49 protein-coding genes and 1 pseudogene are annotated in these 57,523 nt (G+C 62.0%); 36 read left to right on the top strand and 14 right to left on the bottom strand.

What is annotated here, in order from left to right; translation table 11 throughout:
- Positions 1-30 precede the first annotated feature (30 nt).
- Entirely contained in the window at positions 31-2,568 is a 2,538-nt protein-coding gene (locus tag QZ648_RS02340; protein ID WP_366144042.1) for a fatty acid cis/trans isomerase, read from the bottom strand.
- Positions 2,569-2,583: 15 nt separating this feature from the next.
- Between QZ648_RS02340 and QZ648_RS02335 the strand changes: the two genes are divergently transcribed.
- The 5 genes from QZ648_RS02335 (at position 2,584) to QZ648_RS02315 (ending at position 6,531) form a co-directional block, all read left to right on the top strand.
- Complete coding sequence (locus QZ648_RS02335; RefSeq protein WP_169066693.1) at positions 2,584-2,799, top strand: hypothetical protein; 216 nt, start codon at positions 2,584-2,586, stop codon at positions 2,797-2,799.
- Positions 2,800-2,918: 119 nt separating this feature from the next.
- On the top strand, positions 2,919-3,167 hold the full coding sequence (locus QZ648_RS02330; protein ID WP_291995984.1) for a hypothetical protein: 249 nt from the start codon (positions 2,919-2,921) through the stop codon (positions 3,165-3,167).
- Positions 3,168-3,404: 237 nt separating this feature from the next.
- Entirely contained in the window at positions 3,405-4,640 is a 1,236-nt protein-coding gene (locus QZ648_RS02325; RefSeq protein WP_291995983.1) for a tyrosine-type recombinase/integrase, read from the top strand.
- Entirely contained in the window at positions 4,634-5,545 is a 912-nt protein-coding gene (locus tag QZ648_RS02320) for a tyrosine-type recombinase/integrase (RefSeq protein WP_291985968.1), read from the top strand. Before QZ648_RS02325 ends, QZ648_RS02320 begins: the two co-directional genes overlap by 7 nt.
- The gene (locus QZ648_RS02315) at positions 5,542-6,531 is read left to right on the top strand and encodes a tyrosine-type recombinase/integrase (RefSeq protein ID WP_169068653.1); all 990 of its coding nucleotides are present in this window, start codon (positions 5,542-5,544) and stop codon (positions 6,529-6,531) included. Before QZ648_RS02320 ends, QZ648_RS02315 begins: the two co-directional genes overlap by 4 nt.
- 98 nt (positions 6,532-6,629) lie before the next feature.
- Here the strand turns inward: QZ648_RS02315 and QZ648_RS02310 are convergent, their stop codons facing one another.
- Positions 6,630-9,659: a Tn3 family transposase gene (locus tag QZ648_RS02310; RefSeq protein WP_291995982.1), complete on the bottom strand. Its 3,030-nt coding sequence runs from the start codon at positions 9,657-9,659 to the stop codon at positions 6,630-6,632.
- The gene (locus QZ648_RS02305; RefSeq protein WP_169068644.1) at positions 9,656-10,249 is read right to left on the bottom strand and encodes a recombinase family protein; all 594 of its coding nucleotides are present in this window, start codon (positions 10,247-10,249) and stop codon (positions 9,656-9,658) included. Before QZ648_RS02305 ends, QZ648_RS02310 begins: the two co-directional genes overlap by 4 nt.
- Positions 10,250-10,459: 210 nt before the next feature.
- Between QZ648_RS02305 and QZ648_RS02300 the strand changes: the two genes are divergently transcribed.
- The 8 genes from QZ648_RS02300 to QZ648_RS02265 all read left to right on the top strand — a co-directional run bounded on the left by QZ648_RS02300 (position 10,460) and on the right by QZ648_RS02265 (position 16,230).
- A complete protein-coding gene (locus tag QZ648_RS02300; RefSeq protein ID WP_012806065.1) occupies positions 10,460-10,723 on the top strand; it encodes a type II toxin-antitoxin system RelB/DinJ family antitoxin in 264 nt (87 codons plus the stop codon).
- Entirely contained in the window at positions 10,710-10,991 is a 282-nt protein-coding gene (locus QZ648_RS02295; protein ID WP_291995981.1) for a type II toxin-antitoxin system YafQ family toxin, read from the top strand. The genes QZ648_RS02300 and QZ648_RS02295 overlap by 14 nt, the downstream gene beginning before the upstream one ends.
- Positions 10,992-11,295: 304 nt before the next feature.
- Complete coding sequence (locus tag QZ648_RS02290) at positions 11,296-12,387, top strand: tyrosine-type recombinase/integrase (RefSeq protein WP_291995980.1); 1,092 nt, start codon at positions 11,296-11,298, stop codon at positions 12,385-12,387.
- Entirely contained in the window at positions 12,374-13,669 is a 1,296-nt protein-coding gene (locus QZ648_RS02285) for an ISL3 family transposase (protein ID WP_291995979.1), read from the top strand. Before QZ648_RS02290 ends, QZ648_RS02285 begins: the two co-directional genes overlap by 14 nt.
- A 10-nt stretch (positions 13,670-13,679) precedes the next feature.
- Positions 13,680-14,000, top strand: a complete 321-nt coding sequence (locus QZ648_RS02280) for a tyrosine-type recombinase/integrase (RefSeq protein ID WP_291995978.1) — start codon at positions 13,680-13,682, stop codon at positions 13,998-14,000.
- Positions 13,994-14,905, top strand: a complete 912-nt coding sequence (locus tag QZ648_RS02275) for a tyrosine-type recombinase/integrase (protein WP_291985968.1) — start codon at positions 13,994-13,996, stop codon at positions 14,903-14,905. The genes QZ648_RS02280 and QZ648_RS02275 overlap by 7 nt, the downstream gene beginning before the upstream one ends.
- Entirely contained in the window at positions 14,902-15,891 is a 990-nt protein-coding gene (locus tag QZ648_RS02270) for a tyrosine-type recombinase/integrase (protein WP_169068653.1), read from the top strand. Before QZ648_RS02275 ends, QZ648_RS02270 begins: the two co-directional genes overlap by 4 nt.
- Positions 15,892-16,053: 162 nt before the next feature.
- The gene (locus tag QZ648_RS02265; RefSeq protein WP_291995977.1) at positions 16,054-16,230 is read left to right on the top strand and encodes a hypothetical protein; all 177 of its coding nucleotides are present in this window, start codon (positions 16,054-16,056) and stop codon (positions 16,228-16,230) included.
- Between the two features lie 905 nt (positions 16,231-17,135).
- Here QZ648_RS02265 and QZ648_RS02260 read toward each other — a convergent pair.
- A complete protein-coding gene (locus tag QZ648_RS02260; RefSeq protein WP_169066697.1) occupies positions 17,136-17,816 on the bottom strand; it encodes a hypothetical protein in 681 nt (226 codons plus the stop codon).
- 624 nt (positions 17,817-18,440) lie between these two features.
- Here QZ648_RS02260 and QZ648_RS02255 point away from each other — a divergent pair.
- On the top strand, positions 18,441-18,779 hold the full coding sequence (locus QZ648_RS02255) for a cupin (RefSeq protein WP_291995976.1): 339 nt from the start codon (positions 18,441-18,443) through the stop codon (positions 18,777-18,779).
- Positions 18,780-19,080: 301 nt separating this feature from the next.
- On the opposite strand, the gene QZ648_RS02250 is transcribed toward QZ648_RS02255, so the two are convergent.
- The gene (locus tag QZ648_RS02250; protein WP_291995975.1) at positions 19,081-21,339 is read right to left on the bottom strand and encodes a YgiQ family radical SAM protein; all 2,259 of its coding nucleotides are present in this window, start codon (positions 21,337-21,339) and stop codon (positions 19,081-19,083) included.
- A gap of 138 nt (positions 21,340-21,477) precedes the next feature.
- Here QZ648_RS02250 and QZ648_RS02245 point away from each other — a divergent pair, with 138 nt between their 5' ends.
- From QZ648_RS02245 to QZ648_RS02195, 12 genes and pseudogenes are all read left to right on the top strand, one after another.
- Positions 21,478-22,170: a GntR family transcriptional regulator gene (locus tag QZ648_RS02245; RefSeq protein WP_169066737.1), complete on the top strand. Its 693-nt coding sequence runs from the start codon at positions 21,478-21,480 to the stop codon at positions 22,168-22,170.
- Positions 22,167-23,264 carry a branched-chain amino acid ABC transporter substrate-binding protein gene (locus tag QZ648_RS02240; RefSeq protein WP_291995974.1) on the top strand — a complete coding sequence of 366 codons (1,098 nt, stop codon included), beginning with the start codon at positions 22,167-22,169 and terminating at the stop codon, positions 23,262-23,264. Before QZ648_RS02245 ends, QZ648_RS02240 begins: the two co-directional genes overlap by 4 nt.
- Before the next feature lie 152 nt (positions 23,265-23,416).
- Entirely contained in the window at positions 23,417-26,566 is a 3,150-nt protein-coding gene (gene putA / locus QZ648_RS02235) for a bifunctional proline dehydrogenase/L-glutamate gamma-semialdehyde dehydrogenase PutA (RefSeq protein ID WP_291995973.1), read from the top strand.
- A gap of 18 nt (positions 26,567-26,584) precedes the next feature.
- Positions 26,585-26,737, top strand: a pseudogene (locus QZ648_RS24785) (hypothetical protein); the annotation flags it as partial.
- Positions 26,734-26,991, top strand: a complete 258-nt coding sequence (locus QZ648_RS02230) for a DUF2442 domain-containing protein (protein WP_291995972.1) — start codon at positions 26,734-26,736, stop codon at positions 26,989-26,991. The pseudogene QZ648_RS24785 and the gene QZ648_RS02230, both read left to right, overlap by 4 nt.
- Positions 26,992-27,267: 276 nt before the next feature.
- Positions 27,268-27,480, top strand: coding sequence for a type II toxin-antitoxin system HicB family antitoxin (locus QZ648_RS02225; RefSeq protein ID WP_169066702.1), 213 nt, complete (start codon positions 27,268-27,270; stop codon positions 27,478-27,480).
- A 22-nt stretch (positions 27,481-27,502) separates the two neighbouring features.
- Positions 27,503-27,697, top strand: coding sequence for a type II toxin-antitoxin system HicA family toxin (locus tag QZ648_RS02220; protein ID WP_169066703.1), 195 nt, complete (start codon positions 27,503-27,505; stop codon positions 27,695-27,697).
- Between the two features lie 84 nt (positions 27,698-27,781).
- Complete coding sequence (locus QZ648_RS02215) at positions 27,782-28,696, top strand: branched-chain amino acid ABC transporter permease LivH (RefSeq protein WP_169066704.1); 915 nt, start codon at positions 27,782-27,784, stop codon at positions 28,694-28,696.
- Positions 28,696-30,015: a high-affinity branched-chain amino acid ABC transporter permease LivM gene (gene livM / locus QZ648_RS02210; RefSeq protein WP_291995971.1), complete on the top strand. Its 1,320-nt coding sequence runs from the start codon at positions 28,696-28,698 to the stop codon at positions 30,013-30,015. Before QZ648_RS02215 ends, livM begins: the two co-directional genes overlap by 1 nt.
- Entirely contained in the window at positions 30,012-30,851 is an 840-nt protein-coding gene (locus tag QZ648_RS02205) for an ATP-binding cassette domain-containing protein (protein ID WP_169066705.1), read from the top strand. The genes livM and QZ648_RS02205 overlap by 4 nt, the downstream gene beginning before the upstream one ends.
- Positions 30,851-31,576 (top strand): ABC transporter ATP-binding protein, encoded by a 726-nt coding sequence (locus QZ648_RS02200; protein WP_042330205.1) that lies wholly within the window; start codon positions 30,851-30,853, stop codon positions 31,574-31,576. Before QZ648_RS02205 ends, QZ648_RS02200 begins: the two co-directional genes overlap by 1 nt.
- 21 nt (positions 31,577-31,597) lie before the next feature.
- The gene (locus QZ648_RS02195; protein WP_291995970.1) at positions 31,598-32,512 is read left to right on the top strand and encodes a DMT family transporter; all 915 of its coding nucleotides are present in this window, start codon (positions 31,598-31,600) and stop codon (positions 32,510-32,512) included.
- Positions 32,513-32,590: 78 nt separating this feature from the next.
- On the opposite strand, the gene QZ648_RS02190 is transcribed toward QZ648_RS02195, so the two are convergent.
- The 6 genes from QZ648_RS02190 to QZ648_RS02165 form a co-directional block, all read right to left on the bottom strand.
- The gene (locus QZ648_RS02190) at positions 32,591-33,181 is read right to left on the bottom strand and encodes a malonic semialdehyde reductase (RefSeq protein ID WP_169066706.1); all 591 of its coding nucleotides are present in this window, start codon (positions 33,179-33,181) and stop codon (positions 32,591-32,593) included.
- 345 nt (positions 33,182-33,526) lie between these two features.
- Positions 33,527-33,772 (bottom strand): CDGSH iron-sulfur domain-containing protein, encoded by a 246-nt coding sequence (locus tag QZ648_RS02185; RefSeq protein WP_169066707.1) that lies wholly within the window; start codon positions 33,770-33,772, stop codon positions 33,527-33,529.
- A gap of 79 nt (positions 33,773-33,851) precedes the next feature.
- The gene (locus tag QZ648_RS02180; RefSeq protein WP_169066708.1) at positions 33,852-34,439 is read right to left on the bottom strand and encodes a YceI family protein; all 588 of its coding nucleotides are present in this window, start codon (positions 34,437-34,439) and stop codon (positions 33,852-33,854) included.
- 76 nt (positions 34,440-34,515) lie between these two features.
- Positions 34,516-35,097, bottom strand: coding sequence for a YceI family protein (locus tag QZ648_RS02175; protein WP_169066709.1), 582 nt, complete (start codon positions 35,095-35,097; stop codon positions 34,516-34,518).
- 45 nt (positions 35,098-35,142) lie between these two features.
- The gene (locus tag QZ648_RS02170) at positions 35,143-35,748 is read right to left on the bottom strand and encodes a cytochrome b (protein ID WP_291995969.1); all 606 of its coding nucleotides are present in this window, start codon (positions 35,746-35,748) and stop codon (positions 35,143-35,145) included.
- A 123-nt stretch (positions 35,749-35,871) separates the two neighbouring features.
- Positions 35,872-36,024 (bottom strand): hypothetical protein, encoded by a 153-nt coding sequence (locus tag QZ648_RS02165; RefSeq protein WP_169066710.1) that lies wholly within the window; start codon positions 36,022-36,024, stop codon positions 35,872-35,874.
- Positions 36,025-36,199: 175 nt separating this feature from the next.
- On the opposite strand from QZ648_RS02165, the gene QZ648_RS02160 reads away from it, so the two are divergent.
- The gene (locus QZ648_RS02160; RefSeq protein ID WP_291995968.1) at positions 36,200-36,982 is read left to right on the top strand and encodes an SGNH/GDSL hydrolase family protein; all 783 of its coding nucleotides are present in this window, start codon (positions 36,200-36,202) and stop codon (positions 36,980-36,982) included.
- A gap of 142 nt (positions 36,983-37,124) precedes the next feature.
- Here the strand turns inward: QZ648_RS02160 and QZ648_RS02155 are convergent, their stop codons facing one another.
- Positions 37,125-38,363, bottom strand: a complete 1,239-nt coding sequence (locus QZ648_RS02155; protein ID WP_291995967.1) for an MFS transporter — start codon at positions 38,361-38,363, stop codon at positions 37,125-37,127.
- Between the two features lie 81 nt (positions 38,364-38,444).
- A complete protein-coding gene (locus tag QZ648_RS02150) occupies positions 38,445-43,241 on the bottom strand; it encodes a TIR domain-containing protein (RefSeq protein WP_291995966.1) in 4,797 nt (1,598 codons plus the stop codon).
- 551 nt (positions 43,242-43,792) lie between these two features.
- On the opposite strand from QZ648_RS02150, the gene QZ648_RS02145 reads away from it, so the two are divergent.
- The 9 genes from QZ648_RS02145 to QZ648_RS02105 all read left to right on the top strand — a co-directional run bounded on the left by QZ648_RS02145 (position 43,793) and on the right by QZ648_RS02105 (position 55,426).
- Entirely contained in the window at positions 43,793-45,103 is a 1,311-nt protein-coding gene (locus QZ648_RS02145; RefSeq protein ID WP_291995965.1) for a radical SAM protein, read from the top strand.
- A 19-nt stretch (positions 45,104-45,122) separates the two neighbouring features.
- Positions 45,123-46,115: a radical SAM protein gene (locus QZ648_RS02140; RefSeq protein WP_291995964.1), complete on the top strand. Its 993-nt coding sequence runs from the start codon at positions 45,123-45,125 to the stop codon at positions 46,113-46,115.
- Positions 46,105-47,178 (top strand): radical SAM protein, encoded by a 1,074-nt coding sequence (locus QZ648_RS02135; protein ID WP_291995963.1) that lies wholly within the window; start codon positions 46,105-46,107, stop codon positions 47,176-47,178. Before QZ648_RS02140 ends, QZ648_RS02135 begins: the two co-directional genes overlap by 11 nt.
- On the top strand, positions 47,175-48,563 hold the full coding sequence (locus tag QZ648_RS02130; RefSeq protein ID WP_291995962.1) for a radical SAM protein: 1,389 nt from the start codon (positions 47,175-47,177) through the stop codon (positions 48,561-48,563). The genes QZ648_RS02135 and QZ648_RS02130 overlap by 4 nt, the downstream gene beginning before the upstream one ends.
- On the top strand, positions 48,560-49,705 hold the full coding sequence (locus tag QZ648_RS02125) for a radical SAM protein (protein WP_291995961.1): 1,146 nt from the start codon (positions 48,560-48,562) through the stop codon (positions 49,703-49,705). Before QZ648_RS02130 ends, QZ648_RS02125 begins: the two co-directional genes overlap by 4 nt.
- A gap of 30 nt (positions 49,706-49,735) precedes the next feature.
- Positions 49,736-50,731, top strand: coding sequence for a toll/interleukin-1 receptor domain-containing protein (locus QZ648_RS02120; RefSeq protein WP_291995960.1), 996 nt, complete (start codon positions 49,736-49,738; stop codon positions 50,729-50,731).
- Positions 50,732-50,784: 53 nt separating this feature from the next.
- A complete protein-coding gene (locus QZ648_RS02115; protein WP_291995959.1) occupies positions 50,785-51,648 on the top strand; it encodes an adenylyltransferase/cytidyltransferase family protein in 864 nt (287 codons plus the stop codon).
- A gap of 175 nt (positions 51,649-51,823) precedes the next feature.
- Positions 51,824-54,205 carry a mechanosensitive ion channel domain-containing protein gene (locus tag QZ648_RS02110; RefSeq protein ID WP_291995958.1) on the top strand — a complete coding sequence of 794 codons (2,382 nt, stop codon included), beginning with the start codon at positions 51,824-51,826 and terminating at the stop codon, positions 54,203-54,205.
- Positions 54,206-54,220: 15 nt separating this feature from the next.
- Positions 54,221-55,426, top strand: coding sequence for a patatin-like phospholipase family protein (locus QZ648_RS02105; protein WP_291995957.1), 1,206 nt, complete (start codon positions 54,221-54,223; stop codon positions 55,424-55,426).
- A gap of 21 nt (positions 55,427-55,447) precedes the next feature.
- Here the strand turns inward: QZ648_RS02105 and QZ648_RS02100 are convergent, their stop codons facing one another.
- Positions 55,448-57,277 (bottom strand): L,D-transpeptidase family protein, encoded by a 1,830-nt coding sequence (locus QZ648_RS02100; protein ID WP_291995956.1) that lies wholly within the window; start codon positions 57,275-57,277, stop codon positions 55,448-55,450.
- Positions 57,278-57,523: the final 246 nt, after the last annotated feature.

Below are 57,523 nucleotides of genomic sequence, written 5' to 3'. Positions count from 1 at the left end.
GTGCGTGGCGGCGAGCGACCGGATCAGCGCTCAGCGGTTTTCCAGCCGGTTGTAGTCGAGCAGGCCGGAGCCGATCGGCGAAAACTGCAGGTGCGCTTCCTGCAGCTCGTCGCTGGCCTGCCAGAACTGCGGGTTGCTGCGGCGAACGACGTAGCGATCGGCCAGCGCGCGGTAGTCCTCCTCCGCCGACAAGCTGCCGATGGCCGCCGCCAGGGCCTTGATTTCCGAGCGTTGCAGGCGATAGATGGCGCTCGGGTAGGCGCCGATGAAGCCTGGCACGACGGTCATCGTATTCTCGGCCGGCGCTAGCTCACGGCCTTCGCGAAGCAGGCTGGAGACACTGAGGTGGCCGGTATTGCGCAACAGCGTGAAGTAACGCGGCGCGCGCGGCGGATCCTCGAGACGCACGGAGACCATCTCGGGAAACCACGACAGGGCAGCACCGCGCGCACTGGCCAGCGTCGCGAGATCCTTGCGCAAGGCGGCGTCGCTCACTTGCGCAAGCTCGTATTCGCGGTTCAGCACCGGCGCCACTCGTTTCTGGAGCAGCGTGTACAGTTCGCGCTGCGCATCCTTGCTGCGATAAGAGATGCCGCTGTGGCCGTCGAAACTGGCGAGTTTTCCGTACACGTGGTTCTTCACTTCCTGGCTGGCACCGCGATACCAGTAGTCACTCACCTTCTTGCGCTCATCCCGGGGCAGAAAAGTGAGAAAGTTAAACTCCCCTTCCATGCGCAGGAAGTCCATGTACATCCGCGACAGCAACTGGTGGCCGACGTTGCCATAGACGTCGTAACCGGCGACCAGCAGGTAGTGGATGCGCTCGAGCAGGCCGTAGCCGATCACCCACGTCGTCTTCGGAGGCCCGCCGACCAGACCCTTGACCACCGAGGCGTTGTCGAAGTGGCGGAAAATGGTCAGTGCCGCGTTCGGGTTATTGCCGTCGCCGTTCCATATCCACTCTGGATTCGGGCCCTTGTTGGTCGCCGCGTAGCGATCGAGGAACTGCGACTTGGCCTGCAGATACTCGCCCTGCAGTTTGGCGTACTTGCGCCACGGACCGATGATCCCGGCATCACTTCCCTGTGCCGCCGGCAAGGCCAGCAGACTGGATTCGCGCGACAGGAACTCGCCGGCCTGGTCCTGCAGATCGGCGTCGGCGAGGAAGAACACCCAGAAACGATCCTCGATCACGTTCAGGGCCACCTGGCCACGACAGACCGGTCCCTTGATGAAGTTCATGATCGTGAATTGCGCCTCGTCGAGCATGAACTGATAGCGTGTCGAGGTGGGCAGGGCCTGGAAAGTCACGAAGGGATTGGAAGCCACTTTCAGCTCGTAGGACGGCAGTTCGCTGACCGTGTACTCGGCCGCAATGAACAGCTCCCGCCAGCGCTGCATGCGCTTCGCGCCGAGCGCATAAGGCAGATGCGTCTTGTCGACAATCGTCTCGCGTTCGCGATCGAGGCGGTAGTAAACGCGCTCGACGCCGGGGTCGTCATAGGGCCGGCGGCTGGCAATGAGGTCGATCGGCTGGCCCGGCGGCGTCCGCGACCTGACCATCCGGAAGTAGTGATGCGCCGCATCGTCGTCGAAGTACAGATGCGCCAGGAAAAGATGTTCGTAGATGTAGCGGCTGGCCAGGCGCTGCTTGAGCGAGTCGCCATTCAGGAACACCTCCCAGTCGGCGACCTGCTGCTCAATCGCTGCCGGCAGCGGTGGCAGCCCTTCGAATGGCGCGCCCAGTTCGAGCCAGCGGCTCAGGGTGGCCATCTCGGCTTCGTTCAGGCCGGGCAGACCAAAGGGCATTCCCCAGAGGGGATTCTTGCGCTCGAAAGCCGCGTAGTCGTCAATGCGCGGGCACTGCTGTTCCCGGTCGAGCGAAAAATCGAAAGCCTTCGGCAGGATGGCCGTGTCCGGCAAGGGGTGATCCTGCTTGAGCTTCAGCGCCCGATACATCACGCTCGCCGCCAGATTCGCCGCCGGCGTCTGTTCACGCTCGTTGAGCACCGCCGCGAAGCCTTTGTCGCGCCATTGCGAGGCCGTCTGCGCCTCGGTGAACAAGCGCGTCAACGGCGCTTCGTCCAGGCGCCCGCTGTCGTAGACCAGCTCCTTGCTGGTGCCCCGGGCAATGCCCTCCCAGGCCGTGAACTTGAGCTGGCAGGGCGCGTCGTAACAGGCGTGGCAAACCACGCAGCGCTGTTCAAGGATCGGCTGCACGTCGCGACGATACGAGAATCCGGCCGGCGGCATGGCCGGCACATCGAAGCGCGCCGGGTCCGCTGCGCCGTAGTCCTCGTTGAGCGTGTGCCGGGTAATTGCGGCGCAGCCGCTGAGCACGACGATGAGCAGGAGCAGCGATTGCCTGTTGATGATCATGAGCATTTTCCAGAGTTGTTGCGCCGCGCTGGCGAGTGCGCGCCGGTGGCCGACACCGGCAAAGCGTGAAGCATACCCACTCTGAGCCTCGCTGCGCCAGTCCCCGGCTTGCCATCCCGGGCCACTTGTCTGCCCGATCAGCGGCGCGGCCGCGCGGGCAGCGACCTGATCGCCACCTGCAGCACTCACCCAGCCTGCCGCGCCATGCCCGGCGGCGAGTGCGACGAACGCGACGAACGCGACGAACGCGACGCCAATGACGGGCGTGCGCCTTCTGCCGCCCGCCCGTCATTGCGAGGAGGCGCAGCCGACGCGGCAATCCAGTTCCATCCTCTCACTATTTCCCGCCGCATCGACATCTTGACCACGCGAAAAGCCAAACCTCTGGATTGCCGCGTCGGCTTCGCCTCCTCGCAATGACGGAGCGTGGGAGATGACGGAGCGTGGGAAATGCATGCCGAAAGTCTCCTGCCCCGACGCGCATCAGACTATCGTCGCGTCGCCAGCCTGCGAAGCGCGTGCGCGAGGTTTCTTGCGCGATGCGCAAGCCCGCGTGCTCGATGTGCAAGCCCTTTTGCTCTTCCGGCAAGCCTTTGATCCGCGCTCGTCAGCCCGCTGAGTGCTACAGCGAAGCACTTGTTTTTAACGGAGCCACGGAGAACAGCCCCGGCAAGGCTCCGAGCTTCCAGGGCAAGGCTCTGCGCTACCCCGGCAAGGAAAAAAAGCCATTCCCGCCAGTCTTTTTGCGGGGCGCGCAAAGCATCGAGGTTTGCACCGCAAGGCTTTGATTCGTCCTCGCGAAGCTTGTACTAACCGGTGTTTAACATGGGGTTGTAAGCCGGAACCGCCGAATATGTAGTGCACCGCATATTCGGCGATATGCAGAGTCCAGGAATATGAGGAGTATTCTTTCCTAGGGCGGCAGCATTTGCCTTGAAATCAGGTGGTTGCAGCGGTTTCTTTTGCCGGTTTTCTCGGCATATTACTGTCGTCCTTGAACGGTTGGTTAGCCAAAGGAGGACAGTATGCTTACGACCTATTTCACGCGCCCGGCAACGCGCGCGGGGTATTATGCGGGACCTGTCGGTCCCTATCTAGACCCTTTCACTGACTGGTTGGTGAAACGGGGTTATTGCAAAGACGCCATCCGGCATCTTCTCCTTGGGGCGGTCGGCTTCGCCAACTGGATGCAGGTGGCCGGTGGTGACCTGACTTCCTTGCACGAAGGTGTTTGGAATACCTTCTGCGATCATTTGGCCAAGCAGGGTCGGCTGCATGGCACGAAGGGACAGCATTCGATCTACTGGCGCGGCGCGAAACAGTTCACGGAGTTTCTTCGCGCCCAGCAAGGCATCGTCGCTACCAAGGCGGCGCTAGCTCCGCCGGAACTGGTGGCCGCATTCGAGCACTGGATGCAAATTCACCGTGGCGTCAAACCCTCGACGCTGATCACCTATCGCCAGCACGTCATGGACCTGCTCTCTTCGCTGGACCCGCAACCAGAGCAGTTCAATGCCACCAAGCTCCACGGCTTCATTCTGACTTACGCCAAGCGCAACGGCCGCGCTGTTGCACAAACCCGTGTAAAAGCCGCTCGCATGTTTCTTCGGTTTTTGATCGCCACTGAACGTTGTCAGCCGGGCCTCGACGCCGCCATTCCGACCATTGCCGAATGGCGCTTGGCGAGCTTGCCCCGCTATTTGCCGCCGGCCGACGTAGAGCGTGTTCTGGAGGCATGCAATGGCGCAAGGCCTATCGATATCCGCGACAAAGCCATCCTTCTGCTGTTGGCACGACTCGGCCTGCGCGCCAGCGACGTCGCCTCGTTGAAGTTCGACGATATCGATTGGTTGCACGGCACGTTTACCGTCATCGGCAAGAGTCGGCATGAGGCCAAACTGCCTTTGCCTCAGGACGTCGGTGACGCCATCTTGAACTATTTGCGGCAAGCGCGTCCCTCGGTAAACGACGTCTACGTTTTTATCACCGCTGTCGCTCCATGGGAGCCGATCACCCGAAACGTGGTCAAGCATGTCGCTACGCGTGCCATCCGGCGTGCCGGTGTCGAGGCGCTGTCGTTCGGTTCCCATATTTTCCGCCATTCGGCGGCAACCGGGTTGCTCCGCCAAGGCGCTTCGCTCCAGGTCATTGGCGAAGTATTGCGCCACCGCAGCATCGACACCACCGCCTTGTACGCCAAAGTCGACATCGGACTATTGCAGCAAGTCATCAGGCCGTGGCCGGGAGCGACATCATGCTAAAGGACGCGCTTGATACCTATTTGGCTGTTCGCCACGCGGCCGGTTTCGCTCTCGTCGATGACGAACACCGCCTCCGAGGCTTTGTCCGCTTCGCCAGTGCGCAAGGAGACACCGTCATAGTCGCCGCGACGGCCATCGCCTGGGCAGGGCAAGGGCGGTCGGAATCGCAACGCAGCAACCGTTTGAAGATGGTCATCCGCTTTGCGCGGTTTGCTCATGCTACCGATGGTCGCCACGAGATCCCGCCGCAGGGCGTGTATTGTGCGCGGCGGCAGCGGCCAACCCCCTATCTGTATACCGAGAACGAAATCCAGGCGCTGATGGCGCAAGCGCTGCACCTTGGTCCGCCAGGGACGCTACGGGCGCAGACCTACAGCACCTTGATTGGCCTGCTGGCCGCGACCGGGCTGCGTATTTCCGAAGCCATCAGCCTCCATTTCCAGGACATTTCCGCTGACGGCTTGGTGATCCGCAACACGAAGTTTAAAAAAAGTCGGCTGGTGCCGTTGCACTCGACGACCCAGGCGGCACTGGAGCGATATCTGGTCGAACGCCGCCGAGTTGCCACCAATGATGACCATATGTTCCTCTCGACACAGCTCGGTCCATTGAGTCTCGACGCAGTGTATCCGACATTCCACAAACTCCTGTCAGCCTGCGGTCTTCCCCGCCAAGCAGGGCAGCCGAGGCCCCGGCTGATCGATTTTCGTCACACCTTTGCGTCGAATGCGCTGATAGCTTGCCCGCATGCTCGCGACCACATTGGGAGCCACATGCTGGCACTGATGACCTACCTTGGTCACGCAGTCCCAAGCAGCACGTACTGGTATTTGGAAAGCTCGCCACGATTGATGGAGGATATCGTCGACGTATGCGAGCGCTTGTTCGAGGAGCAAACGCCATGACACCGATCGCCCCCCATATCACCGCCTTTTTGCGCGAACGCCTTCCCCTGCAACGTGGCGCGAGCGAGCACACTTGCGACAGCTATGCCTACGCCTTCCAGTTGCTGTTCGAGTTTGCCGGCAAGCGACTGCGGCTTACGCCATCGGCGCTAAGTCTTGAGCAGATCGACGCCAAATTGGTGATGGACTTCCTGCAACACCTTGAAACCGAGCGCCACAATGGCCCGCGCACGCGTAACGCCCGCTTGGTGGCGATCAAGTCCTTCATGCGCTTTATCGAGCATCGCGTGCCGGCGCTGCTGGAACAAAGCCGGCGCATTTTGGCGATCCCGGCGAAGCGCACCGATTCCCACTTGATCAGTTATTTGTCGATGGATGAGATGCAGACCGTTCTCAATGCGCCGGATCTCCAGCGCCACGACGGCATCCGCGACCGCGCTATGCTCCACCTATGCTTCTCCGCCGGGTTGCGCGTTTCGGAACTGGTCAACCTGCCGATAAATGCGATCGAGTGGCAACCATCGCCCAATGTGCGGATCATGGGCAAGGGCCGTCGGGAACGTTTGCTCCCACTCTGGAAGCAGACTTGCGTGGATTTGCGCGCGTGGTTGGCGGTGCGCGGTCCGGCGCCGGCGACGGAGTTGTTCGTTAATGCGCGCGGCCAGCCGCTAACTCGATCCGGCTTCGAGTACATTCTCAACAAATACGTTCAGACGGCCGCCGAACGATATCCCGTGCTTAAGCAACGGCACATCTCGCCGCACAGCCTGAGGCACAGCGCCGCGATGATGGTGTTGCAGGCAACGGGGGATATCCGCAAAGTCTCGCTCTGGCTCGGCCATGCAGACATCCAGACGACCGAAATTTACTTGCGGGCGGACCCAACAGAAAAGCTGGATGCAATGAGCGCCGTTGTGCCGCTCTCACTAAAAAAAGGACGGTTCCGGGCGCCAGACAAACTGATCGCCTCGCTGCGGGGCGCTTGAATATGCTGAGCGATGGGAGCCGACATGGCCGTCAGCACAAGGCTCCCACGCCTGCAATTCTGCATATTCCTGGACTCTGCATATCGCCGAAAATTCCGTCATCCCAACTCCAGCCCCGCCACGAGCGCATCCAGGTCGATCACCTTGCCATTACTGAGGAAGGTGTAGTGCCCGTTCAGCAGGATGTGCCGCCAAGCTGCCGGCGAAATCTGCGTGATCAGCGCCAGTGTCTTGGTGTTGCCGCTTGCCTCGAACTTTGTCAGCAGCCGCGACAGGATGGCTGAGTTGTAGTAGATGATGGCGTTGGCGATCAGGCGTGCGCACTGGTTGCTGATCTCGATTTCGATGTCGGTGCGCCCGGTCAATTCCTTCTTTCCGCCGACCTGTGCGATGGTCGAGCGTAGCTGGTGGTAGGACTCGATGCGATTCTGCGAGCGGTGCACGTTACGTTCCAGTTGCGGATCGCGCAGGTAGCGCAGCGTGTAGATGCTGCGGATCAGCTTGTCGAACTCGAAGATCGCGCGCCGCGTCGGGTTCGGCGCGGTGTAGGTGCATAGCTTGCGGATCAACGTACCCTGGGTCATCTCTTTCAGGCCCAACGTGGCGACGATCTGGTCGATATTCGGCTTCTCGCCGATGATGAGTTGCCGGTCGATCTGACCGACCGGCCGGATCAGGCACTTCTCGTATTGTGCCGGATCGTCGGCACAATACAGCTCGGCCAGTTGATCTTCCAAATCGGTGAAACGCGGCTCGAAGCGTAGGCCGAACCAGTGCAGGATTGCGAAGTTGGCCTTGTTCGCGCTGTGCATGTCGCCGGTGATCGCGGTCGGCACGATATCCGAGGTGTTGCGATACCAGATATCGAACACATGGTGGCCTTCGTACTCGTGCGCGCCGATGAGGTAGCCGTTGAGCGGCACATGGTTGCACAGCAGCGTGTAGGCGACCACGCCCTTGCCACGCCCAAAATATTTGCGCGAGTAGCGCGCCTTCACGGTCGGCCGCTCGACGCCAAACTTCTGGCCATCGACAGCACCGTACAGGGTCTCAAGGTCGAACGAGTAATAAGGGAAGATCGGCAGCGCGGCGATGGCGTTACTGACGCGGTCGTTGGCGGCATGCAGTGAAGCCTGGCGCAGATACTGTTGGTACGTGGTTTCCAGCACGTGGTACGGAATGTCGCTGGTGCGCGCCATGACCTGATTGCCGTGGTTCATCGCCTGCGCGATGATCACCGCCATCAGGGTGTCGGTGTCGGTCACCTTTTTCGCATAGCGCGGCTGCAACGGCGTCAGTGCCGACAGGAACTGGCACTGGCCGTTGACGAAACGCAACACGTCGGCCACGTCGCAGAACGGCAGTTGCTCGTAGACCACCAGCTCGCGCGCCTTGTTGTTCTCGGCCTTGGGTTTGCGCCAGGTCAGCGTCTGCGTGTTCTTGTCGTACTCCAGGTGCGTCAGCTTGCCCTGTTTCAGCTCGCGGTTGAAGGCCAGCCACTGTGCGTGCAGATCGGCTGTCAGCGTATCGAGCTGCGCCTCGATCGGTTGGCGCAGAAAAGGGATGTCGATCTGTGCGAGCGCGTCGGCCATTTCCTCCATCGAGACCAGTTCGTCGGAGAAATGGCGGTGTTGCAGGCTGTCATCCAAATAGAGTTCGCCCGACTTCAGGCGCTTCCTGATTTGCCGGTACAACCAGAACTCGTAGCGGTCGGCATGCAGGCCGGCTGGCTTGCCATCGGCATCGGAGATCTCCAGATACGGTCGCAACCGCTTGGGTAGTGTGCTTGCCGGGCATTCGGCAAGCGGCCGTTGCGACAGACGTTGCCGGTTGGCAAACACGCTCTTTGCCCAGGCCAGTGCCGCGAGCCACGGACTGTCCGGGTCGATGCCGGCGAAGTCGAGCGCGACATACAGAGGTCGCAGATGGCGGCGAATGCGTTCGGCCAGGCCGTCAACCGCCTGCCAGTGCAGGGCCAGCTTGCTCGCCGGTTTGACACTCATACGCTGGCCGGTGATTTGAAGCGTGTCTTTCGGCATGATCTTGTACGCGCGCTGCCGCACCTTGCCGAACGGCGTGGCATCGGCTACCGCGTCATCGACATAGAGCAATAGCAAGCGTCCGACCTGCGGCGTTTCCTGATGACGTCGTACCTGCTCGGCGATGAACGATTTCTGCGCGCCTGCACTGCTCTCTTCCTCCAGCTGCTTCATGTGGTAAGCCATCGCATCGACCAGGTTGTCGGTGAGCTGCCGGTAGCGTTGCCAGGCGTAGCACAGCAGATAGAGATGGGTCTGGTCCGCCTTGATGTTGCGCAGGTCGTGGACGGTATAGAAGTTCGCCAGACTCGCGTAGAAGAGCAGGTTCTGCTGCGAGATGCCCAGCGTGGGCAGCAACGCCTTGGCGATTCTGTGCAGCGGCTCCAGCATGGCGCGCTTCTCACGCTCGCGAGCCATCTGACGCCAGCCGAAATCCTTGGCGTCCTGTCGCAGCACGGCCAGTTCGGACAGCGTGCTGTCTCGCATCAGGAGTTGAGCCAGCGCGGCCTTGGCCGCGTCGTCCAGCGCTTGCGCCAGGAGGCCACCCAAGCGCCGGCGTTCGGCAGACAGTGTTTCGCTGATCAGTTCTTGCACGGTGGTGTAGCCCGGCCGAATGATCTTGTGTTCGTTAAGCCAAACGATCAGCTCGGCGGCCACGAATCCCGGCGTCACGTCGCGCCGCACGATCTGCGTGGCCTGCTGGGCGAGCTGCGGCAGGAAGTCGCCAATCCACAGCCGGTAGCCGAACAGCTCGGCGATCCGCCCGCGCTGGGTGTAGTACTCATGATTGGTGATTGGCTTGCGCTCGAACGTCTCGCCGGCGAAATAGCGGCTCAACACGAAGGCGCAATCGTCCTCGACATCGATCCAATCGAAGCGGAAAAAGGCGTGCTTGGCCTTGAAGTAGCTGATCTGTAGAACACAGTAGACTTGGACGTAAAGTCCGGGGCGGCTGGTCGCAAGGGTCAATTCGGCTTCGGACAGCACCAGGTACTCCAGCCGCTGTGCATCGTCGAAGTCCGGCAGACCGTACAGCGCATGCTGCTCGGCCTCGGACAGGACAGCCAATCGCTCACTCTTGGCTGTCATCGAGATGACGCACCCCGTGATCCAGTCCAGCCGACCCGCTCCAGGGTTTCGATCAAGGTGGTGCGCTTGACACCGAAGTTGCGGCACACGGCTGCCTTGGACATGCCACCATTCAGAGCGACGATGATGGTGTCCAGCTTCTCTCCGACGATGACGGCTGGTCGCCCACCAACCCGGCCGCGCCGCCGGGCGGCAGCCAGGCCCGCGACAACACGCTCCTGGATCAGGGCGCGTTCGTATTGTGCCAACGCGCCAAACACATGAAACAGCAGCTCGCCCGACGCCGTGGTGGTGTCCATGCCTTCGGTGAGCGAGCGGAAAGCCACCCGCTTGTCCTTGAGTGCGTTCACGATGGTGAGTAGATGCGACAACGAGCGGCCCAGACGATCCAGCTTCCAGACAACCAGCACATCACCGGGGCGCACGAACTCCAGCGCCATAGCCAAGCCAGACCGATCATCCTTGGCACCGGAGGCACGATCCTCGTACAGATGGCGGGCATCAACGCCTGCCGCCAGCAGAGCATCGCGCTGCAAGTCAGTGCTTTGCCGATCTGAGTCAGACGAAACACGCATGTAGCCAACCAACATAAGCGGATAACCTTGAAATGGAGTTTCCGTATAGTAGAGGATAGCGACAGTGTTTGCCGTACTCTTTTAGCGGCGGTGTAGGGGTGGTTTTGGTGGTTGCTACTGACCTGTCGCAAAACAGATGTTTTCCGACATCCGGCCAAAGCGCAACGGATGCGTCTTAGTGTCACGTGAGCTACAATGTAGCTCACAAACTTGGAGGATCAGATCATGTCCGCAAATGCCGTTGTCCGTGCCAGAATCGACGAGCACATTAAGGAAGAGGCGACCGCCGTGCTTGCGGCGATGGGGCTGACCGTGTCGGACGCCTTCCGCATCATGCTGACCCGCGTCGCCCGCGAGAAGGCACTGCCGTTCGAGCCACTGGTTCCGAACGTCGAAACCATCGAGGCGATGAAGGAAGCGCGCAATGGTGGCCTGAAGTCGTTCGCCACCGTCGAGGACCTGATGGCGGACCTGAATGCGGAAGATTGAACACACCGGCCAGTTCAAGCGTGACTACAAGCGCGAAACCAAGGGACCGCACCGGCAAACGCTGCAAAGTGACTTCGTCACCATCGTCACGGCCTTGGCCCATGATCAGCCACTGGCTGACAAGCATCACGATCATTCGCTCAGTGGTGATTGGAAGGACCACCGGGATTGTCACGTCAAGCCAGACTTGGTCTTGATTTACAGAAAACCAGACGACAACGTACTCCAGCTCGTCCGTCTCGGTTCGCACAGCGAACTTGGCCTGTGAGCAGCCGGGCTCCGTGACAAGGAAATGAAGGATACGGCGAGCGGAATCACCGATGTGGAACGGGCACTACACGTTCCAAAGCGCCGCCAAGATGATCGACCTGGACCTGGATGCGCTCGTGGCAGGGCCGGCGTGGGGATGACGGAATTTTCGGCGATATGCAGAGTCCAGGAATATGAGGAGTATTCTTTCCTAGGGCGGCAGCATTTGCCTTGAAATCAGGTGGTTGCAGCGGTTTCTTTTGCCGGTTTTCTCGGCATATTACTGTCGTCCTTGAACGGTTGGTTAGCCAAAGGAGGACAGTATGCTTACGACCTATTTCACGCGCCCAGCAACGCGCGCGGGGTATTATGCGGGACCTGTCGGTCCCTATCTAGACCCTTTCACTGACTGGTTGGTGAAACGGGGTTATTGCAAAGACGCCATCCGGCATCTTCTCCTTGGGGCGGTCGGCTTCGCCAACTGGATGCAGGTGGCCGGTGGTGACCTGACTTCCTTGCACGAAGGTGTTTGGAATACCTTCTGCGATCATTTGGCCAAGCAGGGTCGGCTGCATGGCACGAAGGGACAGCATTCGATCTACTGGCGCGGCGCGAAACAGTTCACGGAGTTTCTTCGCGCCCAGCAAGGCATCGTCGCTACCAAGGCGGCGCTAGCTCCGCCGGAACTGGTGGCCGCATTCGAGCACTGGATGCAAATTCACCGTGGCGTCAAACCCTCGACGCTGATCACCTATCGCCAGCACGTCATGGACCTGCTCTCTTCGCTGGACCCGCAACCAGAGCAGTTCAATGCCACCAAGCTCCACGGCTTCATTCTGACTTACGCCAAGCGCAACGGCCGCGCTGTTGCACAAACCCGTGTAAAAGCCGCTCGCATGTTTCTTCGGTTTTTGATCGCCACTGAACGTTGTCAGCCGGGCCTCGACGCCGCCATTCCGACCATTGCCGAATGGCGCTTGGCGAGCTTGCCCCGCTATTTGCCGCCGGCCGACGTAGAGCGTGTTCTGGAGGCATGCAATGGCGCAAGGCCTATCGATATCCGCGACAAAGCCATCCTTCTGCTGTTGGCACGACTCGGCCTGCGCGCCAGCGACGTCGCCTCGTTGAAGTTCGACGATATCGATTGGTTGCACGGCACGTTTACCGTCATCGGCAAGAGTCGGCATGAGGCCAAACTGCCTTTGCCTCAGGACGTCGGTGACGCCATCTTGAACTATTTGGCTCTATGTCGTTTCGTGTGGAACGGGCGCTGGTTTTGGCGGTTTGAGGGGGCGGCGATGTCAAGGGCGGACGCAGTCCGGGCGCAGCCGAACCCTTTACATCGCTGCCCGCTCGCTTACGCTTCCTCCGGGCCGAGGAAGGCAGTCTGCCGCCCTCGGCATGGAGGACAATAGCGGCCTTTCCTCTCGCGGCCTCTTCCTCATGATTGAAACGCTGTTCACCCAGGCTCTGGGCCTCGTTGCTCCTTGGCAGGTAGCTGAAGTCATCTTCAAGCCAGAGTCGGGACGGATCGATTTCCAGGTCCGATTTGGCGCGGCCAATCATGCTTGCCCGGCTTGCGGTGCGGCAGCGCAGCCGCTGCATGACCGCTTGGCGCGTTCCTGGCGCCATATGGATTTCTTTCAGTACGAAGCCCACCTGCATGCCGAGGTGCCGCGAGTGGCCTGTGCCGGTTGCGGCAAGGTCACGCAGATCGCCGTGCCTTGGGCGCGAGAAGGCAGTCGCTTCACCCTGCTGTTCGAGGCTTTGACGCTGATGCTGGCGCCGACCATGTCGGTCCTGGCGGCCGGCCGACTGCTGCGTGTGCGCAGTCGCAGACTGTGGCGCGTGATCAATCATCATGTGGGCCAAGCGCGTGCGCAGGAAAGTCATGCCGAGGTTCGCGTGATTGGCGTCGATGAGACCGCCAGTAAGCGCGGCCAGACGTACATCTCTGTTTTTTATGATCTTGATGCACAGCGCTTGCTGTTTGCGACGCCGGGACGGGACAAGGCCACGCTCGGGAAGTTCGCCAGCGACCTTACCGAGCATGGTGGTCAGCCGACCGCGATCACCCATGTCAGCATGGACATGAGCGGCTCGTTCCAGGCCGGCGCCGCCGAGCACTTTCCAGCAGCCGAGGTCTGCTTTGACCGCTTTCACGTCGTTGCTCTGAGCAGCACGGCGCTGGACGAGGTGCGACGAGCAGAGGTCAAGAGCGAACCCGAACTGAAGGGCACCCGCTGGGGCCTGCACAAGAAGCCCGCCGACTGGACCGTCAAACAAACCGAGACCATGCACTGGTTGCAGCGCTCGAACCTCAAGACCGCACGGGCCTGGCGGATCAAGCAGGCGCTGCGCTCCATCTACGCCACCGCCACGACACCTGACGAGGCCACGCCCCTGCTCAAGCGCTGGCTCAGCTGGGCCAGCCGCTGCCGACTCGAACCATTCAAGCGCCTCGGCAGGACGATCAGCAAGCATCTTCCTGGCGTACTCAACGGTTTTAACGCCGGCAAACACAACGGCCGCGTCGAAGCGATGAATCGATCGCTCCAGGAGGCGCGCGCACGGGCGCGCGGCTATCGCCGCGTCGAAAACTTCATCGCCATGGCCTACCTTATCGCTGGGAAGCTCACTCATTTGCCCGTCTCGCCCTTCGCCCCGTTCTTGCCCGTTCCACAGGAAACGACCTAAACCCAACTATTTGCGGCAAGCGCGTCCCTCGGTAAACGACGTCTACGTTTTTATCACCGCTGTCGCTCCATGGGAGCCGATCACCCGAAACGTGGTCAAGCATGTCGCTACGCGTGCCATCCGGCGTGCCGGTGTCGAGGCGCTGTCGTTCGGTTCCCATATTTTCCGCCATTCGGCGGCAACCGGGTTGCTCCGCCAAGGCGCTTCGCTCCAGGTCATTGGCGAAGTATTGCGCCACCGCAGCATCGACACCACCGCCTTGTACGCCAAAGTCGACATCGGACTATTGCAGCAAGTCATCAGGCCGTGGCCGGGAGCGACATCATGCTAAAGGACGCGCTTGATACCTATTTGGCTGTTCGCCACGCGGCCGGTTTCGCTCTCGTCGATGACGAACACCGCCTCCGAGGCTTTGTCCGCTTCGCCAGTGCGCAAGGAGACACCGTCATAGTCGCCGCGACGGCCATCGCCTGGGCAGGGCAAGGGCGGTCGGAATCGCAACGCAGCAACCGTTTGAAGATGGTCATCCGCTTTGCGCGGTTTGCTCATGCTACCGATGGTCGCCACGAGATCCCGCCGCAGGGCGTGTATTGTGCGCGGCGGCAGCGGCCAACCCCCTATCTGTATACCGAGAACGAAATCCAGGCGCTGATGGCGCAAGCGCTGCACCTTGGTCCGCCAGGGACGCTACGGGCGCAGACCTACAGCACCTTGATTGGCCTGCTGGCCGCGACCGGGCTGCGTATTTCCGAAGCCATCAGCCTCCATTTCCAGGACATTTCCGCTGACGGCTTGGTGATCCGCAACACGAAGTTTAAAAAAAGTCGGCTGGTGCCGTTGCACTCGACGACCCAGGCGGCACTGGAGCGATATCTGGTCGAACGCCGCCGAGTTGCCACCAATGATGACCATATGTTCCTCTCGACACAGCTCGGTCCATTGAGTCTCGACGCAGTGTATCCGACATTCCACAAACTCCTGTCAGCCTGCGGTCTTCCCCGCCAAGCAGGGCAGCCGAGGCCCCGGCTGATCGATTTTCGTCACACCTTTGCGTCGAATGCGCTGATAGCTTGCCCGCATGCTCGCGACCACATTGGGAGCCACATGCTGGCACTGATGACCTACCTTGGTCACGCAGTCCCAAGCAGCACGTACTGGTATTTGGAAAGCTCGCCACGATTGATGGAGGATATCGTCGACGTATGCGAGCGCTTGTTCGAGGAGCAAACGCCATGACACCGATCGCCCCCCATATCACCGCCTTTTTGCGCGAACGCCTTCCCCTGCAACGTGGCGCGAGCGAGCACACTTGCGACAGCTATGCCTACGCCTTCCAGTTGCTGTTCGAGTTTGCCGGCAAGCGACTGCGGCTTACGCCATCGGCGCTAAGTCTTGAGCAGATCGACGCCAAATTGGTGATGGACTTCCTGCAACACCTTGAAACCGAGCGCCACAATGGCCCGCGCACGCGTAACGCCCGCTTGGTGGCGATCAAGTCCTTCATGCGCTTTATCGAGCATCGCGTGCCGGCGCTGCTGGAACAAAGCCGGCGCATTTTGGCGATCCCGGCGAAGCGCACCGATTCCCACTTGATCAGTTATTTGTCGATGGATGAGATGCAGACCGTTCTCAATGCGCCGGATCTCCAGCGCCACGACGGCATCCGCGACCGCGCTATGCTCCACCTATGCTTCTCCGCCGGGTTGCGCGTTTCGGAACTGGTCAACCTGCCGATAAATGCGATCGAGTGGCAACCATCGCCCAATGTGCGGATCATGGGCAAGGGCCGTCGGGAACGTTTGCTCCCACTCTGGAAGCAGACTTGCGTGGATTTGCGCGCGTGGTTGGCGGTGCGCGGTCCGGCGCCGGCGACGGAGTTGTTCGTTAATGCGCGCGGCCAGCCGCTAACTCGATCCGGCTTCGAGTACATTCTCAACAAATACGTTCAGACGGCCGCCGAACGATATCCCGTGCTTAAGCAACGGCACATCTCGCCGCACAGCCTGAGGCACAGCGCCGCGATGATGGTGTTGCAGGCAACGGGGGATATCCGCAAAGTCTCGCTCTGGCTCGGCCATGCAGACATCCAGACGACCGAAATTTACTTGCGGGCGGACCCAACAGAAAAGCTGGATGCAATGAGCGCCGTTGTGCCGCTCTCACTAAAAAAAGGACGGTTCCGGGCGCCAGACAAACTGATCGCCTCGCTGCGGGGCGCTTGAATATGCTGAGCGATGGGAGCCGACATGGCCGTCAGCACAAGGCTCCCACGCCTGCAATTCTGCATATTCCTGGACTCTGCATATCGCCGAATATGTAGTGCACCGCATATTCGGCGGTTCCGGCTTACAACCCCGAGATGAAGATCATCGCCTTCATCACCGATGATTGCGGTGATCCAGGAGATTTTCGGTCATCTGGGTGAGCCGACTTCGCCACCGCGTCTGCGGCCAGCAAGGGGGCCGCCGTTGTGGGAGATGCAGGACAGTGGATCGGGCGTAATCGATCCGCAAGCGCAACCGGCACCGGAATACGAGTTCGATCAGCGCGTCGCGTGGTAAGACCAATAGACGACGTATGTCGCACTGATCAACAGCCGCGCGGGCGCGCCCTAGCCAGCCCAGGCCATTCCCGACCGCCTGAACAAAGGCATAGCTGCCATCCAGGAAGCGCAAAAGGCGGTGATCGTGTTCCATGGCCATCTGAAGTGGTGAGCGGTGAAAGCTCGACGGTGGTAGTCGGTCGATAATCGATGGCACTTGGCCTCCCAACTGGGGTAGCCCAAACAGTTGTGTCACCACCCGATGCATTGCGAACCTCGGCAGAGCTGAAGCCCACGGTCGGCTCTTGCCAATGGGCCGTCTCATGACCAGGAGAGCCGAGCGGCAGCTTCCTGATCAGAGACCTGCCATGGAACTTGAAATTGTCATCAGGCAGCTCCGGGTCGAAAGGGTGAGTAGCGTTTTTCAGTTAGCGGTCTTCCGGACTCGCCGACCCAGCATTTTTCCGCGAACCCGCTCGAATGGCGGCAATGCCGACCAAAGCCGACGCTCAAGGCGCACGCACGAGGCGGCACGGCGAAACACCTGCCCCCAAAAACCGCGAGGATTGTGTTGGGGCCCATCGCTATTGTAGTGTTGGGTTCTTGATGAGACGGTCGGCAAGCCTCTCCCACCCTCCGTCATTGCGAGGAGGCGAAGCCGATGCGGCAATCCAGAGGTTTGGCTTTTCGCGTGCTCACGATGTCAATGCGGTGGGAAATAGTGAGAGGATGGAACTGGATTGCCGCGTCGGCTGCGCCTCCTCGCAATGACGTGGGGGCTGGTGTGGCGCCGCGTTCACCATTCACCATTCCCGACGCGGCCTTCAGCAAGCATGACAACGGCGGGAAATCGGCGGGGTAGCCGGAATTTATAGGTTCCATACTGCGTACAAAACTACGCTAGCGAGTCCTAGACCCAAGGCCTCATTTCCTTGCAAAGCAATAGAATAGTCCGTCGCCACCCGTGGGACGCACTTTCTCCTGACTACAGCCAAGTGTCGGGTGCGCCGAATTCCAGGACATGGCCCAGGCGGCATCGAGGGGACCCGCACGGTCGAAATGACCGGTCATCGCGGCGCCATTGGGTCCGCTGTTGGTCCAGTTGCTGCAGGTCATGTCGGGAAATGGGGCGCCAGGAAAGGCCGTCCCGTCGGCTCGCGAACCGGTGAGTATGTCGTGCTTGTTGGGTTTCTCCGTGCGACTATTTACGGCTTGCCCCTTTTCGTCCAGGGCCGTCAGCTTGGTCAGCTTGCTGTCGGCCGAGTGCAAGTCGTCGACACTGCGCGCGATCACCTCGCCCTTGGCATTCTGCCAGGGGCCTGCACCGATTCTGTCGCGCGCATTCACGAAACTCGTATCGGTCAACTTCGCGGCTTGGGTGCTCAGGTAGGCATGCCAGCTGCGATCACCGGCACCGGCCGCCCGCGCCAGTGATTGGCAGTGCTGGTCGGCTCCGTCCAGCCCCCCCAGATCGCCACCTTTGCCAGAGCCGACACTGGTCACAAAGAAGGTCATTTCCTGGGGCCCCGGCTGCACGCTTGCGCACCCGGCCACGCCGATCGCACCGGCCGCAGCCAGCCCCGCCATTCTCATCATGTGTTGCATCCCGCCCTCCTTTTGGCTTCCGCCAGCTTGATGGAAAGAGACGACCCTGCGCCGCTCAACGGCTTCGGCGACAAAGCTCTGCTCCCGCTTGAATTTGTGGCGCCGTGATCATGCGCCGAAGCCAACTGCAGAGCAAGCTTGCAGGTCCGCTCAAAGGCAGGCCGTCGAGCATCGATCGCCGAGATTTTCGTTCCCCCTACCGCCACAGAATGACAAATGGCATTCTACGGGTTGTTCACGACCCGGAGTGGTTGATCGGGTCTGTATAAAGCGGCCGTTCAACCCAGCGCACTAACCGGCGGACGGAGCGCAGTCTGTCAGCGGTTCGCGTCAGCGTCGGGTGGGGTGGTACTAACGGTCATGACTTGTCGAGATAGCCCCGATCATGAAAGTCATGACCGTTTCCCTCTTCCCCTGCCCCTTCTCCCGCAAGGGGAGAAGGGAGTTTCGTGAGTCGCTTGCGCGACTTGCACATTAACGATTCGCTGCCACCGCTTGAACGTCTTGCTATCATCAGCCGATAAATCGAACCACTCCCCTTTCGTCGGCGCGGGGACGTTCAGGCCGCTCCAGCCATTGGTCGGCACCTGGCGTCGAATTTTCTGTTTTCCGAGGCCCTCCCCGATGAAAAACATCTTCGCCGAACTGCCGCCAGGCGCATCGCTTGACGAGCAGTTTCTCGAGCTGCTTGCCCGGCCGGGACTGAGGATCGAACGTATCGTCTCGACCGGCCAGGCCAGCCCGCCGGGTTTCTGGTACGAACAAGCGCAGGGTGAGTGGATCCTGCTGCTTCAAGGCGAGGCGCTGTTGCGCTTTGCAGACCAGCCGCTGGCGCAGCAGCTCAAGGCGGGGGATTACGTGGACATCGCGCCGCTACGACGGCACCGGGTTGAATGGACGATGCCGGGGCGCGAGACGATCTGGCTGGCGGTCCACTACGAAGCGGCTGCCCTCCCCGTCTGATCGTATCCGGGACGCCTGTTCCTGATCGCCGGCCGCGCTATTGTCGTGTTGCACGCAGTATGGAACCTATAAAATCCGGCTACGGCGTGGGTTTTACGCCGCTGTCAGGCTTGCTGAAAGCCCCGTCGGGAATGGTGAACGCTGAACGCTGAACGCGGCGCTACCAGCAGCGCCTCCTCGCAATGACCGAGCGTGGGAGATGACGGAGGGTGGGAGATGGCTGCCGAAAGTCTCATCACGAATGCACCACTACCATCGCCGGCTCCATCGCCGGCCGCGCCAGTCGCGGCAGCGACCGAAATCAGCGCTTGCGCGAGCGTGGGCCAGCCGGCACGGCGCTGACCGCCGCGCGTAGCGGCGCACGCGGGGCAGTTGTCGCCGCGGCGGAGGCCGGCGGCGGGCGCCGCGTGCCGGTGCCCGGCGGCTGAAAGCTCGGAATCAGCTGCTGGTGGCCGTTGCCAATCAGGTCGGCACGCCCCATCTGCTTGAGCGCTTCGCGCAGCAAGGGCCAGTTGTTGGCGTCGTGATAGCGCAGAAAAGCCTTGTGCAGGCGGCGCTGGCGCGCGTTGCGAACGGTTTCGACCGTCGCCGATGCCCGGCCCACCTTGGCCAGCGGGTTTTTCTCGCTGTGGTACATGGCCGTGGCAATGGCCATCGGCGTCGGCAGGAAAGTCTGTACCTGGTCGAGGCGAAACTTGTTGCGCTTCAGCCACAGCGCCAGGTTCAGCATGTCGCGGTCGGTGGTTCCCGGATGCGCGGCGATGAAGTACGGAATCAGGTATTGCTGCTTGCCCGCCTCTTTCGAGAATTTCTCGAACATCGCCTTGAACTGGTCGTAGGAGCCCATGCCCGGCTTCATCATGTGCGCCAGCGGCCCGTCTTCGGTGTGCTCGGGCGCGATCTTGAGATAGCCGCCGACGTGATGGCTGACCAGTTCCCTGACATACTGCGGATCGCGCACGGCGAGGTCGTAGCGCAGGCCCGAACTGATCAGCACTTTCTTGACCCCCGGCATCGCCCGCGCCTTGCGGTAGAGATTCACCAGCGGCGTGTGATCGGTGTTCAGGTTTTCACAGATGCCGGGAAAGACGCAGGACAGGCGGCGACACGAGGACTCGATCTTCGGATCCTTGCAGGCCAGGCGGTACATATTGGCGGTGGGTCCGCCAAGGTCGGAAATGATGCCCGTAAAGCCGGGCGTCTTGTCGCGAATCTCTTCGATCTCGTGCAGGATCGATTCCTCGGAGCGGCTCTGGATGATGCGCCCTTCGTGCTCGGTGATCGAGCAGAAGGTGCAGCCGCCAAAGCAGCCGCGCATGATGTTGATCGAGAAGCGAATCATCTCGAAAGCCGGAATCTTCGCATCGCCGTACGAAGGGTGCGGCCGGCGCTGGAAAGGCGAGGCGAAGACGCCATCCATTTCCGGCGTGCTGAGCGGAATCGGCGGCGGATTGAGCCACACGTCGCGCTCCCCATGGCCCTGAATCAGCGCCCGCGCATTGCCGGGATTCGATTCGACGTGGAAGGTCCGCGAGGCGTGCGCATAGAGCACCGGATCGGCGACCACCTGCTCGTACGACGGCAGGCGGATGGCGGTTCGTGTGCGCTCGAGCCTGGGCATGCGCTGATGCAACTGGAACTGCATCCTGATCACCTGCGTGCGCGGCTGCCCGGCGGCGCCGCCCGATTCCGCAGCGCTGGTTGGACTTGCCGAGGCTGCGGAGTTTTCTGATTGCGCCGCGCACACCGCTTCCTTGCCGCTCTCCGGAGTCATCGCATAAGGGTCGGGATGGCGGATCAGCGTCCCCGGGGTATCGACTTCGCGGGAATCGATTTCGGCCCAGTCGCTGCCCGGCAACCAGCCGCGCGGAGCCATGAAGCCGGTGCCGCGCAGGTCGCGGATATCGGCGATCTTCTCGCCGGCGGCCAGGCGATGCGCCAGTTCGACGATGGCCCGTTCGGCGCTGCCGAAGATTAGCAGATCGGCTTTCGAATCCGGCAGCACGGAGCGACGCACCTTGTCCGACCAGTAATCGTAGTGCGCGATACGGCGCAGGCTGGCTTCGATCGAGCCGATCACCACGTTGGCGCCCGGAAAGGCCTCGCGACAGCGTTGCGCGTAGACCACGACCGCGTGATCCGGGCGCCGGTGCGGCTCGGCGTTGGCCGTGTAGGCGTCGTCGGAGCGCGGCTTGCGATCGGCGGTGTAGCGATTGACCATCGAATCCATGTTGCCAGCCGTCACGCCGAAGAAAAGATTCGGCCGGCCGAGGACCTGGAAAGCCTTCGCCGACAGCCAGTCGGGCTGGCTGATGATGCCGACGCGAAAGCCCTGCCCTTCGAGCAGGCGCCCGATCAGCGCCATACCGAAGCTCGGGTGGTCGATGTAGGCATCGCCGGTAACCAGAATGATGTCGCAGGAATCCCAGCCGAGTTCATCCATTTCCGCCCGCGACATCGGCAGGAAGGGCGCGCTGCCGAAACGGCTGGCCCAGAATTTCCGGTAGGCGAAGAGATTGCGGGGGGCGCTGCGCGTGGCGTCGATGCTGACAGTGTTCATGGGCTGGCGATTCTACAGCAAGGACCAAAAAGCACCATTGAATTGCTGCACTGCAGCTTGCCATCGAGCAAATCTGCGGCTAGCTTGGCGGGCGAATGTTTAGATCGTATACGATATTCGGAGCCCATCTCATTGCCCATGCCGTCGGTTCTTGAACTGATCGCCGCCGAGAAAATTCCGCGCCTCAGCGCGTCGGACCATGTGGCCTTGACGCTCAAGAAAGCCATTGTCGATGGCACCCTGGCAGCGGGCGAGGTACTGCGGCAGGACGAAATCGCCAGCCACTTCCACGTCAGCAAAATCCCCGTCCGCGAAGCCTTGAAGCACCTCGAGGCGAAAGGCCTGGTGACTTTCCTGCCTCACCGTGGCGCCGTGGTGGCCTCGCTTTCCGCCGCCGAGATCGGCGAATACATGGAAATACGGGCCATGCTCGAAGCACGCGCCGCCCGCCTGTCGGCGCCACTGATCGACGAGCAGGCCATCGCCAGCGCTCGCCAGCATCTTGCTGCTTTTGCGCTGGCCAGCGACGGCGGTCGCTGGGGCGAATTGAACTGGCTGTTTCATTCGACGCTCTATGTTGCAGCCGAGCGACCGATCCTGCTGGCCGAAATACGATCGCTGTACAACAAGGTCGAACGCTATGTGCGCGCGCCCTTGTCGATCACCACCGAACTGCCCAAGACCCTGCACGAACACGCCGAGATTCTCGACGCCTTCGTGCGCAGGGACCCCGACGCGGCGGCAGAACTCACGCGGGCGCATGTGCTCGCTGCGGGTGCGTCACTTGTCCATTACCTGAATTACCACCGTAGCAAAGGAGGAAACAAATGAGAAAGTCGATCCTGACGGCCAGCTTCAGTCTGCTGGCCCTCGCCGGCGGCAGCGCTTACGCCGACATTCTGGTGGCCATCGCCGGGCCGATGACCGGTCAATACGCGTCGGCAGGTGACCAGATCCGCAAGGGCGCCGAGATGGCCATCGCCGACATCAACGCCAAAGGCGGCGTCCTTGGCCAGAAGCTGCAGCTGGAAATCGGCGACGACGCCTGCGATCCGAAACAGGCCGTTTCAGTGGCCAACACCATGGTCAACAAGCAGATCGTCTTCATGCACGGGCACTGGTGTTCGAGCTCTACGATCCCGGCGTCCGACGTCTACAACGAGTCGCAGATTCCGATGGCCACGGTGTCGACCAACCCGCAGGTCACCGAGCGCGGCTTGAAGAACATCTTCCGGATCATGGGCCGTGATGACCAGCAGGGCCTGGTTGCCGGCACCTTCCTGGCCGAGCACTTCAAGGGCCAGAAGATCGCCGTGGTCGACGACAAGAGCGCCTACGGCAAGGGTCTCGCCGACGAAATCGCCAAGGCAATGGAAGCCAAGGGCGTCAAGCCAGCACTGCGTGAATCGATCACCGCCGGCGAAAAAGACTATTCGGGTCTGGTCAGCAAGCTCAAGTCGGCTGGCGTTGAGGTGATGGCCTTCGGTGGCTACCACACGGAAGTCGCGCTGATCCTGCGCCAGGCACAACAGGCAGGCCTGAAACTGACGGTGATGGGTGGTGACACGATGACCAACTCCGAGCTGGTGACCGCTGCCGGCCCGGCCGCCGACAACGTGTTCTTCACCTTTGCGCCGGATCCGCGCAAGAACCCCTCTGCCGCCGCCGTCGTCAAGCAGTTCCGTGACGCCAAGGTCGAGCCCGAGGGCTACGTGATGTACGCCTATGCGGCCATGCAATTGTTCGCCGAAGCGGCCAACGCGGCCAAGAGCACCAAGTACAAGGATATGGAAAAGGCGCTGCGTTCAGGCAGTTTCGACACGGTGATCGGCAAACTGAGCTTCGACGCCAAGGGCGACAACAAACTGCCCGGCTTCATGGTCTATCAGTGGCAAGGTGGCAAGTACGATTACGTGAAGAAGTAAGCAGCGACCCGGGTGCCGGCTGGCTCTGCCAGCCGGCACCCGGGACCAAGAAGAACTCGCGGCGCCCGCCCCGAGGGCGGACTTTCAACAACGCATGGCGGCACCGACGCAGCGTGCCAAATCGGATCAACTCGCATCAACTGGGAGACAGCATGAGCGTGGCCACACCCCAAGCACTACGGCAGCGTTTGCGTGACTATCACCGCATTGACGAGGAAACGCTCGTCGAGGAGCTGATTGCCAAGGCGCGCTTCACCGCATCCGAACAGCAGGGCATCCGCCAACGCGCGACGCCGCTGGTGCAGACGGTTCGCGACCAACGCTTGAAAAGCGGCGGCATCGATGCCTTCCTGACCACCTACGACCTTTCGTCGCGCGAGGGGGTGGTGCTGATGTGCCTCGCCGAAGCGCTGCTGCGCATCCCCGATGCAGACACCGTCGATCGCCTGATTCGCGACAAGATCGGCAGCACCGAGTGGCAGAAACGACTCGGCGCCTCGCACAGCACTTTCGTCAATGCCGGCACCTGGGCCTTGATGCTCACCGGCCAGATCGTCAATCTCGACACGGCGCAGCGCAACCTCAGCGGCATTCTCAGGCGCCTGGTTTCGCGTACCGGCGAACCCGTGATCCGCCAGGCGGTGACCACCGCGATGCGCATTCTCGGCAAGCAGTTCGTCATGGGGCGCAATATCAATGAGGCGCTGGAGCGCGCACGTAGCGCGGAAAAAGCCGGCTACCGGCACTCCTACGACATGCTCGGCGAAGCCGCACGCACCAGCGCCGACGCGCTGCGCTACTTCGATTCCTACAGCAAGGCGATCGCCGCCATCGGCGACTCCGCCAGTGGTCGGCCGCCGTTCATCGCGCCATCGATCTCGATCAAGCTCTCCGCCTTGCACCCGCGTTATGAAGTCGCCAACGAAGAACGTGTGCGCCGCGAACTGCTGCCGGCGATCAAGGCGCTGGCGGTCAGGGCCAAGGCCAGGAACATCGGCCTGACCATCGACGCCGAGGAAGCCGAGCGCCTTGAACTGTCGATGGGACTGATCGAAGCGCTGGCCACCGATCACGAACTGCTCGGCTGGAACGGGCTCGGTCTGGCCATCCAGGCCTACCAGAAACGCGCCCTGCCCCTGCTCGACTGGCTTGCCGACGTTGCCCACCGTGGCCAGCGGCGCTTGCTGGTGCGCCTGTGCAAGGGCGCCTACTGGGACGCCGAGATCAAGATCGCGCAGGAGCGTGGGCATAGCGATTACCCGGTGTTTACGCGCAAGGTGACGAGCGATGTCTCCTACCTGGCCTGTACCAGGCGCTTGTTCGCCGATCCACAGGCCTTCTACCCGGCATTCGCGACGCACAACGCGCACACCCTCGCCGCCGTCGCCGAAATCGCGATCAGCGCCGGCGGCAGCGACGAATGGGAATACCAGCGCCTGCACGGCATGGGCGAAGAGCTCTACGACCAGATCGTCGGGGCCACAAAGTGGAACCGGCCCTGTCGCGTTTACGCGCCGGTCGGCAGCCATGAAGACCTGCTCGCTTACCTGGTTCGTCGCCTCCTCGAGAATGGTGCCAACTCGTCCTTCGTCAATCGCATCGCCGACGCCGAGCTGCCGATCGACGCGCTGATTGCCGACCCGGTCGAAAGACTGGCCGCGCTGGCAGTCAAACGCCAGCCGCGCATCCCGCTGCCACGTGACATTTTCGGTGCCAAACGCGCCAACAGTGAAGGACCGGACATGAACGACAAAGCCGCACTGCAAGACCTGCACCAGGCCATCCAGCAAAGCCAGACGGTGAACTACCTCGCCGCGCCGCTGATTGGCGGCAAGCAGGGAACCGGCGCCAGCAGCCGGCCGGTCTGTTCGCCGGCCAACCAGCGCGAAGTCGTCGGACAGGTGATCGAAGCCAGCGTCGCCGACGTCAACGCCGCCCTGGCGGTCGCGCAGGCAGCCTTCCCGGCCTGGGAAGCGACGCCCGCCGCCACCCGTGCGGCCGCTCTCGAGCGTGCCGCCGACCTGATGCAGGAAGGCCTCCCGGAACTGGTCGCGCTGATCGTTCGCGAAGGCGGCCGCATCCAGGTCGACGCCGTTTCCGAAGTCCGCGAGGCGATTGATTTCTGCCGCTACTACGCCGCCCAGGCCAGGGAGAAGTTCGCCGCGCCGATCGTGCTACCCGGCCCGACCGGCGAGAGCAACAGCCTGTCGCTGCACGGCCGCGGAGTTTTCGTCTGCATCAGCCCGTGGAATTTCCCGCTGGCCATTTTCGTCGGCCAGGTCGCCGCGGCGCTGGCCGCCGGCAACACGGTACTCGCCAAGCCCGCCGAGCAGACACCACTGGTCGCTGCGCTGGCTGTGGGCATGCTGCACAGCGCCGGCATCCCGACCAATGTCCTGGCCTTCCTGCCCGGCGATGGCCGCGTCGGTGCGGCGATGGTCGCCGGCCGCGAATGCGCCGGCGTGGCCTTCACCGGCTCGACCGAGGTGGCGCGCATCATCGCCCGCAGCCTGGCCGGCAAGGACGGCCCGCTGGTGCCGTTGATCGCCGAGACCGGTGGTCAGAACGCGCTGATCGCCGACTCGTCGGCACTGCCCGAACAGATCGTCCGCGACGTCCTCGCCTCGGCCTTCAATTCGGCCGGTCAGCGCTGCTCGGCACTACGCGTGCTCTTCGTCCAGGCGGATATTGCCGACCGCGTCGGCACGATGCTCGCCGGCGCGATGCAGGAACTGCGCATCGGCGACCCGGCCGACCTGCGCACCGACGTCGGCCCGGTAATCGACGAAGCCGCGCGCAAGGTGCTCGTCGCCCACGCCAGCTGGCTGGACAGTTTTGCGACCCCGCTCTATACCTGCGCGCTCGACGAGCAGGCCACCGCCGACGGCAGCTTCTTTGCCCCACGCGCCTACGAAATCGACAGCCTGTCGCGCCTCGAACGCGAAGTCTTCGGGCCGATCCTGCACATCGTCCGCTGGCGTGGCGAGGATCTGGACAAGGTCTGCGACGCCATCGCCAGCACCGGCTATGGCCTGACCCTGGGCATCCACAGCCGCATCGAGGACACCGTTCGACGCATTACTGCCCGGCTGCACGTCGGCAACACCTACGTCAACCGCAACCTCATCGGAGCGGTGGTTGGCGTGCAGCCTTTCGGTGGTGAAGGACTGTCGGGCACCGGGCCGAAGGCCGGTGGGCCGCACTATCTCTACCGCTTTGCGAGCGAGCGCACGCTGTCGGTCGATACCACCGCCGCTGGCGGCAACGCCAGCTTGATGGCGCTCGATGCGGGTGATGAATGAGAAAGCGCCGAGTGCAAATACTGGATCGATGTAGACGGCTTTGATATTCAGGAAGCCAATTGTTGCGGATTGTCATCCCGGGACAGGAAGCAAATACGGCAAATAACCTTTGAACACTTCGATTATGTCGTTGAGCAGTGGAGAGAATTCCAGGAAAGGCGGGGAAAATGAAAAAGCACCATGAAGTGGATGGCATCGCTATCGAACGGGGCGTTCTCAGCCTCGTCGTCGATGGCCAGAGAATTCAGCGTGACCTGAAGCAAATATCACCGGCGCTGGCGGCCGCGACGGAGGAAGAACAGAAGGAATTCGAAGTTTCTCCATCGCGGTATGGTATTCACTGGAAATTGATCGACGAAGACATCTCGATCGATGCTCTGCTTGGTGTCGCACATCATCCGACCCCGCGCAGACGAAGCGCCTGACCACAATCGTGACCTACCCAATACTGATGCTTGCCGGCCGAAGCGATTGCGCTCCGAAGCGCTGCCAAATTGATTGACGGGGATCGCCTAATCGAATTGCTGGAACTGCATGAATTCGGGCTGCTTCCGGCGAAAACCTACGAAATCGACTACACCCTGCTGTCAAACTACGAAAAAGATCCAATGAAGTCAGTCGATGAGTTGCCCAGCAAGATGTCCCCGGGAACGCGTCGCAAGCACGGAGCGCGCGAGTAGCGCTCGAAAGGATGAGGAAGCATGAATCGAACCTACACCGCAGTAATCAAGCAGGATGCCGAGTGGTGGATTGGCTGGATCGAAGAGGTGCCGGGGGTCAACTGCCAGGAGTCTTCACGAGAAGGTCTCTTGCAATCCCTGCGCGAAACCCTGATCGAAGCCATTGACCTCAATCGGGCAGATGCACTTGATGCGGCTGGAACCCGATTTGAAGAACTGCCAATTGCACTGTGAAGCGGCACTGTGAAGCGGCACTGTGAAGCGGCGCGATTTGCTGGCACATCTCATGGCGCATGGTTGCGCCTTGCTGCGTGAAGGTGGTAACCATTCCTGGTGGTGCCATTCAAGTACCAACAGGCGAAGCGCCGTTCCAAGACATAACGAAATCAGCAATTACCTGGCGATCAAGATTTGCCGTGACCTTGGCATTCCAGAGCCGGGAAGATTCTGACGCTGCGCTTGCCGGCGAAGTTTGACGGTCTGACGCAAGCACGATAATCAGCGCATTTCGCGCCAGCAGCAAAGGAGGAAGGTGATGGCTCTTGCACTTCAGCAACTGATCAACGGCCTGACGCTTGGCGCCGTCTATGGCCTGATCGCCATCGGTTACACGATGGTCTACGGCATCATCGGCATGATCAACTTCGCGCACGGCGACATCTACATGGTCAGCGCCTTCATCGCCGTCACCGTGTTTACCCTGCTCGCCAGTTTCGCGATCAGCTCGGTGCCTCTGGCGCTGGTGCTGGTGCTGATCATCGCCGTCCTGTTTACCTCGGTCTATGGCTGGGCCGTCGAGCGCATCGCTTACCGGCCGCTGCGCGGGGCGACGCGGCTGGCGCCGCTGATTTCGGCGATCGGCATGTCGATTTTCCTGCAGAACATGGTGCAGTTGACGCAGGGGGCGCGCGTCAAGCCGATCCCGCCGGTGCTCGTCGGCGGCATCGATCTGATGACCGTCGACGGCTTTACCGTTCGCCTGGCCTACACCCAGATTCTCATCGTTATCGTCACCGTGGCGCTGATGGCCGGCTTCACTTACCTGATCACAAAAACCTCGTTCGGACGACAGCAACGATCCTGCGAGCAGGACCGGACGATGACCGCCCTGCTCGGCATCAACGTCGACCGCACGATTTCGCTGACTTTCATGCTTGGTGCAGCGCTGGCGGCGGTGGCCGGGGTGATGGTCACCGTCTATTACGGGGTGGTCGACTTCTTCATCGGTTTCGTCGCCGGCATCAAGGCGTTCACGGCGGCCGTTCTCGGCGGCATCGGCTCGCTGCCGGGGGCGATGCTCGGCGGCCTGCTGATTGGCCTGATCGAAGCTTTCTGGGCCGCCTATCTGTCTGCCGAATACAAGGACGTGGCGACTTTCAGCATCCTGATCCTGGTCCTGATGTTCCGCCCTTCCGGCCTGCTCGGCCGTCCTGAAGTGGAGAAAGTCTGATGGCCGCTTTCGTTCTCGCCCCACACAGCCTCTCGCCCGCGACGCGTCTCAAGGACGCCGCCGCGGTGGCCTTCATTGCCCTGCTGCTGGGCATTCCGATGATCGGCCTGACCACCGTCGATAGCGGTGGCGCCTTGCAGATCGCCACGCGCTGGCCGACCCTGTTCATCTTCGTCGGCGTCGCTTTCGCGGGCCGGCTGCTTCTGCGTTACGGCATCGACCAGTTCAAGGCGCACCAACTGACGCGGGAGCGCTCGACTGCGGCCACGGCCGCGGCAGCGCTGACCGACAGCAGTGGACGCAGCGGCAGCCCGATGCTCACCTGGGTCGCCTGGGCAGCATTAGGCGTGGCGTTGACCCTGCCGATGTTCTTTGCCGACAACCGCTACGTCGTCGATACCGCGACCACCGTGCTGATCTACGTCATGCTCGGTTGGGGCCTGAACGTCGTCGTCGGCCTGGCTGGCCTGCTCGATCTTGGTTACGTCGCCTTCTACGCCGTCGGCGCCTACACCTACGCCATCCTCGGAACGCAATTCGGCTGGGGCTTCTGGGAGGCCCTGCCGGTGGCCGGCGCCATGGCGGCCCTTTTCGGCGTCCTGCTCGGCTGGCCGACGCTGCGCCTGCGTGGCGACTATCTGGCCATCGTCACACTCGGCTTCGGCGAGATCATCCGCGTCATCCTGGTGAACTGGACCGAACTCTCCGGTGGCCCGAACGGCATTGCGTCGATTCCGCGGCCGACCTTCTTCGGTCTCGAACTCAAGCCGCCCGGCGATGATCCGACCTTTGCCTCGTTTTTCGGTATCGAGTATTCGCCAATCCAGCGCCTGATCTTTCTCTACTACCTGATCCTGGCGCTGGCGCTGCTCACCAACCTCTTCGTCTCGCGCATGCGCAAGCTGCCGATCGGGCGCGCCTGGGAAGCGATCCGCGAAGACGAGATCGCCTGCAAGGCAATGGGCATCAACGCCCGCAACGTCAAGCTCTCGGCCTTTGCCATCGGGGCCATGCTCGGCGGTTTTGCCGGCGTTTTTTTCGCGGCCCGGATGGGCTTCATCTCGCCGGAATCCTTCACTTTCAGCGAGTCGGCGATTATCCTGGCGATCGTCGTTCTCGGCGGCATGGGCAGCCAGCTGGGCGTCGTGCTGGCCTCGCTGGTGCTGGTACTGCTGCCCGAGTTGGGACGCGATTTCGCCGAGTACCGGATGCTGCTCTTCGGCGCGGCGATGGTCCTGATCATGGTCTGGAAGCCGGGCGGCATCCTGTCGCACCGCGAACCGACGCTGCGTTACACCGCCGACGGAGAAGGCAAATGAGCGCCACCACCACTCCGCTCCTCAGCGTCGAGCGCCTGACCATGCGCTTCGGCGGTCTGCTGGCCATCGACGACATGTCGCTGGACGTTGCCGCGCGCCAGATCACCGGCGTCATCGGGCCGAACGGCGCCGGCAAGACAACTTTCTTCAACTGCCTGACCGGCTTCTACAAGCCGACCGAAGGCAGTGTCCGCCTGAACCATCCCAAGCGCGGTCTGCTGCGCCTCGAAACGCTGCCCAGCCACCAGGTGGCGCACAAGGCGCAGGTGGTGCGCACTTTTCAGAACATCCGCCTGTTTCCGAAGATGACCGTCCTCGAAAACCTGATGGTGGCCCAGCACAATGCGCTGCAGCATGCCTCGGTTTTCTCGCTGGCCGGACTCTTCGGCCTCGCCGGCTACCGGCGTGCCGAGGCGGCGGCGATGGACAAGGCCATCGGCTGGCTGAAGCGGCTGGATCTGATCGACAAGGCCAATACCGCGGCCGGCGACCTGCCCTACGGCATGCAGCGGCGCATCGAGATCGCCCGCGCTCTCTGTGTCGACCCGCTGTTGCTGTGCCTCGACGAGCCGGCGGCCGGCCTCAATCCGCGCGAATCGGCCGAACTCAACGAACTGCTCAAGCACCTGGCAGCTGACGAAGGCATCGCCATCCTGCTCATCGAGCACGACATGAGTGTGGTGATGAACGTCTCCGATCATATCTGCGTGCTCAACTACGGGCGCAAGATCGCCGAAGGCACGCCGGCACACATCCAGCAGGACGCGAACGTCATCAAGGCCTATCTGGGCGAGGACGATGCCGACGAACAACTGCACGCGGAGGCCAGCTCATGATGCTGCAACTGTCGGGTGTCCATGCCCACTATGGAAGCATCCACGCCCTGCACGGTGTCGATGTGGCGGTGCAGGTCGGCGAGGTGGTGACCCTGATCGGCGCCAACGGCGCCGGCAAATCGACGCTGATGATGTCCATCTTCGGCCAGCCGCGCGCCTCGGCCGGGCGCATCGTCTTCGATGGTGAAGACATCACCGCCCTGCCGACCCATGACATCGCCCGCCGCGGCATCGCCCTGGTTCCCGAAGGGCGGCGCATCTTCCCGCGCATGACGGTCCTCGAAAACCTGCAAATGGGCGCCGTTCTCGGCGAAGAGAGCAACTTTGCGGTCGACCTGAAGCGCATGTACACCCTTTTTCCGATTCTCGAAGAGCGTTGCACGCAGAGTGCCGGCACGCTATCGGGTGGCGAACAGCAGATGCTGGCCATCGCCCGCGCGCTGATGAGCCGGCCGCAACTGCTGCTCCTCGACGAGCCTTCGCTGGGCCTGGCGCCGCTGTATATCAAGAAGATTTTCCAGATCATTCGCGAGCTCAACCGTGAGCACGGCATGACCATCCTGCTCGTCGAGCAGAACGCGCACCACGCCCTGCGCGTGGCGCATCGTGGCTACGTCCTGCAGCACGGCCAGATCATTCTCTCCGGCACGGGGAGCGAACTGCTGGCCAGTCCGGAAGTGCGCGCCGCCTATCTCGAGGGCGCCCAGACGGAGACCGCTGCCTAGCCGAGCGCTGGCAGCGAAGGCGTGGAAAAAAGTGCGGAGGAGAGCGCGGCGCCGCCGCGCTGGCTGCCCTTCGTGGTCCTCGGCATCGGGCTGCTGGCGATTTCCTTTGGCGCCATTCTGGCGCGCCTGGCGCAAGGCCACGGCCTGCCGTCCCTGACCATCGCCACCCTGCGCCTGGGGCTGGCGGCGCTGATCATCACCCCGATTGCCCTCTGGCAATCGGGCCATGTGCTACGCGCGCTGAGCCTGCGCCAGGCCCTGCTGACCTGCGGCGCCGGTTTCTTCCTGGCGCTGCACTTCGCCACCTGGATCACCTCGCTCGAATACACCTCGGTAGCCAGCAGCACGGCGCTGGTGACCACCAATCTGCTCTGGGTTGGCATCGCTTCGTTTTTTCTCTTCGGGGAAAAGCCGGGCGCCGTGATGGCCCTGGGCATCGTCATCTCGCTTTCCGGCAGCCTGCTGATCTTCTGGAGCGATAGCCAGAGCAGCGTGGCCGGCAGTGACCCGCTGCTCGGCAACTTCCTGGCCATCGTCGGCAGTTGGTGTTTTTCCGCCTACCTGCTGATCGGGCGGCGCCTGCGCGCCAATCTGCCGCTACCGGCCTACGTCTGGCTGGCCTATGGCAGCGCCTCGCTGTTTCTGCTCTTCGCCTGCCAGTTGAGCGGCACGCCGCTCACCGGCTATTCCGGCGCCGCCTACCTGATTGCTCTGGGAATGGCGCTCGGCCCGCAGTTGCTCGGGCACACTTCGTACAACTGGTCGCTGAAACACGTCTCCGCGACTTTCATCGCCGTGGTGACGCTCGGCGAACCGGTCGGCAGCGCAGCGCTGGCCTGGATATTCTTCGCAGAGTCGTTCGCGCTGTTGCAGGGGATTGGTTTTGCGCTGCTGCTCTTCGGGATTTACCTGGCGGCGCGTGGCGAAGGTCGTTGAGCCAAGGTCACGCGGGTTCGAAAACGCAGTCACTCGACGCAACACGGAAGACGAGCGAAAAGAAAAGCAAGGCGTCCCTCAGGCGATCTCGCAGGCTTCCTCGAAACTCAAGCGTGGCCCGCGCGGGTGCAGCGCCGCGGGATCGCCGACGCCAAGATTGCACAGAAAATTGGCCTGGTAACGGCCGTCCGGGAAGAACGCGGCGTTGAGCTTGCCAGCATCGAAACCGGACATCGGCCCGCAATCCAGACCCAGAGCACGCGCGGCGAGAATCAGGTAAGCGCCTTGCAAGGTGCCGTTGCGTGCGGCGGTGCTGGCAGCCAGTTCTGCGTTGCCGGCAAACATCGGCCGGGCGTCGTAGGCCGGAAACATCGTCGGCAGATGCTCGTAGAAGCGGCTGTCGGTGGCAACGATTACGGTTGCCGGGGCAGCCAGCGTCTTGTCCAGGTTGCCGGGCGACAGCGCTGGCGCCAAGCGTGCCTTGCCCTCGGCGCTGGTCACGAAGAGCAGCCGCGCGGGCTGGCAATTCATGGACGTCGGACCCCACTTCATCAAGCTGTACAGGTGACGCAGAGTCGCCTCGGGAAGGGGCTCGGGGGCGAAAGCGTTGTGGGTTCGCGCTTCGCAGAATAGTTGGGCGAGTGCTGCGCTGTTCAGGCTTCTGGTCATGTGCTCTCTCCTCCGGAGGTTTGGGTGGGTGCTGAGCAAGCGGCTGTGGATGCCCGCTGCAGCGCTTCGCCGCTTTGGCTTCTTGCGTCCGTTGCGGCTATTTCGGCCGCTTCGTCCGTTTCGTCCGTTTCGTCTTTCTCGTTATTAATGTGAAAGTCGCGCAAGCGACTCACGAAACTCCCTTCTCCCCTTGCGGGAGAAGGGGCAGGGGTGAGGCGGGGAATTCAGGGAGCATGCTCCCTGCCCGGCGAACGATTCCGGCGTGCAAGCCGGAATGCGCACTGCAAGTGAGAAGGAAACGGTCATGACTTTCATGATTTGGGGTGTCTCCACGTGTCATGACCGTTAAAGCTTCTTGTGGCTGCCGTCGCACAGCGGCTTGTTGGCGCTGTGCTTGCAACCGCAAAAGTAGAGCTTCGCGGCCGCTTCCGCTTTGTACTCCAGCGGCAAGAAGGGGCCAGCTTTGTGGCTACCGTCGCAGAAAGGCTGCTTCTTGCTGTTACCGCAAGCGCACCACCAGTAGGTCTTGCCAGCTTCGACATCAACCGCGTACGGCGCTTGTTGGGCAACGGTGGGCTTGTTCTCGCTCATGGCAGTCTCCAGTTTCTTGTTGTTGCTCGCCAAAACGGCAAGCCGGGGCGGGGCCCGAGGGCCCCGTGTGAAGGCCAGTCTACTGCTTCAGGGCTTCGACGGCGATGCTTAGTGTCACCTCGTCGCTCACGTAAGGCGCGTTCTTGCCGGCGTTGAAGTCGGAACGTTTGATCTGGGCGACGGCATTGGCGCCGATGGCGTCCTTCTTGAGCATCGGGTGCGGCATGGCGTGAAACGAGGTGACGGTCAGGGTCACCGGCTTGGTCACCCCCTTGATGGTCAGCAGACCTTCGACGGACACCGGCTTGTCGTCTTCAAATTTCACGGCCGTCGACTGGTAGGTGATGGTCGGATAATTCGCGGTATCGAAATAGTCCTCGCCCTGGATATGCTCGTCGAACAATGGGTAACCGGTATCCACCGACCTGGCGTCAATGCTGATGTCCACCGCGCCGGTCTTGGCCGCACGGTCGACAACGATGGTCCCGGACGTCTTGTTGAAGCGCTGGATCTGCTTCGAGTAACCAAGATGGTTGTATTCGAAACGCGGATAGGTGTGGTTCGGATCGACGACAAATGTTTCGCCTGCAGCGAATACCGGCGCTGCGAAAAGACCGCTGAGGGCGACAATGGCAAAAACTTTGCGCGGGGCAACTTGCCTCTTCATGCGACATCTCCTTGAGATGGGAACGATGGTTAATGGATATTCTGCAGACGGATCCGAACTGCTCGCCGGCAACGGCTTACTTGCCGGCTGCTGCGGGTGCAGCGACGATGTGAAACTTGATTTGCACTTCGTTGGCGACGGCGCTGACATCGGACCAGATGCCGTCACCAACACCGAAATCGAGGCGCTTGAGGATGAAAGCGCCGGCGAAGATAGCATTGCCATCCTCCTCCCGGAAGCTGAAAGGTGCGCTGACATCCTGCGTCTTGTCCTTGATGCTCAGCTTGCCAACGAGTTCGAACTTGTCGCCGCCGAGCGGACGAATCGCCGTCGCAACGAAAGTGGCGGTGGGGAACAGTTTGACGTTGAACCACGGCTTGCCGACCACCTCGCCGTCGGCCTCCGCCGAGCCGGCATCGACACTGGCCAGGTCGAGCTCGAGCCTGGCAGTCGCTGCCGCCGGCTTGGCCGGATCAAAAGCCAGCGTCGCGGAGAACTTCTTGAAGCGGCCGTCGACCGCCACCCCCATTTGTTTGGAAACGAACTGCAGCGTGCTCTTGTCGGCCTGGAACTGCGAAAACTCGACCGCCTGCGTGGCGCCACTGGCGACCAGCAGCGCGGCCAGCAGCGCGACCGGGATTGGGCGAAGGATGTTCATGTATTCTCCATGGGTGCGTCGAACGCGGGAAGGTTTCTCTACGGGTCAGCGGCTTTGCGCCTGCGATTGCGTGCGGGTCTGGGTCTGGGGGGACTCCTGCCGGCGCTTGCGCAAAGGCAGCATGCGCGACAGGATGTCGTCGCGGTCGATGAGATGATGCTTCAGCGCAGCGCCCACATGCGCGACCACCAGCGCCGCCAGACTGAGGTTGAGAATCTTGTGCACCGTCTGCAGCAACTCGCCGAGTTCCTTGTCCTTGCCGAGGACATCCGGCAGCGGCAGGACGCCAAAATACACGGTCTGGAAACCTTTGGCAGAGCTCATCAGCCAGCCGCTCAGTGGGACCGCGACCATCAACACGTAGAGTAAATGGTGCATGCCGTGCGACGCGGTCTTCTGCCAGCCCGGCATCGCCGCCGGCAAGGGCGGCGGCCGGTGGCCGGCTCGCCACAGCAGGCGCAGCAGGACCAGCATGAAAGCGGTCACGCCGGCCCACTTGTGCCACGAATAGAGCTTGAGCTTGTCGGGTGAGAGCGGCAGTTCGTGCATGTAGATGCCGAGGCTGAACAGGCTGATCAGGAGGATGGCCATCAGCCAGTGCAGGGCCATGGCAGCATGCGAATAGCGGCTGTCGGTCATCGTGTTGGGCATCGTCGTCACCTTCTTTCCGGTTTGTTGGCAGCTCTTGCCGCGCCAGGGGTCGACAGTTGAGGGTCGAAAACTGAAAACGCGCCTTGTCCTGTGATCCCGTCTTGTCGCCTCGCGTCTCCGACTTCAATGCGTAGCGAAGAGTTCCTGCGCCAGGCAGGCCAGCGGACGCGGCGGATGGTCGACGAGAGCAGCAAAATCCGTGCTCAAGCGTGCGCACTTGTCGGCGGCCACCGCCGAGTACAGGTGCCAGGTACCGCAGCGGGTGCGGAAGCTCATCGACTACCTCGCTGCGCGCATCGGCGAGCAAGCGTACTGGGAAGCCCTCAGGCAGCAAGGACCCGCAGCGGCCGTTGCAGACTGTACATGCGTTATGCGATTATCTGCTGGCCAACCACTGCCGCATCCGCAAGGCAAGCGAGACAACTTAAAACAAACAACTGGAGGATGTGAAATGATCAACAAGCCCGTTTGGGACGAATCGATATTGACCAGGGATGGCCTGTTTCCGACCGTCCTCGCGATTGGCGATTCGTGGTTCTGGTACCCGAAGAATAATCTTCTCAACCAGCTGCACAAGCGCCTGAACCGCAAGAAGCGCCACATCATCCTGGTCCGTGGCCATAGCGGTGCCGAAGCCGTCGAATACGAGTCAGGCCCGATTCGCGAGCAGATCGAACGCGACCTCGACCGCAAGAAAGGCTATGGCCGGACCATTAAAGCGGTTTTTCTGTCTGGCGGAGGCAACGATTTCGCCGGCCGTGACGATCTCGGGAAGCTGCTCCTGGAAGACTGTTCCAACGCTACTTCAGCCTTCGCCTGCTTGCGTAGCGGCCAGCCGAAGCAGCTCTTCAGCAGCGTCATCGACGCCCTGCTCAGCGTCGTCACGCTGGTCGAGGAGAAAATTCCCGGCACGCCGGTCTTCGTGCACAGCTACGACTATCCGCCGCCAAACGGCAAAGGCTTCCTCGGTCTCGGGCAATGGTTGCAGTATCCGATGGATGAAGCCAACGTAGACCGCGCCCTGCAGCCGGAGGTGGTCAAGCTGCTGATCGACGAGTTCTGGCTGTGCCTTGAAGAAGCGCAGGCGAAAGCGCCAACACTGCAACTCGTGGACGGGCGTCATACCCTGAAGCCCGAAGACGATTGGGCCAACGAGTTGCATCCGACCGTACGCGGCTTCAATCGCCTCGCAAAATGCTGGCGGCCGGCGCTGGAACGGACAGGAATCGCCTGAGCGGAGAGCTGCCCCGCCTGCCGACCCGCCTGTTGCCGCATTTTGACGACGTCGGCGTGACCGCCCCGGCTTGACCACCGTCGTGGCTGGCCGGCTGGCACGGCGGTCGGCTTGATCATCAACCCGGCCGCCGACAAAACCCTCAGGCGGCCGCCTGCCGGGTAACGCCACCGACGCGCAGCGCGGTCAGGATCGACAGCCCCCACAATGCGGCAATGCCGATCAGCACCGCGGCGAAACGCCCGCCGTCCATGAGCCCGCCGAAGACCAGCGGCGCCAAGGCCAGGCCGGTATCGAGCCCCGAGTAGACAAAGCCGTAAACGCGGCCGTAGGCCGCCTGCCCGAAGCGCGAAGTGGCCGCCCGGCGTACCAGCAGGTCACGCGATGGGCCGGCGATTCCCGTGCAGTAGCCAATACCGACCATCAGCGGCAACACGCTCCACTGCGGCAGCGGCAGCAGCGCCAGCGCGATAGTGAGCAATGCCCCGGCGCCGAGCGCCGCAGCAATCAAGCGTTCCTGTTCGCCTTTCTGGGCCAGGAAGCCGCCGGTCAGAATGCCGCCAGCGCCACCGACCAGATACGCCGACAGCGCCGTCGCCCCGGCCGCCAGGGACAGACCGTGCAGGTTTTGCAGGATCGGCGTCACGAAATTCTGAATGCCGCCAAAGGCGGTGGTGATCAGCAGAAAGAACAAAAAGCACATCCAGACCGCCGGCGAGCGCAGAAAACCGAACGCCGAAATCGCCTGCCCACCCGCTGCGCCGCCGACCAGTGAGCCCGGCGGGTCAGCCAGTGTCCGCCGCCGCCAGGCGACGAGCAGCAAAGCCAGCGCTGCGACCCCCGCGGCGGCCAGCGCGGCAACCCGCCAGCCGGCAGTCGCAGCAATCCCGGTCATGAACACCGGCGCCAGCGCCCAGCCCAGATTGCCCGACAAACCGTGGATCGAGAAAGCGTGCCCGAGCCGGTGCTGCGAGACGTGCCGGTTGAGCACCGTGAAGTCGGCGGGGTGGAAAACACTGTTGCCCAGCCCGGCCAGCGCGGCAACCAGAGTCAAGCCAAGGTAATCGTCGACCACTGACAGGAGCAGCGCCGCAAGCAGAAAACACGTAATGCCGCCACCAAGCACCCTGGCCGCACCAAAGCGATCGACGAGGAAACCGGCCAGCGCTTGCCCAATCGCCGAGACGACAAAGAAAATCGTCATCGTCGCCCCAATGCCGGTAAAGCTCAAACCAAAATCGTGCATCAGCCAGGGAAACAGCGGCGGCAGCAGCAAATGGAAGAAGTGTGATACGCCATGCACGAAACCGATCAAGGAAATCACTTCCAGATCGTGGTTTTTTTCAGGCAGGGAGGCGACAGCGTCGACAGCGGTGGTCATGGGAATGCTCCGGAATGCGTGCGGCGAGTCTAGCTGCTTCTGGCGCGGATGGTGCAATTGGTGCAGAAAGCCAAGCAACACCTACTTGCTCGGCAGCGCGCCAAACGTCTCCGCCGGCCAGACTTCCCACCGGCCGGTCTCTGAATCACGCACCCGCCAGCCAAGCCAGCGCCACGCGTCGCCATGGACTTCGATGATGCGATTACGTTCCAGATCGAGTGACGCCCAGGCGCCGCCCTCGAAGAAGCGAATCTGTCGGCCCAGAGGCGCGCCGGTCGCCGCGTCCCAGAGCCGAAGCGTCCCGTCCCACGAGGCAGACACGAGGCGCTGCCCATCCGGGGACCACGCACAAGACGACACTACCTCGTCGTGGCCGCGCAACACCAGTAGCGATTCGCCGCTCTGCGCGTCCCATACCCGCAACGTTCCGTGGTCCGAAGTAGTCACCAGACGAAGGCCGTCGGGAGACCACGCACAGCAAGAAGGGTAGACCTCCTCCTCCTGATGGTTGCTACGCACCCACAGCGACTCGCCACTCTCCAGGTCCCATAGCCGCAGCGTCCCATCGCAGGCGGCGGAGACCAGGCGCCGCCCGTCGGGCGAGCAAGCGCAGGTGGACACCTGCTCCTCGTGGCCTTTCAATACCTTTAGCGATTCGCCACTCTCCATATCCCATAACCACAGCCCCCCATCCCACGCGGCAGTTACCAGGCGCCGACCGTCGGGCGACCATGCGCAGGCCGACACTTTCTGCTCATGATCACCAGGTACGACCAGCGTCTCGGCACTCTCGACGTCCCATAGCCAGAGCACCCCGCGCGGCGAGACGCACGCTAGGCGGCGAGCGTCTGGAGACCACCCAAACCCCATCACCTCTTCATCGTCTCTGTTCAGCAGCCGCAGCAAGTCTCCGCACACCGCATCCCAGACCCGCAGCATGCCATCCCATGATGTTGACGCGAGGTAGCGCCCATCGGGCGACCATGCACAGGCCAGCACGCCATTTTCATGGCCAAGCACCAGCAGCGATTTGCCACTACTCGCGTCCCATAGGGAAAGGTCCCAGCCCCCCTCCGCCCCTGACGCCACGCGGCGGCCATCGGGCGACCACGCACAGGCCATCACGCCCTGACTACGGCTTCCCCGCATCAGCAGCAACTCGCCGCTATCCGCATCCCATATCCGCAGTGCCCCGGACGCGGACGCCAGCCGATGGCCGTCGGGCGACCATGCACAGGCCAGCACGCCACCTTGATGGCCCGAAAACACCAGCAGCGATTCGCCACTACTCGCGTCCCACAGGGAAAGGTCCCCGCCCCACGTGCCTGACGCCACGCGGCGGCCATCGGGCGACCACGCGCAAGCCGACACCACCTTTTCCTGGCCGCGCAACACCAGTAGCGACTCGCCGCTGGTCACTTCCCACAGCCGCAGCGTGTGGTCCGACGACGCGGATGCCAAGCGACTCCCGTCGGGCGACCACGCGCAAGCCGTCACCTCCCCTTCATGCCCTCGTAGCACCAGAAGCGACTTACCACTCACCACATCCCATACCCGCAATGTCTGGTCGCGCGAGGCAGACGCCAGGCGACTCCCGTGCGACCATTGGCAAGCCGTCACTTCCCCTTCATGGCCACGTAGAACCTGCAACATTTCTCCACTGTCCGCATCCCAAATCCGCAAGGTATGATCCCAGGAGGACGACGCGAGACGACCATCGGCCGACCACGCGCAAGCTGTGACGGCTTCTTCATGACCTCGCAGCACGAACAACAATTTGCCACTCGCCACGTCCCACAGCCGCAGTGTCTGATCCCATGAGGCAGAAGCGAGGCGACGCCCATCGGGCGACCACGCACAATTGAAAACGGCTTTTTCATGGCCGAGCAGCACAGCCAGCTCGTCACCGCTTTCCGCGTCCCATAGCCGCAAGGTCCGGTCTCGTGACCCTGAGGCCAGTTGACGCCCGTCTGGCGACCAGGCACAGGCAGTCACGGCCTCCTGGTGGCCATTTAGAGGTGTCAATACGCGATCGACTCCAGCCGGCACTACACATCCCTCGACCTCCTCACAGGCAACAAGGAAGGCGGCAGGAGCTTCGGCCGCCAATCCTGTTGCGGCGCGAAAGTGACAGAAAAGGAACTTCGTCCGGTAAAAGCCGCCACCAGAAAAATCGGCCTGCGTGAAATTGCATTGTCGGAAAAGGGCACCCTTCAGTTGCGCCCCGACGAGCCGCAATCGGGGAGCCCGAATCGACAGCCACTGGGTGTGCGACAGGTCTGCCGCACCTAGATCAGCGCCTTCCAGATCGAGATGGGCGAAGGCCGCGCCAGACAAGCGCGCCTCGCGCAAGCAAGCGCCACGCAGGTTAACCCGTGGCTCGCTTTCCCGCCCCCAGATCTCCCAATTCCGCAAGTCAGCGCCTTCAAGGCGAAAGCCAGCGGTCGAGGGCGCTGGATAGCCCTTGCGAAGAGCGAGCAGTGCATACGAGAAGGCCAACTCACTGGCCTGCGGCCGCCGTGTGTCGCGCAGTTCGCGCAGCGTTTCCAGAGTCTTGTCGCGCAGCGACCCATCCTCGGCAAGCAACTGCCCGAGAAAATCGAGCGTTTCCGGGCTAGGTATCGGCAAGGCCCACAACTCCGGCGAACCCTGCCGCAGCGCTTCGAACAAATAGCCTGCCAGGAAGAACTCCTGCAGCGACGTGTGAGCGAAGCGAAAATTGTCTTCCCCCTCGCGCACCAGGAAAGTCGCCGTGCGCAAATCTTCCTTGAGCAGCTCTCTATCCTTGCCGTCGTAGTGCGCGGCGATGGCGGGACGACGCGCCAGGAAGTCAAGCAGCCACTGTTCCAGATCGCCCACTGACCACACCCGCTGCCCACAGCGCCACAGTTCCGCCGCGAGATGTTCCATCAGGCGACGCTTGTGATCCGGCAAGATCTGGTGCTTGCCATCATCACGCTCCAGCCACGACAGCACCATGTGACGATAGAGCATTACGCCGGTGACACTTCGACCTTCAAGCTTCCAGCGCTCGATTTCAGGGATATGGCGAGTGATCAGGCTCAAGGTGTACGGCCGCTCGGCCATCTCGGAAAGGTTGTGTACCGCCCGAATCAGCTCCAGCACCCGCTCGGGATCCTGATCTGGCAGGGTATGAGCGAGATACTCGCGGATCTGTTCTTCGCTGAAAGGCAGCAGGACGAAAGCCCTGTAGTCCTCGGCTCGGACGCCGTCCCGGTCTTCGGCGGTGAAGAAATTCTTCTGCTCGCGCAGCGTCCGGAAAAAGTGTGTTCTGCAGGCCATCAGCAGGCGTCCGCGTCGCCCCAACTTGGCCGCCGGCCTAGCACTGGCTTGGCCCCTCCCTACCGGCGCGACAGGCGGCAACAGCCGGAAAATCTCGCGGACGAAGCGCTGCCCGCCGGCAGGCGACAAATGCACCAGCACCTCGTCGAGGCCATCGAAGATGGCCACCGCGCCTTCGCTCTGTACCAGCCGGATTGCTTCGTCAGCCGTCAGGTCGGGCTCGCCGTGGCCACCCCGCCAGCTCTTGACGAGCACGCTTTCGAGGATCTCCTTGAGGCCCGGCTCGGCCCGGGCGCGGTCGCCGAGGTGGCGCAGGTCCAGGTAGATCGGCAGCGGCGTGGCCGGGTCGTCCTTGCGTCGATCGAGCAGTGAACGGGCAAAAGCCATGCAGGTGGTCGTCTTGCCCATGCCCAGTTCGCCAAGCAGCGCGCAATACGGCTGCGCCTGCGGATTACCGACCCAATCGTCGAGAAAGGCGAGCGCATCGGCACGTTCCACTTCGGCTGCAGGCGTCTCCGGCTCACGTTCGAGTTTGTGCAATGCGCTGGAGAATCCCTGTGTGGGCACGTGACAGTGCCAATCGAAGATCTCGTCGATGTAGCGCCGCTGAGCACGCTCCGCGCGCTCGCGAGGTGAGGCCGATCGCTGTGCGGTCGTAACCGGCGGCGTGGCAAAGCGAACGGCCACCACAGCGAGAATTTTCTGGAAGAGCTCCCGGGCGAAGTCCTCCTGGGTCTTGCCTGTGCTCCGCTCGGCAAAAGCCCGCCCAGCCTTGTCGTGGAAGATCTGGCGCTGCTCGAGACCTTTGAGGTCCATTGAGCCATCAACCAGAACTCGCTTCAACGCCACCGGGATGGCTCGCTTTCCCGGGTCAGCGGCGCCCGGTTCGCGGGCAACAAACGCCGCAAGCTCGTTTGCAGTGATGTACTTGCTGCCGAGGAAGCCGGCAGAAACCAGCAGCAGTCCGAACTGACATCGTGCAATAGCGCCCTGGATCTCCTCGTGCCACCCCTCCCCGGGGAGAATATCGCGATCGGTCCAGGCTTCGAAGTTGTAGTCCTTGGAGACCTCGAGCTGGTTCTGCAAGTGCTCTAGCAGCTTGTCCGATTGAACCTTGTCCTTGTGCGCGTAGGAAACGAAATAGCGGACAACTGGTTTGCCGTCACGGGTCTCCAGAAGCTCGATGGCCGATTGACCACTTCGCTGGACGTTCCCGGTCTCCTCGACAGCCAAGCGAGTCGCCGCCTCAAGCGCGCCGTCGTCGCCCTCGAACCAGCACCAGCGCTCCGCCGGCGCAGCCCGGGTCTGGCGGTCCGTTTCCAGCGAGAGCCTCAAGCCGAGTTCCGCAGCAGCCTCCCGAAGTCGGCTCCTGAACTGACGGAAAGCGGTCAGCGCGCCTTCCCTTAGCTGATTCGGGAACAAGGCCTGAAGCGCATCGGCGAGTGAAATCCGTCCATCGTCGGCGAGCAGAGCGAGCAGCGAATCGAGCCGCGTGCGATCGGTTCGACTCAGGTCATCACACAGCTTACCGGTAGCCCGCCGGACGGCGGTGGGAGAGAGTATGTTGGCAGCCATGGGATTTCCTACGTAATCGCTACGAAGTGATTCTATGCGGCTAAAACCCAGAGTTCAAGCTGCTTTCTACGGTATTGCTACGCAATGCTCCGTTAAATCCCTTTCAAAAGCGTACCGGATTTCTTCGAACTTCGACCGCGTGAAAATCACCCTGCGTCAGTGCTCTGTCCACGTCCGGAGAAGCAGTGAAGCGGCCGATTCAGCGTAGAGCACTGGAGATCTCTAGCATTTTTTTCAATACGCGCTAATATTGGGCAAGCGAAACACTACTTACGAAATGGACAAAGGATTAGTTCCTTGATATCGCCAGAAAGATAACAAGCAGAAAAGCAAGCGCTCCCCAGCAGCGGTCATTTCAAATGGATTTCCTGGAGGCCCCAATTGCTATGTCACTTGAACCGCCCCGCCGCCGCCAATACCAGCGAAGCCAACACGATCCCAAAAGCCAGCAGGATCAGCGTCGACCTCCCGCCCGCACTGCCAGACCGCCATCCGGCGACGCCACTGTAGTCATGGCATTCATAACCTGACGACTCGCAGAGGCGGGCAGAATGGCAAACAATCACTCCTGCCGCCCGGTCAGGCTGTGCCTGGTGCACACGCCCTGCCCTGCGCTGGAAGACGATCGCCTGGAGCCGCCACTCGGGCTACTTTATCTGGCAGCCATCGCACGCGATCTGGGACACGAGGTTCAATTGGTGGACCTGGCGGGATCTGCGAATCCCGATCCGGAACGCGACCTGCCGCGTGGTTTCGACCTCTACGGGTTTTCTACCTACAGCGTCAGTTACGAATTGACCGTAGCCCTGGCGATGACGGTGAAGCGTTGCAATCCCGGTACCTTGCTGATGGCCGGAGGCCCCCATGCCACGGCCCTTCCAGAGCAGGTTTCAGGTGACGGCTTCGACGTAGTTGTCACGGGGGAAGGCGAACTCGCGCTGGCCCGAGTCCTGCAAGACCTGGCGGCTGCTTCGACGCCGCCGCGCATCCTCGCCGGGCAGACACCCGATCCCCTGGATAGCGTGCCGTACCCCGCTTACGAGTTGGTGGACATCACCAGCTACCGCCGTACGGTGTCCGGTCAGCGCAGCCTGTCGATCGTCAGTAGCCGTGGCTGTCCCTTCCCCTGCTCTTTCTGTAATTCGAACATCATGGGGGCTGGGCACGGAATTCGCTATCGATCGGCCGAGAATGTCGTCGCCGAGATTCGCCACTTGAAAGCACAGTATGGCGTGCGGCATTTCCGATTCCAGGATGATCTGTTCACTTCCAGCAAGCGGCGCCTCAAAGAGCTGTCGCCGCTGCTGCGCACCGAGGAAGTCTTTTACCGCTGCTTCGCCCGAGTCACCGGCTTCTCCCGCGACGTCGCCCAGCTGCTGGTTGACAGCGGCTGCCAGCACGTGAGCTTCGGGGTCGAGTCCGGTAGCCCGATGATCCTTGGTCGGCACGCGATGAACAAATGCCAGACGCCTGTTCAGATACGCCGTGCGTTGGCCAACGCGGCCGCCGTCGGCCTGACGGCACGCATTTACCTGATCGTGGGGTTCCCTGGTGAGACAGAGCACAGCATCGAGGAAACGCTGGCGCTGGTAAAGGACTGCCCCTGGGAGGAGTTCATGGTCTATCCGCTGATCGCCTACCCGGGTACCCCGATTCACGACCACCCAGAAAAGTACGGGATCGTGTCCATAGATCGTGACTACTCCGGATACCTGCAGATCGGCCGCGAACGGCGAGCCGGCTTCACCATCAGTACCACCACCTTCGACCACCACCGGGTCCGCCTCTGGCGCGACCGGGTAATTGACGAGCTAATTGCCGATGGCCGCACCTGGGCCGGTGCATCGCAAAATTTTCGGTAAAGGCACGAGGACGACAAACATGGATGCCAAATCACTGTTTCCAAACGCCGAATACGAGGCGTTCCCGGTGTGCACTCAGGTCACTCTGGTGCACGGAGTTTGTGACAGCCGCTGCGTCTCCTGCCCGGTCGGTCGCGTGCGCTTTGGTGACGCTGACGCTAAAAGCGTCGCGGAACTTGGGCCACGGCAGCATCAGTTGATGCGCTTGGAGCTGTTTCAGAAGGTCGCTGACGAGGTCGCCCGCTATCCGCATGCCTGGCTGCGACTGCACGCACGCGGTGAGCCGCTGCTGCATCCCGATTTCGTTGCCATGGTGAGCTACGCGAAGCGGGCGGGGGTGCGCCTGGTGCAGGCTTTCACCGACGCGGTGAGGCTCGATGAGAAAATGTCGCAAGCTATCCTTGCCGCCGGCCTTGACGTTCTCGAGTGCTCTGTCCATGGGCACACGCACACTTATGAGCGCCTGATGCGTAACGGCAAGCACCAGCAGGTCGTCGACAACATCATCGCTTTTCGACGTCTGCGCGATGCCAGCGGCGCGCCAACACGGCTGGTGGTTTCGGCAGTCGATCAGCCGGAGTTTCAGGTGGAGAAAGAGGACCACCGCGCTTTCTGGAAGCAGCATGCCGACCAGGTGATCTACCGCCCCTACCATAGCTGGGGCAACCGCATTCAGGGCCCGTGCGCCGCTCAACCCGAGCAACGCCACCCTTGCGCCCAGCTTTGGACGCGCTGCACGGTTGGCCCGGGAGGCAAAGTCCTCGCCTGCTTCAACAGCTGGTCCGAGCCCGACGAAGATGTCCTGGGCGACCTAAGTCTTGCTGAAAGCAGCATCGCCGCGGTCTGGCAATCGGCCCACAACGACCGCATACGGGAGGATCACGTCGAGGGGTGCTACTCACTGAGCTGCTGTCGGACCTGCCGCGACTGGGTCGGGAGCGCCTGGGGCAGCAACAGCTACGAGCACCTGCTGGAGCAGGGCCTCCAGCTGAGACGTGATCATGACAATTGAGTTTGGCAGCACCCGGCTGCTCAATCCTCTCTCACCACCGCGCTTCGCGCCCTGGCCGTCGGCGGTAGGTATCGAGCTCACCACTCGCTGCCAACTTCAATGCCGCCACTGCTGTAACGAATCGGGACCCGAACAGAGCGACGAGCTAGAATTTGCGCTGATCGAGCGAACACTGGCCGAGATGCACTCGTGGGGGGTCAAGCAGGTACGCCTCTCGGGCGGTGAACCGACCCTTCATTCGCAGCTTAAGCAAATCCTCGAAGCCTGCGCGCGCCAGGCAATCGCCGTCACCCTGAATACTCACGGCGTCCTGGCCGACTCGATTCTGGCTACACTTCTGGAATCCTCCATCGCGCGTTTTCTGGTCAGCCTTGACGGCCTGGAACCTGCGCATGAACAAATTCGTGGTAGGGGCACATTCCAGCGTTCGGTGAGTACCTGTCGTCGCCTAAGCGTCGCCGGCAGGTCGGTCGCCCTCTCCTGCCACATCGGACGCCACAACCTTCACGATGTCGCGGGACTAGCGGAGCTCGCCGCCGACCTGGGCGTCGACCTCAAGTTCTCGCCCCTGCGGCCGGTGGGTCGAGCCCTGGCCGAACTCCAGGATATCTTGCCGCGACCGCAGGACTACTTCGGCGTGGTCAAAGCGGTCTCCGCACTGCGTATGAAGTATCCGACGATCCGGATATTGACCGACTTCGACATTCTCGACGCGTGCCAGGAGTCGTTCGCAGTTACCCACGCCGGAACTGCCTGTGGCGCAGGTCGGGTCATGGTCAATATTTCGGCCAGCGGCGACGTCTATCCCTGCGCCTTCTTCGTCACTCCGGATCGCAGATTCAGTGCTGGCAACCTGCACCGCGAGTCGCTAGGCGAAATATGGCGCAGCTCGCCCGTATTCGAGCCCTTCCGGGTTCATAGCAAAGCACCCGAATGTCAGTCATGCGCGCACTACCGGAATCGTTGCGCCGGTGGATGCCCGGCGATCGGGCATTTCCGGCGCGGAGCCCTCGATGCTCTTGACCCCACCTGCTTCGCCCACCTTGTGGAGAACGATTCATGATCCGGCACGTCATCAGGCAAGAACGAAGCGGCGGACTCTGGCTGATCCGCGACCAGGGTCGCGTACTGAGCGTCGGCCCGGCCAGCTATCGCTATCTGGAAGCGCTCTCCGCGGGCGACGGCTATCTGCTCGCCGAATCACTCAGGGCAGTCGCACAGGAAGAGGACTCTGAACTGCTTCCCTTGATCGAGGAGCACGGTCTTCACCAGCGTGCAGCCTGGGATGCGACGCGCTGGGTGGCGAGCAAGATTGCCGCGGACCAACTTCCCGAGGATGCCACCGCTGCACCCAAGCGCATTTATTTCGAGATGACGCGCCAATGCAACCTGGCCTGCCGCTCGTGCTTCAACGCCTCCCGGCTGGCGCTCGCTAACGAGCTCGGACGCGAAGGGGCGCTGGAGGTCAACCGCCAAGCATGGGAGCTGGGCGTCTTCGAGATGCGCTACACCGGGGGCGAGTGCACCACTTTGCCGTGGTTCGCCGAGGTGATCGCCGACGCATACGCCCGCGGTTTCTATATATCGATGGGCAGCAACGGCGTCTGGTCCGAGGAGACGCTCGAATGGCTACCCGGCTCAGGCATTCACTGGGTCATCGTCTCGCTGGACGGTGACCGCGAAACGAACGACCGGGTACGGGGACGCGGCAGCTACGACAGCGTCCTGCGCGGCCTGCGCATGCTCGCCGGCCATTCGCTGCGGACCCGGCTCAATATGGTGGTCGCGCGCCATAACCTGAGCGCCCTCGAGGCGGTGGCCCGGGTAGCGGCTGAACATGGCGTCGACAGCCTGAACCTGATTCCCCTGCGTCCCTACGGTCGATCGCTGCGCGAAATGGTGCACGAGATGTTCAACCAGGAGGACTTTTACACCTTTATCCGCGAGGTCAATCGCTTGCGCGGACTCTACCCATGCGTCGAGTTCTCGACCACCATCGACCTGCTTGATCCCGACGCGCGCACCTCGCACGACTTGATCGTGGAGAAGAAGACCACCTGTGCGGCCGGCGTGGAAGCCTGCGTGGTCGGCCCACTCGGAGACGTTTACGGCTGTTCCTATAGCCCGGCATCGTTTCCCGACTCGCCCGACCAGGAGGGTTGGCAGGTTTTCGTCGCCGGCAACCTGCGCCAGGAAAGCCTCGGTGACATCTGGCGCGACAGCCGGCGCTGGGCCGTGTTCAGGGATCTGGAGCGCTACAAACACCAGAAGTGCCTGAGCTGCGGCCATTACCAAGTGCGCTGCTCCGGGTCCTGTCCGATTATGGCCTGGCACGAACTCGCACACGCCGAAGGCTCAGCCCGCCACGGCGAAGACATTGCCCGCATCTGCGATCCCTACTGCTTCGCTGACCTGCTGACTGCCAAGGGAACGGTGGCTAGGCGATGAGCACCCTGCACGACCGCGAACTTAATCCACTGAAGATCCTGCACCACGTCGACCGATTGCGCGACCTGGCAAGCGGCAAGGACGTGGCGCCGGTTACCGTCGAGATCGATCCCGTGGCTTACTGCAACCATGCCTGCGGCTGGTGCGTCGATCCCGTTCACAAAAACGAGCGCATGCCCTGGACGACCTTCGAGCGTTTGCTTGTCGAGTTGGCTCGCTTCGAAGTCGCTGGCCGGTGCGTCGAGGGCATCGTTTTCAAGGGCGGCGGTGAGCCGTCTCTGCATCCCGAATTCCCGGCGATGGTCGAGCGCACAGCTACCCTGGGCCTGTCCGTAGGCGTGGTAAGCAACGGTTCGCGCTTACGGGACTGTGCCGAAACGCTGGCCGGGCACACCGCCTACATTCGGGTGAGTATCGACGGCCCGACGCCGGAGAGTCACCAGCGAGTTCACCGCAGCAATGATTTCGATGACATCGTGCGAGGAGTCGCCGACCTCGTTGCTGCGCGCAAAGAACGCCGCCAACCAATCATCGGCCTGAGTTTCGCGGTGGACACGGACGGCGTGGCGCTGGCCAGAGAAGCCATAGCACTCGGCGAAAGCCTGCGGGTCGACTATGTGCTGCTGCGACCACCCTTTTTCGAGGAAGTGGGGCGCGAGCCGACCATGACCGTGAGCCAGGCCAGACAGGTACGTGCCCGATTGAGCCAACTCGCCTGCGCTTACAGTGGTCCGCTGGAAGTGTTGATCGGCAACTGGGTCGGCGACGCAGAGCAGGACAGCGAGCGCCCTGGAAAGCTGGCCGCCAACGGTCGCGGCGACATTCGGGAAATGGCCGGCATCCCAATCGAACACCGTACCGGCCGTTGCCTGGCCTCCCCCTTGCTGGCAGTCGTTACCGCCGACGGCACTCTGTACGGCTGCTGCAATCTACGCGCCCTGCCCGCCTGGGCCATGGGGCGCCTGGATTACGCCAATGGCGTGGGATTCTCCGAGTTATGGAACGGCCGGCAGCGACGCGAGCTACTCGCACGCATGCACCGCACCGAATGCCTCCGCCACTGCACCCACCCGCTGGCACGCTGTAACGAAATCATCGAGGTCCTGCGGGACCAGGAAAGACCGCATAGTCAATTTATTTAGCCAACATTTCTTGTGAAGAGGTATTTGATCATGGACAAAGACAAAAAGGTCAGAATATTCATCTGCTACGCTCGCCAAGACGAAGACTCCTGCCACGAGCTCGTCAGCCAGCTTGGTTTTATTGGATGGGACAGAGACGTAGACATTTTTATAGACAAATTTTGCGAAAAAGGGGACAAGTGGAAAAACACGATTAGAACAAAAATCCGAGACGCAGATATTATTGTGTTTTTGGTTAGTCAGAATTTTTCAAACTCCACTTTTATCAAGAAATTCGAGTTCCCACTGGCGTGGACAAAGTGCGAAACAGGAGAGGCTATAGGCCTACCTGTAATCCTGACAAACACAGGAATTCCGCTTAAGCTCCAAGAACTTCAATGCGTATACAGCCACGACGGCAAACCTATCTTGGACAGCGCAGATAGAAGCCTTGCTTGGTGCCACGTCGTAGCAGAAATCTCGAAGCATGTGGAGCGATTGCAGAAGGCACGGCGCGAAAACCTGCTTTTGACAGAAGAGGTCAGGGTCCTTCTTTCAAGTATCGTAAAAGAAGCATCATCGGTTTGGTTATGCACGCGCACGGGTCTAGGTTGGAATAAGGACGACTTCCTTCATCATCTCTTGGAGAAGAAACAGTTCAAAGCAAAAATTCTTTTTCTGAACCCGAAAGGAAAGACGTTTAGAAATGACAGTGACAACAATTACAAGCCAAGCTCCCAGAAAGGTTTCGCCAAAGCTGAAAGTCCAGATCAGCGTCAAATTGAGGCAGAGGATTTGCATCGAAAAATCGTTCGTGAAGGCCACTTTGTAAGAGTCGCTGATATCTTGTTACCAAGGACGTTCTGGGCAATCGGTGAAGCCGACTGTGAAACACCAACAGTTGCTTTTATAGAAACCCAAATGCACCTAGCGGATTACGACGGCAATTTATACCTCCCTGCTTCCAGAGGCGATTCTAACATCCGAGCGTATCAAGCTATTTTTGAACAATTATGGAAGCAGGCCACCCCCGCCATCGAAGCATAGCGATAGAAGACATCGTCTGTGCTCAACAATTATGAGAGCTGAGATCATTCGCAATGATCTACGATCAGGGCCAAACTGCTAGCTACCACGGAAGAGGCGTGGCGATCCACGGTCCTCTCCCTCTCGTCGACGCGTCCACCGTCCTCTTTCTGGAAAACCTCGCGAAGCGTCACGGCCCGGTCTGGGCGGCTCCCGACGCAGCTCCGTTGGCACCGCAGGTCGACCTGGAGGACCTGCGCTACATGCTGCGGCGATTGTCGTGCGTCTCGCAAGTAGTGGACTCGGCGCTGACTCTGCCCCTCGGCATGCCACGGGTAAATTTTCCGCCGTTTGCTGTTGAATGCTTGGCTAAGGGACTCGCGAGACTTGCTCCGGACGATGAACCAATCCCACGCGAATGCTCGCTAACCGAATTGTTGGCCGACCGTCCCGACCAACTGGTGCTGCTCACCGGTTGCTTCGACCTGATCCATGCCGGCCACGTACGCTTGATCGAGGCGGCGGCGGCCTATGGTCGGCAGCCGGTTGTCGCGGCGCTCACCTCGCGAGGCATAGCGGAGCAGCCAAAGAACCGTGGCGACCGGCCACTTTGCAGCATGACAGATCGGCAGATCATTCTGCGCGCCTTGCGCTTCGGGGCTCGGGTCATTTTCTTCGATGGCCCGAATAGCCTCGACATCATCCGCTCCCTGCGCCCCGACCTGTGGGTCAAGTCGGCACAAGATAGGGAACGCTCAATCGTGCAAGAGGAAGCACGATTGGTGGAATCTCTGGGTGGACGCGTGCTTTGGCTGCCCGGCCAAGACGGTTCATCATCGACGGCTATCGCGCAAGCGCTGCGAACGTTCCGCATCCAGACAAGTTCGCCAGGAACGGCAAAAGCGCGACCAGCTCAGTTGAATGCATCGACGCGCTAGCACCAACAGGGCGTCGATCGAGGCGGCGTGGCGCGGCGCCAGGACTTATTTCTCCCGGCAGTAGGCATCGCAGTAGGCATCGCACTAGTGGACGTGTGAAGCGTCGCATTCGATACTACGCGCCTTACCTTAAGTGGCCCCCCGCGGGAAGTGCCGCCGCCTATCTGGACTCTTGATGCCTATACATTCTGCCCACCTCGACCGAAGCTGGCCGGCTATTGCGCGGCCGTACGTCACTGCCGGCACGAAGGCAAGTTCATCGTATTCGCTGATCTTCCAGCACTTGCTTCTCGCTTTGCTGATGATGGTGCTAGCACCATTCGCTTACGCGCAGCTCACCCTGCCCAAGCAGTTTTCCGGATTGCTCCAGCCGGCGCCGGCCACGCAGGCCGCCGCCGGCGAAGAGGCCAGCGACGGACGCGCCCACGCCGAGGCGCTACTGGCCGAGGCGCGCCGTCAACAACAGGAGCAAGTGCAAAAGGAGCTGGGAAGCGCCGAGGAGGGATTGCCGACCAGCGAGCGCCAGCGCCTGCTCGATCGATTGGTCCTTTTTTACAGCGACCGCCTGAAGCTGTTTGACGAACTCGATACGCTGCAATACTCACCACCCGAGACGGCAAACCAGCGGACGCTGATGGCAGAGCTCGCCGGCCCGCCACCCTACTCCGCCTTGCGGGTCGATGCCCTGCGTGATGAACACGACACCCTGAGCGCGCAGCTGAAAAGCCTGACCGCTTCTGTCCGTGCACTCGAAGCCCAGCAGGCCGGCCTGGTAGAGGCGCGCAAGCGAGCGAGCGAAGCCCTTCGTCTGGCGGCCGATCGGCGCAATCAAACCGACAAGGATCGCGACAAGCACGAGCTCGCTGCGCTGCGCCTGCAAGAGGCAGAGGCCGACGTGACCGCCAACGGCCTGGCCCTGGACTTCATGAATCTGAAATTGAAGAAGCTGCAACCACTCGCCGAACAAATGCGGCGCCTGCTGTCCCGCGTCCTCCCCGAACAGAAACTTGCCAAGGACGAGCTCGAGCAACAGCAGGCGAGAGCGCGCGGAGACCTGGCCAAAGTGAGCACCGAAATCGATCAGCTCACCGCCGAAAACAACAAACTCACGGTCGAGCACGAACGACTGGCGAAACTGCTGCCGGGCGCCGATCCCGATGGCCCTATTGCCTATCGCATGCAGGTTCTTGCCGAGCAGATGGAGACCAACCGCCTGCGGCTGATGACCTTGACCTGGCTGCACGGCCTGATTCAGATCGCCAGCGACGCCTGGCGTCAGCGTTTCGTCGGTTACAGCTCCGACGATGCTGCGGCCCGGCAGGCGGTTCTCGTGGCGCTGAAACGCACCAGTGATGAGCTCACCAGCCGCCGCGACCTGTTCAACGAACTGCAGAACGGGGCACGCGTCGCGGTCCGGCAACAAGCGCTGCGGCTCGACAATCCATTGCTCAGTTCCAGTGCGAGAGCACAGGAAGCGGCGATTCTGGAGGCCCTCGAGAAGCGTGTGCAGGCCTACGAACGCCTCGAAGTTGCCGGCAGCCGGCTCTATCGCCAGCTGAACCGCTGGCTGGCGGATTTTGGCTTCAGCGGCGAAGCCGGCGACGCCAGCAACTGGAAGCTCGGCGCGCTGCAGGTGAAACAGGTTCTCAAGGAGGTCTGGGACTTCGAGATGTTTGCGGTCGAAGATTCGACCGTCGTCGACGGCAAGACGGTGACCGTTGCCTACGGCGTGACCGTCGGCAAGAGCATTGGCGCGATTGCCCTGTACATCGTCGGCTACTGGCTGTTCTCGCTGCTCTCGGCGCGTATGCAGAGGCTGATGGTGAGCCGCTTCGATGTCGACGAGCAAGTGGCCGGGGTCATTCGTCGCTGGGCGATGATCACCCTGGCGATCGTGCTGATCATCTTCATTCTCAATCTGGCACGCATCCCGCTCACCGTTTTCGCCTTCATGGGTGGTGCCCTGGCCATCGGCGTCGGTTTCGGAACACAGACGATCATCAAGAATGTCATCAGCGGCATCATCATCCTCTTCGAACGCAAGATTCGCGTTGGCGACATCATTTCCCTCGCCGGCACGACTGGCTACGTGACCCAGGTCGACCTGCGGGCATCGACGGTGCTCGGCTTTGACGGTATCGAGGCACTGGTACCCAACTCCAGCCTGCTCGAAAACGAGGTCGTCAACTGGACCCATTCCGATGCCCGTATCCGGCGCGAAATCAAAGTCCGCATCGCCTACGGGTCACCGGTGCATGGCGCGGCCGATATCATCCTGGGCTGCGCCGCCGATCACGGAGAGGTCTTGAAGAACCCGAAGCCGGAGGTTTTTTTGGAGGACTTCGGTAATAATGAGCTACTGCTGGTGCTGCTTTTCTGGGTCGAGCTCGGGCCGAAGCTGTTCGGACGCCGGGTCGACAGCGACCTGCGCTTTGCGATGGAGAAGCGCCTGGGCGCCGCCGGAATCAGGATCCCCTTCCCGCAGCACGACGTGCATCTCGACGCCTCGCAGCCCCTGCCGGTGCGTATCACGCCGGCGCCCCCAGCCACCGACTAACGAAAGGAAAGTGCCATGAACCAGAAACTCCTTGAGCGCATCGACCGCCCCGGCCAAAAAAAGATTCTCGCTTGCGACGGCGGCGGCATCCTGGGCCTGATCAGCGTCGAGATCCTGGCCAGAATCGAAGCCGAGCTACGCGCCAAACTCGGCAAGGCCGACCTTGTACTCGCCGACTACTTCGACTTCGTCTGTGGCACCAGCACCGGGGCCATGGTTGCGGCGTGCATTGCGGCGGGCATGTCCACCGACCGGATCCGCAAGTTCTACGTCGAAAGCGGCCAACAGATGTTCGACAAGGCATCCCTGTTGAACCGTCTGAAGTACAGTTACAACGACGAACCGCTGGCGCAGAAGCTGCGCAGCGAGCTTGACGCGGCGCTCGGGCATGAGTCCACGCCCGGCGAAGCCAATGCCACCCTCGGCGATGCCAATCTGCGCAGCATGCTGATGATGGTGATGCGCAACGCGACCACCGATTCCCCCTGGCCGGTCTCCAACAACCCGCGCGCCAGGTACAACCAGCTCGATCGCCAGGACTGCAATCTGCGCCTGCCGCTCTGGCAACTGCTACGGGCAAGCACTGCCGCGCCGACTTTCTTCCCACCCGAGGTGGTCACTTTCGCGCCGGGTACGGACAGGGAGTATCAGTTCGTCTTCGTCGATGGCGGCGTCACCACTTACAACAATCCGGCTTTCCTGGCTTTCCAGATGGTCGCCGCTGCGCCATACCAGGTCGGCTGGCAGAGCGGCACCGAAAACCTGCTGATCGTCTCGGTGGGGACCGGCGGCGCCGCCAACGCCCGCCCCGATCTCAAGGCCGACGATCTGTGGCTGCTCGACAACGCCAAGAACCTGCCCGGTGCGCTGATGAACGGCGCTTCGGCCGGTTGGGACATGGCCTGCCGGACGTTGGGCGAATGCCGCTTCGGCCCGTCCATCGACCGTGAATTTGGCGACATGGTGATGGCCCCGGGGGGAAAGCAGCAATGCCAGCGCCGGCAAGCAGTTCGCCTACCTGCGCTACGACCCCGACGTCAGCCAGGCGGGCATCGACGCGCTCGGCCTGCGTGGCATCGACGCCAGGAAAGTGCAGGTCATGGACTCGGTAAAAAACATCGGCGACATCCAGAAGGTCGGTCAGACCTATGCTGCCAGAAGCGTTTCAATCGACCATTTGCGGGGCTTTTCCTGAGCGAGAAAAGCGCTTCCGCAGGCTAAGCCAGAACGCACAACGGACACTCAGGGGCGTGGCCGCGAACGACGATCGAGCATGGCCAGCAGCGGCGGATCCTGGTTGTAGATGTCTACGCGAAAGGACACCGTGCCCATGTTGTCGGCAGCATCGGACCCCTCGGCGACGGCTGTACGATAGAGCAGCATCACCGGTACATGCCGGCCCACCGGCAGCGTTCGCGTGCGTGCGCTGGCGATCGCGGCGGCCAGCGCTTGCTCGTTCCAGCGCTCCGGATCGTCAAGCAACAGCAGCGCCAGCTCGCGCGGTTTCTCGATCCGCACACAACCCGAACTGAGGGCTCGCACGGGTTTGCTGAAGAGCGCACGCGACGGTGTGTCGTGCAGATAGATGGCGTAGCCGTTCGACAGCGAGAACTTGACCTGACCAAGCGCTCCGCGGGAACCGGATTCCTGCACCACCTGATACGGGAAACCGCCGCGTCTGGCACTGCTCCAGTCGATCTGCTCCGGAGCCACCGCCTGCCCGCTACGGTTGACGATGCGCAAATTGTGCTGTTGCAAGTAGGCCGCATTACGGTTCATGCCCGGGATCACGTCCTCGCGCAGAATGGTCGGTGGCACCACCCATTTCGGATTGAGCACCAGATGCTGGACATGGTCGAGTAGCACCGGCGTTTCGCGGGCCGGACGCCCGACCATTACTTTCGATGACCACACCCGCGCCCCATCGAGCTGGAGAGCTGCATTGAAGCTGGTGATATCGACCACCAGCCGATCCGCACTCATGTCACGCGCCACCCAGCGCACACGTTCCAGGTTCACGCGGATTTGCGCCACGCGTTCGGCCGCGCTGACGTTCAGCGCGGCGACCGTGTTGCTTCCCACCGCCGCGTCGGGGCGCAGGCCGTGCGCCGTCTGGAAGCGCTGCACGGCCTCGGCAAGCGCCTTGTCATAGCGCGTGGCATCGCCGCGCGCGCTGGCCTTGCCAAGCTTGTTGCCCTGGCGCTCACCTGCTGCATCCGCTTTACCGGCTTTACCCGCTTTACCTTTACCCTCTTCTGCCAGCCAGCCCTCCGCCTGCAGGCGCGCGCGTAGCGCCGGTACGCGCGCATCGCTCTCGCCGGGACGCAGCGTCGGACCGTCGGGGACGCTTGGCCAGCCGCCCTTGGCGGCCAGGGCCGTGAACCGTGACAGGGCTTGCTGCAAGCCGCGATAGGCTGCGTCCTGCGGTGCCAGCGCCGCCAGTGCGCTCTGCAGCGAGGCGGCTTCGAGCACTTCGTCCAGCGTCTGCGCGCGCTCCTGTACGCCGGGCGGCGGGGAGAAATTCCAGGTCGAATAAAGCGCGGAGGGATCGACCTTGCCGTAGCGCAGCTGCCGCACAAGGCGCGCCAGGGTCTCGGTAAACAGCAGCTCCCGGTGAACGATCATCTGCGCATCGTCGTCGCTTCGGGCAGCCACCTTGCGCAGCGCGGCAATGTCAAAATCGTCGGGCGCCAGCCCGTGCTCCCGGCTGGCCTCGACCGCGGCGATCAGTTCGCCTCGGCGCGCGTTGTCGGTCCACGCCGGTCGATAGCCCCGTCCGTAATAGAAGAGCCGGATGGCGGCGGCCTCGCTCGAGCCGCCCGACGACTCAACGCTGGCGGGCTCGTTCAGCGCCTGTTCGAGGCGCTGCGCCAGTGTCGTAGCCGGCGCCTGCGGCGAAGAGACCGGCGCCGGCCTGCTGGCGAAGGCGTCTGGCGCCGCGACCGCCTGCGCCAACGCCGGCCCAGCAAGCCCGGTCAACAGCATCGCCGCAGCGAGCCGCCCCAGCGACGCTGTGGCCGCCCTCCGAACCGCCCCGGCACCGCCCAACAAGTCATTGTTCCAGAAGCGCATTTCTTGCAATCCCTGAGAGTGGAAAGACCTATCCAAGTATCGTACCGTCGCTCGGCGAGCGATTGCTGATCGCGCCCACGATTCATTGCAACAATGCCGCGAGCGCCAAAGAGCACGAAATTTACTACACATATGCAGCGACCGCTTGCTGCCGCCTGAATTTCTCAGCGCCCGGCCCAGCGCCAGGCCGCCAAGGAGCCAGCGAACAGCACCTGCCAGCGCGCACCCGCAACGTTGCTTGGAGAG

This window comes from Candidatus Accumulibacter sp. ACC012 (assembly GCF_907163155.1).
GTDB classification, from domain to species: domain Bacteria; phylum Pseudomonadota; class Gammaproteobacteria; order Burkholderiales; family Rhodocyclaceae; genus Accumulibacter; species Accumulibacter delftensis.
This window is presented reverse-complemented; position numbering and strand designations above follow the sequence as displayed.

Bases quoted from the DNA above. Each gene is read 5' to 3' on its own strand.
- QZ648_RS02335 (WP_169066693.1), top strand. From the start codon at position 2,584: ATGCCCGGCGGCGAGTGCGACGAACGCGACGAACGCGACGAACGCGAC.
- QZ648_RS02330 (WP_291995984.1), top strand. From the start codon at position 2,919: ATGCGCAAGCCCGCGTGCTCGATGTGCAAGCCCTTTTGCTCTTCCGGC.
- QZ648_RS02325 (WP_291995983.1), top strand. From the start codon at position 3,405: ATGCTTACGACCTATTTCACGCGCCCGGCAACGCGCGCGGGGTATTAT.
- QZ648_RS02320 (WP_291985968.1), top strand. From the start codon at position 4,634: ATGCTAAAGGACGCGCTTGATACCTATTTGGCTGTTCGCCACGCGGCC.
- QZ648_RS02315 (WP_169068653.1), top strand. From the start codon at position 5,542: ATGACACCGATCGCCCCCCATATCACCGCCTTTTTGCGCGAACGCCTT.
- QZ648_RS02310 (WP_291995982.1), bottom strand. From the start codon at position 9,659: ATGACAGCCAAGAGTGAGCGATTGGCTGTCCTGTCCGAGGCCGAGCAG.
- QZ648_RS02305 (WP_169068644.1), bottom strand. From the start codon at position 10,249: ATGTTGGTTGGCTACATGCGTGTTTCGTCTGACTCAGATCGGCAAAGC.
- QZ648_RS02300 (WP_012806065.1), top strand. From the start codon at position 10,460: ATGTCCGCAAATGCCGTTGTCCGTGCCAGAATCGACGAGCACATTAAG.
- QZ648_RS02295 (WP_291995981.1), top strand. From the start codon at position 10,710: ATGCGGAAGATTGAACACACCGGCCAGTTCAAGCGTGACTACAAGCGC.
- QZ648_RS02290 (WP_291995980.1), top strand. From the start codon at position 11,296: ATGCTTACGACCTATTTCACGCGCCCAGCAACGCGCGCGGGGTATTAT.
- QZ648_RS02285 (WP_291995979.1), top strand. From the start codon at position 12,374: ATGGAGGACAATAGCGGCCTTTCCTCTCGCGGCCTCTTCCTCATGATT.
- QZ648_RS02275 (WP_291985968.1), top strand. From the start codon at position 13,994: ATGCTAAAGGACGCGCTTGATACCTATTTGGCTGTTCGCCACGCGGCC.
- QZ648_RS02270 (WP_169068653.1), top strand. From the start codon at position 14,902: ATGACACCGATCGCCCCCCATATCACCGCCTTTTTGCGCGAACGCCTT.
- QZ648_RS02265 (WP_291995977.1), top strand. From the start codon at position 16,054: ATGATTGCGGTGATCCAGGAGATTTTCGGTCATCTGGGTGAGCCGACT.
- QZ648_RS02260 (WP_169066697.1), bottom strand. From the start codon at position 17,816: ATGCAACACATGATGAGAATGGCGGGGCTGGCTGCGGCCGGTGCGATC.
- QZ648_RS02255 (WP_291995976.1), top strand. From the start codon at position 18,441: ATGAAAAACATCTTCGCCGAACTGCCGCCAGGCGCATCGCTTGACGAG.
- QZ648_RS02250 (WP_291995975.1), bottom strand. From the start codon at position 21,339: ATGAACACTGTCAGCATCGACGCCACGCGCAGCGCCCCCCGCAATCTC.
- QZ648_RS02245 (WP_169066737.1), top strand. From the start codon at position 21,478: ATGCCGTCGGTTCTTGAACTGATCGCCGCCGAGAAAATTCCGCGCCTC.
- QZ648_RS02240 (WP_291995974.1), top strand. From the start codon at position 22,167: ATGAGAAAGTCGATCCTGACGGCCAGCTTCAGTCTGCTGGCCCTCGCC.
- putA (WP_291995973.1), top strand. From the start codon at position 23,417: ATGAGCGTGGCCACACCCCAAGCACTACGGCAGCGTTTGCGTGACTAT.
- QZ648_RS02230 (WP_291995972.1), top strand. From the start codon at position 26,734: ATGAAAAAGCACCATGAAGTGGATGGCATCGCTATCGAACGGGGCGTT.
- QZ648_RS02225 (WP_169066702.1), top strand. From the start codon at position 27,268: ATGAATCGAACCTACACCGCAGTAATCAAGCAGGATGCCGAGTGGTGG.
- QZ648_RS02215 (WP_169066704.1), top strand. From the start codon at position 27,782: ATGGCTCTTGCACTTCAGCAACTGATCAACGGCCTGACGCTTGGCGCC.
- livM (WP_291995971.1), top strand. From the start codon at position 28,696: ATGGCCGCTTTCGTTCTCGCCCCACACAGCCTCTCGCCCGCGACGCGT.
- QZ648_RS02205 (WP_169066705.1), top strand. From the start codon at position 30,012: ATGAGCGCCACCACCACTCCGCTCCTCAGCGTCGAGCGCCTGACCATG.
- QZ648_RS02200 (WP_042330205.1), top strand. From the start codon at position 30,851: ATGCTGCAACTGTCGGGTGTCCATGCCCACTATGGAAGCATCCACGCC.
- QZ648_RS02190 (WP_169066706.1), bottom strand. From the start codon at position 33,181: ATGACCAGAAGCCTGAACAGCGCAGCACTCGCCCAACTATTCTGCGAA.
- QZ648_RS02185 (WP_169066707.1), bottom strand. From the start codon at position 33,772: ATGAGCGAGAACAAGCCCACCGTTGCCCAACAAGCGCCGTACGCGGTT.
- QZ648_RS02180 (WP_169066708.1), bottom strand. From the start codon at position 34,439: ATGAAGAGGCAAGTTGCCCCGCGCAAAGTTTTTGCCATTGTCGCCCTC.
- QZ648_RS02175 (WP_169066709.1), bottom strand. From the start codon at position 35,097: ATGAACATCCTTCGCCCAATCCCGGTCGCGCTGCTGGCCGCGCTGCTG.
- QZ648_RS02170 (WP_291995969.1), bottom strand. From the start codon at position 35,748: ATGCCCAACACGATGACCGACAGCCGCTATTCGCATGCTGCCATGGCC.
- QZ648_RS02165 (WP_169066710.1), bottom strand. From the start codon at position 36,024: ATGAGCTTCCGCACCCGCTGCGGTACCTGGCACCTGTACTCGGCGGTG.
- QZ648_RS02160 (WP_291995968.1), top strand. From the start codon at position 36,200: ATGATCAACAAGCCCGTTTGGGACGAATCGATATTGACCAGGGATGGC.
- QZ648_RS02155 (WP_291995967.1), bottom strand. From the start codon at position 38,363: ATGACCACCGCTGTCGACGCTGTCGCCTCCCTGCCTGAAAAAAACCAC.
- QZ648_RS02150 (WP_291995966.1), bottom strand. From the start codon at position 43,241: ATGGCTGCCAACATACTCTCTCCCACCGCCGTCCGGCGGGCTACCGGT.
- QZ648_RS02145 (WP_291995965.1), top strand. From the start codon at position 43,793: ATGGCAAACAATCACTCCTGCCGCCCGGTCAGGCTGTGCCTGGTGCAC.
- QZ648_RS02140 (WP_291995964.1), top strand. From the start codon at position 45,123: ATGGATGCCAAATCACTGTTTCCAAACGCCGAATACGAGGCGTTCCCG.
- QZ648_RS02135 (WP_291995963.1), top strand. From the start codon at position 46,105: ATGACAATTGAGTTTGGCAGCACCCGGCTGCTCAATCCTCTCTCACCA.
- QZ648_RS02130 (WP_291995962.1), top strand. From the start codon at position 47,175: ATGATCCGGCACGTCATCAGGCAAGAACGAAGCGGCGGACTCTGGCTG.
- QZ648_RS02125 (WP_291995961.1), top strand. From the start codon at position 48,560: ATGAGCACCCTGCACGACCGCGAACTTAATCCACTGAAGATCCTGCAC.
- QZ648_RS02120 (WP_291995960.1), top strand. From the start codon at position 49,736: ATGGACAAAGACAAAAAGGTCAGAATATTCATCTGCTACGCTCGCCAA.
- QZ648_RS02115 (WP_291995959.1), top strand. From the start codon at position 50,785: ATGATCTACGATCAGGGCCAAACTGCTAGCTACCACGGAAGAGGCGTG.
- QZ648_RS02110 (WP_291995958.1), top strand. From the start codon at position 51,824: ATGCCTATACATTCTGCCCACCTCGACCGAAGCTGGCCGGCTATTGCG.
- QZ648_RS02105 (WP_291995957.1), top strand. From the start codon at position 54,221: ATGAACCAGAAACTCCTTGAGCGCATCGACCGCCCCGGCCAAAAAAAG.
- QZ648_RS02100 (WP_291995956.1), bottom strand. From the start codon at position 57,277: ATGCGCTTCTGGAACAATGACTTGTTGGGCGGTGCCGGGGCGGTTCGG.